Annotated in this window: 48 protein-coding genes, 7 pseudogenes and 1 other annotated feature (2 of these 56 cut by a window edge); of the genes and pseudogenes, 29 read left to right on the top strand and 26 right to left on the bottom strand. The window is 66.0% G+C overall.

The window, feature by feature from the left end:
* Both QP164_RS05965 and QP164_RS05960 read left to right on the top strand, forming a co-directional pair.
* Nucleotides 1-405, top strand: partial view of a squalene/phytoene synthase family protein gene (locus tag QP164_RS05965; protein WP_333922517.1) — the 3' portion only. Its footprint begins 390 nt before the window's first position; only the last 405 of its 795 coding nucleotides appear in the window; its start codon lies off the left edge, out of view; its stop codon occupies nt 403-405.
* Nucleotides 406-471: 66 nt separating this feature from the next.
* Nucleotides 472-942: an EF-hand domain-containing protein gene (locus QP164_RS05960; RefSeq protein WP_333922516.1), complete on the top strand. Its 471-nt coding sequence runs from the start codon at nt 472-474 to the stop codon at nt 940-942.
* On the opposite strand, the gene trmFO is transcribed toward QP164_RS05960, so the two are convergent.
* Entirely contained in the window at nt 878-2245 is a 1368-nt protein-coding gene (gene trmFO, locus QP164_RS05955; protein WP_333924194.1) for a methylenetetrahydrofolate--tRNA-(uracil(54)-C(5))-methyltransferase (FADH(2)-oxidizing) TrmFO, read from the bottom strand. The genes QP164_RS05960 and trmFO overlap by 65 nt on opposite strands.
* 73 nt (nt 2246-2318) lie before the next feature.
* On the opposite strand from trmFO, the gene QP164_RS05950 reads away from it, so the two are divergent.
* From QP164_RS05950 to QP164_RS05930, 5 genes and pseudogenes are all read left to right on the top strand, one after another.
* On the top strand, nt 2319-2762 hold the full coding sequence (locus tag QP164_RS05950; protein WP_333922515.1) for a DUF488 domain-containing protein: 444 nt from the start codon (nt 2319-2321) through the stop codon (nt 2760-2762).
* Between the two features lie 255 nt (nt 2763-3017).
* Nucleotides 3018-3073, top strand: a sequence feature (sul1 is cis-regulatory element that is thought to sense ions involved in sulfur or methionine metabolism; They are found in Alphaproteobacteria).
* 68 nt (nt 3074-3141) lie between these two features.
* Nucleotides 3142-4620 (top strand): SulP family inorganic anion transporter, encoded by a 1479-nt coding sequence (locus QP164_RS05945; RefSeq protein ID WP_333922514.1) that lies wholly within the window; start codon nt 3142-3144, stop codon nt 4618-4620.
* A gap of 70 nt (nt 4621-4690) precedes the next feature.
* The gene (gene cysD / locus QP164_RS05940) at nt 4691-5617 is read left to right on the top strand and encodes a sulfate adenylyltransferase subunit CysD (protein ID WP_333922513.1); all 927 of its coding nucleotides are present in this window, start codon (nt 4691-4693) and stop codon (nt 5615-5617) included.
* Nucleotides 5617-7528, top strand: a pseudogene (gene cysN / locus QP164_RS05935) (sulfate adenylyltransferase subunit CysN). Before cysD ends, cysN begins: the two are co-directional and overlap by 1 nt.
* Nucleotides 7529-7533: 5 nt before the next feature.
* A complete protein-coding gene (locus tag QP164_RS05930) occupies nt 7534-8259 on the top strand; it encodes a 3'(2'),5'-bisphosphate nucleotidase CysQ (RefSeq protein ID WP_435368361.1) in 726 nt (241 codons plus the stop codon).
* A gap of 140 nt (nt 8260-8399) precedes the next feature.
* On the opposite strand, the gene QP164_RS05925 is transcribed toward QP164_RS05930, so the two are convergent.
* The 9 genes from QP164_RS05925 to QP164_RS05885 all read right to left on the bottom strand — a co-directional run bounded on the left by QP164_RS05925 (nt 8400) and on the right by QP164_RS05885 (nt 15579).
* Complete coding sequence (locus QP164_RS05925; RefSeq protein ID WP_132896317.1) at nt 8400-8735, bottom strand: hypothetical protein; 336 nt, start codon at nt 8733-8735, stop codon at nt 8400-8402.
* 11 nt (nt 8736-8746) lie between these two features.
* Nucleotides 8747-10210: a L,D-transpeptidase family protein gene (locus QP164_RS05920; protein ID WP_333922509.1), complete on the bottom strand. Its 1464-nt coding sequence runs from the start codon at nt 10208-10210 to the stop codon at nt 8747-8749.
* A 140-nt stretch (nt 10211-10350) separates the two neighbouring features.
* Nucleotides 10351-11154 (bottom strand): TrmH family RNA methyltransferase, encoded by an 804-nt coding sequence (locus tag QP164_RS05915; protein WP_333922508.1) that lies wholly within the window; start codon nt 11152-11154, stop codon nt 10351-10353.
* A gap of 104 nt (nt 11155-11258) precedes the next feature.
* A complete protein-coding gene (locus tag QP164_RS05910; RefSeq protein WP_132733989.1) occupies nt 11259-11534 on the bottom strand; it encodes an HPr family phosphocarrier protein in 276 nt (91 codons plus the stop codon).
* Nucleotides 11531-11938: a PTS sugar transporter subunit IIA gene (locus QP164_RS05905; protein ID WP_056058662.1), complete on the bottom strand. Its 408-nt coding sequence runs from the start codon at nt 11936-11938 to the stop codon at nt 11531-11533. Before QP164_RS05905 ends, QP164_RS05910 begins: the two co-directional genes overlap by 4 nt.
* A gap of 15 nt (nt 11939-11953) precedes the next feature.
* A complete protein-coding gene (gene rapZ / locus QP164_RS05900) occupies nt 11954-12868 on the bottom strand; it encodes an RNase adapter RapZ (protein WP_333922507.1) in 915 nt (304 codons plus the stop codon).
* 10 nt (nt 12869-12878) lie between these two features.
* A complete protein-coding gene (locus QP164_RS05895; RefSeq protein ID WP_132733995.1) occupies nt 12879-13313 on the bottom strand; it encodes an HPr kinase/phosphorylase in 435 nt (144 codons plus the stop codon).
* A gap of 6 nt (nt 13314-13319) precedes the next feature.
* Nucleotides 13320-14903 (bottom strand): sensor histidine kinase, encoded by a 1584-nt coding sequence (locus QP164_RS05890; RefSeq protein WP_333922506.1) that lies wholly within the window; start codon nt 14901-14903, stop codon nt 13320-13322.
* Complete coding sequence (locus QP164_RS05885) at nt 14872-15579, bottom strand: response regulator transcription factor (RefSeq protein ID WP_056058673.1); 708 nt, start codon at nt 15577-15579, stop codon at nt 14872-14874. Before QP164_RS05885 ends, QP164_RS05890 begins: the two co-directional genes overlap by 32 nt.
* Nucleotides 15580-15759: 180 nt before the next feature.
* Between QP164_RS05885 and QP164_RS05880 the strand changes: the two genes are divergently transcribed.
* The gene (locus QP164_RS05880) at nt 15760-17370 is read left to right on the top strand and encodes a phosphoenolpyruvate carboxykinase (RefSeq protein WP_333922504.1); all 1611 of its coding nucleotides are present in this window, start codon (nt 15760-15762) and stop codon (nt 17368-17370) included.
* 164 nt (nt 17371-17534) lie between these two features.
* On the opposite strand, the gene QP164_RS05875 is transcribed toward QP164_RS05880, so the two are convergent.
* Both QP164_RS05875 and QP164_RS05870 read right to left on the bottom strand, forming a co-directional pair.
* Nucleotides 17535-17984: an NfeD family protein gene (locus tag QP164_RS05875; RefSeq protein ID WP_333922503.1), complete on the bottom strand. Its 450-nt coding sequence runs from the start codon at nt 17982-17984 to the stop codon at nt 17535-17537.
* Nucleotides 17984-18970 carry an SPFH domain-containing protein gene (locus tag QP164_RS05870; RefSeq protein ID WP_107955605.1) on the bottom strand — a complete coding sequence of 329 codons (987 nt, stop codon included), beginning with the start codon at nt 18968-18970 and terminating at the stop codon, nt 17984-17986. Before QP164_RS05870 ends, QP164_RS05875 begins: the two co-directional genes overlap by 1 nt.
* A gap of 120 nt (nt 18971-19090) precedes the next feature.
* Between QP164_RS05870 and guaB the strand changes: the two are divergent.
* The 3 genes and pseudogenes from guaB (at nt 19091) to QP164_RS05855 (ending at nt 22715) form a co-directional block, all read left to right on the top strand.
* Nucleotides 19091-20547: pseudogene (guaB, locus tag QP164_RS05865) on the top strand (IMP dehydrogenase).
* A gap of 478 nt (nt 20548-21025) precedes the next feature.
* Nucleotides 21026-22182 (top strand): annotated as a pseudogene (locus tag QP164_RS05860) (RsmB/NOP family class I SAM-dependent RNA methyltransferase).
* Between the two features lie 32 nt (nt 22183-22214).
* On the top strand, nt 22215-22715 hold the full coding sequence (locus tag QP164_RS05855) for a tetratricopeptide repeat protein (RefSeq protein WP_207894042.1): 501 nt from the start codon (nt 22215-22217) through the stop codon (nt 22713-22715).
* 153 nt (nt 22716-22868) lie between these two features.
* Here QP164_RS05855 and rsmA read toward each other — a convergent pair.
* The 4 genes and pseudogenes from rsmA to QP164_RS05835 all read right to left on the bottom strand — a co-directional run bounded on the left by rsmA (nt 22869) and on the right by QP164_RS05835 (nt 28526).
* Nucleotides 22869-23682: pseudogene (gene rsmA, locus QP164_RS05850) on the bottom strand (16S rRNA (adenine(1518)-N(6)/adenine(1519)-N(6))-dimethyltransferase RsmA).
* 28 nt (nt 23683-23710) lie between these two features.
* Nucleotides 23711-24718, bottom strand: coding sequence for a 4-hydroxythreonine-4-phosphate dehydrogenase PdxA (gene pdxA, locus QP164_RS05845; protein WP_333922501.1), 1008 nt, complete (start codon nt 24716-24718; stop codon nt 23711-23713).
* A gap of 7 nt (nt 24719-24725) precedes the next feature.
* Nucleotides 24726-26207 (bottom strand): peptidylprolyl isomerase, encoded by a 1482-nt coding sequence (locus QP164_RS05840; protein WP_435368346.1) that lies wholly within the window; start codon nt 26205-26207, stop codon nt 24726-24728.
* A gap of 79 nt (nt 26208-26286) precedes the next feature.
* Nucleotides 26287-28526, bottom strand: a pseudogene (locus QP164_RS05835) (LPS-assembly protein LptD).
* Between the two features lie 199 nt (nt 28527-28725).
* Between QP164_RS05835 and QP164_RS05830 the strand changes: the two are divergent.
* From QP164_RS05830 to QP164_RS05815, 4 genes are all read left to right on the top strand, one after another.
* Nucleotides 28726-30201, top strand: coding sequence for a leucyl aminopeptidase (locus QP164_RS05830; RefSeq protein WP_333922500.1), 1476 nt, complete (start codon nt 28726-28728; stop codon nt 30199-30201).
* Nucleotides 30202-30373: 172 nt separating this feature from the next.
* Nucleotides 30374-30820, top strand: a complete 447-nt coding sequence (locus tag QP164_RS05825; RefSeq protein WP_333922499.1) for a DNA polymerase III subunit chi — start codon at nt 30374-30376, stop codon at nt 30818-30820.
* 72 nt (nt 30821-30892) lie between these two features.
* The gene (gene ndk, locus QP164_RS05820; RefSeq protein WP_031393391.1) at nt 30893-31315 is read left to right on the top strand and encodes a nucleoside-diphosphate kinase; all 423 of its coding nucleotides are present in this window, start codon (nt 30893-30895) and stop codon (nt 31313-31315) included.
* A complete protein-coding gene (locus tag QP164_RS05815; protein ID WP_333922498.1) occupies nt 31315-31833 on the top strand; it encodes a GNAT family N-acetyltransferase in 519 nt (172 codons plus the stop codon). The genes ndk and QP164_RS05815 overlap by 1 nt, the downstream gene beginning before the upstream one ends.
* A gap of 133 nt (nt 31834-31966) precedes the next feature.
* Here the strand turns inward: QP164_RS05815 and QP164_RS05810 are convergent, their stop codons facing one another.
* The 4 genes from QP164_RS05810 to purM are packed head-to-tail and all read right to left on the bottom strand — an operon-like array spanning nt 31967 to nt 34611.
* Nucleotides 31967-32572 carry a hypothetical protein gene (locus tag QP164_RS05810; RefSeq protein WP_333922497.1) on the bottom strand — a complete coding sequence of 202 codons (606 nt, stop codon included), beginning with the start codon at nt 32570-32572 and terminating at the stop codon, nt 31967-31969.
* A complete protein-coding gene (locus QP164_RS05805; protein WP_333922496.1) occupies nt 32569-32934 on the bottom strand; it encodes an MmcQ/YjbR family DNA-binding protein in 366 nt (121 codons plus the stop codon). The genes QP164_RS05810 and QP164_RS05805 overlap by 4 nt, the downstream gene beginning before the upstream one ends.
* The gene (gene purN, locus QP164_RS05800; protein WP_333922495.1) at nt 32931-33503 is read right to left on the bottom strand and encodes a phosphoribosylglycinamide formyltransferase; all 573 of its coding nucleotides are present in this window, start codon (nt 33501-33503) and stop codon (nt 32931-32933) included. The genes QP164_RS05805 and purN overlap by 4 nt, the downstream gene beginning before the upstream one ends.
* Nucleotides 33496-34611 carry a phosphoribosylformylglycinamidine cyclo-ligase gene (gene purM, locus QP164_RS05795; RefSeq protein ID WP_333922494.1) on the bottom strand — a complete coding sequence of 372 codons (1116 nt, stop codon included), beginning with the start codon at nt 34609-34611 and terminating at the stop codon, nt 33496-33498. The genes purN and purM overlap by 8 nt, the downstream gene beginning before the upstream one ends.
* A gap of 64 nt (nt 34612-34675) precedes the next feature.
* On the opposite strand from purM, the pseudogene QP164_RS05790 reads away from it, so the two are divergent.
* From QP164_RS05790 to QP164_RS05775, 4 genes and pseudogenes are all read left to right on the top strand, one after another.
* A pseudogene (locus QP164_RS05790) lies at nt 34676-35921 on the top strand (heavy-metal-associated domain-containing protein).
* A gap of 11 nt (nt 35922-35932) precedes the next feature.
* A complete protein-coding gene (locus QP164_RS05785) occupies nt 35933-36577 on the top strand; it encodes an HdaA/DnaA family protein (RefSeq protein WP_056050416.1) in 645 nt (214 codons plus the stop codon).
* Between the two features lie 16 nt (nt 36578-36593).
* Complete coding sequence (locus QP164_RS05780; protein ID WP_333922492.1) at nt 36594-38759, top strand: RNA degradosome polyphosphate kinase; 2166 nt, start codon at nt 36594-36596, stop codon at nt 38757-38759.
* Nucleotides 38756-40267 (top strand): Ppx/GppA family phosphatase, encoded by a 1512-nt coding sequence (locus QP164_RS05775; RefSeq protein WP_333922491.1) that lies wholly within the window; start codon nt 38756-38758, stop codon nt 40265-40267. Before QP164_RS05780 ends, QP164_RS05775 begins: the two co-directional genes overlap by 4 nt.
* Before the next feature lie 133 nt (nt 40268-40400).
* On the opposite strand, the gene QP164_RS05770 is transcribed toward QP164_RS05775, so the two are convergent.
* Both QP164_RS05770 and rnd read right to left on the bottom strand, forming a co-directional pair.
* Nucleotides 40401-40697 carry an I78 family peptidase inhibitor gene (locus QP164_RS05770; protein WP_333922490.1) on the bottom strand — a complete coding sequence of 99 codons (297 nt, stop codon included), beginning with the start codon at nt 40695-40697 and terminating at the stop codon, nt 40401-40403.
* The gene (rnd, locus tag QP164_RS05765) at nt 40694-41869 is read right to left on the bottom strand and encodes a ribonuclease D (protein WP_333922489.1); all 1176 of its coding nucleotides are present in this window, start codon (nt 41867-41869) and stop codon (nt 40694-40696) included. Before rnd ends, QP164_RS05770 begins: the two co-directional genes overlap by 4 nt.
* Nucleotides 41870-42046: 177 nt before the next feature.
* Between rnd and aspS the strand changes: the two genes are divergently transcribed.
* The 3 genes from aspS (at nt 42047) to QP164_RS05750 (ending at nt 46265) form a co-directional block, all read left to right on the top strand.
* Entirely contained in the window at nt 42047-43870 is a 1824-nt protein-coding gene (gene aspS, locus QP164_RS05760; protein WP_333922488.1) for an aspartate--tRNA ligase, read from the top strand.
* Between the two features lie 215 nt (nt 43871-44085).
* On the top strand, nt 44086-45492 hold the full coding sequence (locus tag QP164_RS05755; protein ID WP_333922487.1) for an APC family permease: 1407 nt from the start codon (nt 44086-44088) through the stop codon (nt 45490-45492).
* Nucleotides 45489-46265, top strand: a complete 777-nt coding sequence (locus tag QP164_RS05750) for a polyphosphate kinase 2 family protein (protein WP_333922486.1) — start codon at nt 45489-45491, stop codon at nt 46263-46265. Before QP164_RS05755 ends, QP164_RS05750 begins: the two co-directional genes overlap by 4 nt.
* 4 nt (nt 46266-46269) lie before the next feature.
* Here the strand turns inward: QP164_RS05750 and QP164_RS05745 are convergent, their stop codons facing one another.
* Nucleotides 46270-46911 carry a carbonic anhydrase gene (locus QP164_RS05745; RefSeq protein ID WP_333924193.1) on the bottom strand — a complete coding sequence of 214 codons (642 nt, stop codon included), beginning with the start codon at nt 46909-46911 and terminating at the stop codon, nt 46270-46272.
* Nucleotides 46912-47085: 174 nt separating this feature from the next.
* Here QP164_RS05745 and lipA point away from each other — a divergent pair, with 174 nt between their 5' ends.
* Nucleotides 47086-48012 (top strand): lipoyl synthase, encoded by a 927-nt coding sequence (gene lipA, locus QP164_RS05740; RefSeq protein ID WP_120300234.1) that lies wholly within the window; start codon nt 47086-47088, stop codon nt 48010-48012.
* Nucleotides 48012-48485 carry a type II toxin-antitoxin system RatA family toxin gene (locus QP164_RS05735; RefSeq protein ID WP_333922485.1) on the top strand — a complete coding sequence of 158 codons (474 nt, stop codon included), beginning with the start codon at nt 48012-48014 and terminating at the stop codon, nt 48483-48485. The genes lipA and QP164_RS05735 overlap by 1 nt, the downstream gene beginning before the upstream one ends.
* Here the strand turns inward: QP164_RS05735 and QP164_RS05730 are convergent.
* From QP164_RS05730 to QP164_RS05720, 3 genes and pseudogenes are all read right to left on the bottom strand, one after another.
* Nucleotides 48431-48946, bottom strand: coding sequence for a CinA family protein (locus tag QP164_RS05730; protein ID WP_056048893.1), 516 nt, complete (start codon nt 48944-48946; stop codon nt 48431-48433). The genes QP164_RS05735 and QP164_RS05730 overlap by 55 nt on opposite strands.
* A gap of 45 nt (nt 48947-48991) precedes the next feature.
* A complete protein-coding gene (locus tag QP164_RS05725; RefSeq protein ID WP_333922484.1) occupies nt 48992-49420 on the bottom strand; it encodes a hypothetical protein in 429 nt (142 codons plus the stop codon).
* A 46-nt stretch (nt 49421-49466) separates the two neighbouring features.
* Nucleotides 49467-50616 (bottom strand): annotated as a pseudogene (locus QP164_RS05720) (bifunctional 2-C-methyl-D-erythritol 4-phosphate cytidylyltransferase/2-C-methyl-D-erythritol 2,4-cyclodiphosphate synthase).
* 91 nt (nt 50617-50707) lie between these two features.
* On the opposite strand from QP164_RS05720, the gene dusB reads away from it, so the two are divergent.
* The 5 genes in view from dusB to ntrX are tightly spaced (at most 52 nt apart) and all read left to right on the top strand, a layout consistent with a single transcriptional unit that may run on beyond the window.
* A complete protein-coding gene (dusB, locus tag QP164_RS05715) occupies nt 50708-51706 on the top strand; it encodes a tRNA dihydrouridine synthase DusB (protein WP_333922483.1) in 999 nt (332 codons plus the stop codon).
* Entirely contained in the window at nt 51693-52757 is a 1065-nt protein-coding gene (locus tag QP164_RS05710) for a two-component system sensor histidine kinase NtrB (protein ID WP_333922482.1), read from the top strand. The genes dusB and QP164_RS05710 overlap by 14 nt, the downstream gene beginning before the upstream one ends.
* The gene (gene ntrC, locus QP164_RS05705) at nt 52754-54205 is read left to right on the top strand and encodes a nitrogen regulation protein NR(I) (RefSeq protein ID WP_333922481.1); all 1452 of its coding nucleotides are present in this window, start codon (nt 52754-52756) and stop codon (nt 54203-54205) included. The genes QP164_RS05710 and ntrC overlap by 4 nt, the downstream gene beginning before the upstream one ends.
* 52 nt (nt 54206-54257) lie before the next feature.
* Nucleotides 54258-56510: a sensor histidine kinase gene (locus tag QP164_RS05700; RefSeq protein ID WP_333922480.1), complete on the top strand. Its 2253-nt coding sequence runs from the start codon at nt 54258-54260 to the stop codon at nt 56508-56510.
* Between the two features lie 21 nt (nt 56511-56531).
* On the top strand, nt 56532-57671 hold the 5' portion of the coding sequence (gene ntrX / locus QP164_RS05695; protein WP_132734059.1) for a nitrogen assimilation response regulator NtrX. Its footprint extends 237 nt past the window's final position; 1140 of the gene's 1377 nt are visible here — the first part of the coding sequence; its start codon is at nt 56532-56534; the stop codon falls past the right edge of the window.

Below are 57671 nucleotides of genomic sequence, written 5' to 3'. Positions count from 1 at the left end.
TCCGGCACCATGCTGGCCGAATTGACCGATGGTTGGGACGTACTGCTTGACCCTGCGTTGGATGAGGCCGCGATCGACCGGTTTGCGGTACGGAGGGGACGGCGGTTGTTTGAACTCGCTGGCGCAGTCCTGGGTATTGTCGACGATCGCATAGGGCTTGCCGGAGAAGGGTGGGCACTGGCTGACTTGGCGCTGCGAACGCTGACGCCGTCGGACCGTGACGCGGTGCGAGCGCGGGCGGTGGAGCGACTTGATCGCGCGCTACAGGGGCGTTGGCCGGTACCCGGACGGGCGCTCGGCGCGATGACGCTGTCCGCTAGGTTCCACGCCGCCGAGGCACCCGAGACGCTGGGGAGCGCAAGGCATGTCGGACGCTTGGCGTGGCACAGACTGACCGGATACTGACCCATCATATGGGGATCGTCGCGTTCGAGGCCTAGCGTGCGCGCTTGGCAGGCGGGGGCGACGACGATGTGGCGATATCTGGCTGGCGGTACGGCGGTGATCGCGTTGATCATCGCGGGGTTCCTGGTCTTCAGCGGGAATGCGCGGCCGCGGCCGCTGCTGCCCGCGCAACCGGTATCGCAATCGGGCGAAGCGCCTGTCGCGAGCGATCCGCTACCAGACGCCGCGCCCCAAGCCACCGACAAGACCCGCGAGCAGAAGCGCTTCGATCGCTACGACAAGGACCGCGATGCGAAAATTACGCGGGAGGAATACCTCGTCCAGCGGCGCAAGGCTTACGCGCGGCTCGACGTGGACGGCGACGGGAAGCTTTCGTTCGACGAGTGGGCGGTGAAGGCGACGACCAAATTCGCCGACGCGGATCGTGACAAATCGGGCGCGATGACCGCGCCCGAATTCGCCACGACCGCGGTCAAGCGGAAGGGGCCAGCTCGGGTGAATTGTCCACCGGTCCAGGCTGTTGCCGAGGAGAGTTGAGCCATTCTGCGAGCGCCGTGCGGCCCCGGTCGGTGTACATCTTCTTGCGATCGGTCTTCTTGGTACGGCCGGGGATCGGTGGGAATAGCCCGAAGTTCACGTTCATCGGCTGATACGTCTCCGCCTCCGCACCGCCGGTGATGTGGCCGAGCAACGCGCCGAGCGCGGTTGCATACGGTGGCGGCGTCAACGTCTTGCCCGTCAGTTCGGCCGCCGCGAACAACCCTGCGAGCATGCCGATCCCGCAGCTCTCGATATACCCCTCGCACCCTGTGATCTGCCCGGCGAAGCGGATGTTCGGGCGCGACTTCAATCGCAGCGTCTCGTCGAGCAGCTCGGGCGAGCGGATGAACGTGTTGCGGTGCAGCCCGCCCAGCCGCGCGAACTCCGCATTCTCCAGGCCGGGAATGGTCCGGAATAGCCGCACCTGGTCGGCGTGCTTCAGCTTGGTCTGGAAGCCGACGATGTTCCACAGCGACCCCTGCGCATTGTCCTGCCGAAGCTGGACGACGGCGTGCGGCCAGCGCCCGGTCTTCGGGTTGTCGAGGCCGACGGGCTTCATCGGGCCGTAGCGCAGCGTATCGACGCCGCGCTCGGCCATCACCTCGATCGGCATGCAGCCGTCGAAATACGGCGTATCCTTCTCCCAGTCCTTGAACGGCGTCTTCTCGCCATCGACCAGGCCCTGGTGGAAGGCGAGATACTGGTCCTTGTCCATCGGACAGTTGATGTAGTCCTTGCCCTCACCCTTGTCCCAGCGCGATGCGAACCATGCGGTGTCCATGTCGATCGAGTCGCGGTGGACGATCGGCGCGAGCGCATCGAAGAAGGCGAGCGCCTCGCGGCCTGTCTCGGCACCGATTCCGGCGGCAAGCGAGGCTGCGGTCAGCGGGCCGGTGGCGATGATCGTCGGGTCGTCGGGCAGGACATCGATCCGTTCCCGTACGAGGGTGATGTTCGGATGCTGGTCGATCGCCTTCGTCACGCTGTTCGAGAAATTGTCGCGGTCGACCGCAAGCGCGGAGCCGGCGGGCACGCGGTGGATGTCCGCCTGCCGCATGATCAGTGAACCGAGCGTGCGCAGTTCCTGATGGAGCAACCCGACCGCGTTGCTTTCGGCATCGTCCGAGCGGAAGCTGTTCGAACAGACGAGTTCGGCGAGCCCGTCGGTCTGGTGCGCGGGCGTGCCTTCGCCGCTGCCGCGCATTTCGGAAAGGCGGACCTTGAGGCCCGCTTCTGCGAGTTGCCAGGCGGCTTCGGATCCGGCGAGGCCGCCGCCGATGACGTGAATATCGTGGGTCATTCCGGTCAGATAGCGCGGGACGCGTGTCATGTCAGCGGTTGTCGTGCCGGCGGTGCAATCCCACTTCGCCTTCATGACCCACCCCACGAAGATCTTCACGATCGGCTACGAAGCCACGACGATGGCCGACTTCCTCAGCGCGCTGAAGGCGGCGGAGGTGGAGCGGGTGATCGACGTCCGCGCGCTCCCGTTGTCGCGGCGGCCTGGGTTCTCGAAGACCTCGCTGGCTGCGTCGTTGCGCGAGGTCGATATCGACTATATGCATCTAAAGGCGCTCGGAACGCCGAAGCGCGGACGTGACGCGGCAAAGAAGGGCGACGTAGCGACGCTTACCGCGGTGTACGATGAGCAACTCGACCTCCCCGAGGCACAGGCGCAGGCCGCGATCATGCTCGGGCTCGCCGCGGAGAAGCCGAGCGCGCTGCTCTGTTACGAACGCGACCCGTGCCATTGCCACCGAACCTTGCTGTTGCAGGCGGTGGGCGAGGGGGCAGAGGTCGTGGATCTTTATACGTAGGCCGGGCTAGCCGCCTCTTCGTAAAACCCCGTCACGCCGCGTCGTCCGTTACCCGCTCTATCCGTCACCCCAGCGAAAGCTGGGGTATCCCTGTTAGGCGTGCGACATCTGCCCCGAGAGATACACCAGCTTTCGCTGGGGTGACGGTAAGATAGGTGGGGCATGCGAGAGGTTGCGGTCGAGGGTTAATGTCGACAGCGTGACGCAGGGGAATGTTGCGTTGCAGCACACTCTCCGCTAACGAACCCCCACTCGCATGGACCCGGTGCAATTCCGGGTGGCTATTCCGGCCGCCGATCCGCCGGACAACGCACCGACGCTTTTATCACGAACCGCCCGCGCAACCGCCGCGGTTCTCGCGTCCTATGCGGATACACACATGACATCATATTCTCGTTACCGGGCCGAATGGTTCAGCGGCCCCACGGCTGCGCGCCGTGACGTGCTCGCCGGCATGGTCGGCACCTTCGCGCTGATCCCCGAGGTCATCGCCTTCTCCTTCGTCGCCGGCATCGATCCCGAAGTCGGCCTGTTCGCCTCGTTCGTGATCGGCATCGTCATCGCGTTCGCTGGCGGACGCCCCGCGATGATCTCCGGTGCGGCAGGCTCCGTCGCGCTGGTTGCCGCCGCGCTCGTCCACGCGCACGGCCTGCAATATCTGCTCGTCGCGACGATCCTCGCCGGCGCGCTCCAGATCGCGTTCGGGCTCGCCAAGCTCGACATCTTGATGCGATTCGTCTCGAAGTCGGTCCATGCTGGCTTCGTCAACGCGCTCGCGATCCTGATCTTCTCCGCGCAGGTGCCGCAGATGGTCGGCGTCAGCTGGCAGGCCTATGCGATGATCGCCGGCGGCCTCGCGATCATCTATCTCATGCCCAGGATCTCCAGCGCGATCCCGTCGCCGCTGATCTGCATAGTCGTCCTCACCGCGATCGCGATGTGGTTTCCAATGCCGCTCAAGACCGTCGGCGATCTCGGCCGCTTGCCGGATTCGCTCCCCTCGTTCGGGTTACCTGACGTGCCACTTACCTGGGACACGCTGCGGATCGTCGCCCCCTATGCGTTCGCGATGGCCGCCGTGGGCCTGCTCGAATCGATGATGACCGCCAGCGTGGTCGACGAACTCACCGAGACCACCAGCTCGAAGGCGCGCGAGTGCACCGGGCTCGGCCTCGCCAACATCGCGGCGGGCGCGTTCGGTGGGATCGCCGGGTGCGGGATGATCGGCCAGACCGTCGGCAACGTCCGCTACGGTGGCACCGGCCGGCTCTCGACGATGGTCGCAGGCGTGTTCCTGCTGATCGTGATGGTCCCGCTGCGGCCGTGGGTCGCGCAGGTGCCGGTCGCGGCGCTGGTCGCTATTATGATCATGGTGTCGATCAGCACCTTCTCCTGGGGCTCGCTCCGCGACCTCGCGCGGCACCCCAAGATGTCGAGCGTGGTGATGGTCGCGACCGTCGTCGTCACCGTCGCCACACACGACCTGTCGCTCGGCGTCGGCGTCGGCGTGCTGCTCAGCGGCGTGTTCTTCGCGTGGAAGGTCACGCGGTTGATGGACGTCGCGATCGATCACGACGTGGCAAGCGACACGCGTATCTACCGGGTAAGCGGGCAGATCTTCTTCGCCAGCGCCGACATTTTCGCCGATCGCTTCGACCTGCGCGAGACAGCGCGCGCCGTCCGCATAGACCTGACCAACGCGCATCTGTGGGACGTCACCGCGGTCGGCGCACTCGAAACCGTCGTCGATAAGCTCCGCCGCCACGGCCGCGAGGTCGAGGTCATCGGCCTCAACACGGCGAGCGCAACGCTGGTCGATCGCCATGCCCCGCTGATGATGGATCCGATCGAGGGGTAATGCTCGATCTTTGGGGCGGGCGAGAAATACGATGCTGTACGCGCCGCCGCGACGTCCTACGTCGAGGGGGATGACGAAACTTCCAGATACCGGCCCCGTGTCGCTCACGCATCTCCAGCGGCTCGAGGCGGAGAGCATCCATATCTTGCGCGAGGTGGTCGCCGAGTGCGAGCGCCCGGTGATGCTCTATAGCGTCGGCAAGGATTCCGCGGTGATGCTGCATCTCGCGCGGAAAGCCTTTTATCCGTCGCCACCGCCTTTCCCGCTGCTGCACGTCGATACGACGTGGAAGTTCAAGGCGATGTACGACCTGCGCGACCGGATGGCGGCGGAGAGCGGCATGGAGCTGCTCGTCTACAAGAACCCCGAGGCCGAGGCGCGCGGGATCAACCCGTTCGACCACGGCGCGCTCCACACTGATATGTGGAAGACCGAGGGGCTCAAGCAGGCGCTCGATCTTCACGGGTTCGACGCGGCGTTCGGCGGTGCACGGCGCGACGAGGAGAAGAGCCGCGCGAAGGAGCGCGTCTTCTCGTTCCGCGCGGCGCATCACCGCTGGGATCCGAAGCAACAGCGCCCCGAGCTGTGGAACCTCTACAACGCGCGGAAAGCGAAGGGCGAGAGCATCCGCGTCTTCCCGATCTCAAACTGGACCGAACTCGACGTCTGGCAATATATCCAGCTCGAGGACATCCCCATCGTTCCGCTCTATTTCGCCGCGCCGCGCCCCACGGTCGAGCGCGACGGCATGCTGCTGATGGTCGACGACGACCGTTTCCGCCTCGAACCCGGCGAAGTGCCGGTCGAGCGCTCGATCCGCTTCCGTACACTAGGCTGCTACCCGCTGACGGGTGCGGTCGAGAGTGAGGCCGACAACCTGTCCGCAGTGATCCAGGAGATGCTGCTGACCACCACCAGCGAACGCCAGGGCCGCGCGATCGACCGCGACGCGGGCTCGGCCAGCATGGAGAAGAAGAAGCAGGAGGGCTATTTCTGATGGCAACGCGCGTGCAAGAGTCCGCCTATCAGGTGCAGGACATCATCGCCGAGGATATCGACGCCTATCTGCTCCAGCACCAGCATAAGAGCCTGCTCCGGTTCATCACCTGCGGGTCGGTGGACGACGGAAAGTCGACGCTTATCGGGCGGTTGCTGTATGATTCTAAGATGATCTTCGAGGATCAGCTCGCTGCGCTGGAGAGCGATTCGAAGAAGGTCGGCACGCAAGGCCAGGAGATCGATTTCGCGTTGCTGGTCGACGGGCTCGCCGCCGAGCGCGAGCAGGGCATCACGATCGACGTCGCCTACCGCTATTTCTCGACCGAGAAGCGCAAGTTCATCGTCGCCGATACGCCGGGGCATGAGCAGTATACGCGCAACATGATCACCGGCGCGTCGACCGCCGATCTCGCGGTGATCCTGGTCGATGCGCGCAAGGGCATCCTGACGCAGACCAAGCGGCACAGCTATCTCGCGCATCTGATCGGTATCCGGCACCTCGTGCTCGCGGTGAACAAGATGGACCTCGTCGGGTACGACCAGGCGACTTACGACCGGATCGTCGCGGACTATGCGACGTTTGCGGAGTCGATCGGGATCGCCGGCTTCACGCCGATGCCGATCTCCGGGTTCAAGGGCGACAACATCACGACTTCGAGCGCGAACACGCCCTGGTATGACGGACCGACGCTGATCGACCACCTCGATACGGTGACGCTCGACGTCAGCGAGGATCAGGCGGGCGCGTTCCGGATGCCGGTGCAGTGGGTGAACCGCCCCAACCTCGACTTCCGCGGTTTTCGGGGCTGGTCGCGAGCGGATCGATCGCGCCGGGTGACCCGGTTCGCATCCTGCCGGGCGGGCGCACCTCAACGATCGCCCGCGTTGTAGCGTTCGGCGGCGATCTGCCGAGTGCGGTCGCCGGGCAATCGGTGACGCTGACGCTGGCGGACGAGATCGATTGCTCGCGCGGCGACGTGATCGTTGCCGCCGAGTCGCCGCCCGAAGCGGCCGATCAGTTCGAGGCGACCGTCGTCTGGATGGCGGACGAGGCGATGCTACCGGGGCGCTCCTATTGGCTGAAGCTCGCGACGCAGACCGTGACGGCGACTATCCAGCAGCCGAAATACGCGATCAACGTCAATACGATGGAGCGGCTTGCTGCCAAGACGCTCGAACTAAACGCGATCGGGGTTGCGAACCTCTCGACCGATCGGCCGCTGGTGTTCGAGCCCTATGCGGACAATCGCCAGCTTGGCGGGTTCATCCTGGTCGACAAGATCACCAACGCGACGGTCGCGGCGGGGATGCTGCACTTCTCGCTCCGCCGCGCGCAGAACGTGCACTGGCAGGCAACCGACATCGGCCGAGAGGCGCACGCCGCGCTGAAGAACCAGAAGGCGGCGGTGCTGTGGTTCACTGGGCTGTCGGGTGCGGGAAAATCGACGATCGCCAATCTGGTCGAGATGAAGCTCGCCCGGATGAACCGCCACACGTTCCTGCTCGATGGCGACAATGTCCGCCACGGGCTGAACCGCGATCTTGGCTTCACGGATGCGGACCGGGTCGAGAACATCCGTCGCGTCGGCGAGGTCGCCAAGCTGATGACCGATGCCGGGCTGATCGTGATCACCGCGTTCATCTCGCCGTTCCGCGCCGAGCGCGAGATGGTGCGGCAGATGATGGCGCCGGGCGAGTTCATCGAGGTGCATATCGATACGCCGCTCGCCGAGGCCGAGCGGCGCGACGTGAAGGGGCTCTATGCGAAGGCGCGGGCGGGGAAACTGGCCAACTTCACCGGGATCGACTCCCCTATGAAGCGCCGGCCAATCCGGAAATCCGGATCGACACGACCGGCATGACGCCCGACGAGGCGGCCGATGCGATCGTCGCGATGCTGATCCCATGAGTGCGATGACCGACGGCGAACTCGCCGCGCATCTGGCCGAGACGGCGGGGCGGTTGCTGCTCGAAGTGCGACGGTCGGGCGTGTTCTCGCCCGGCGCACTCGGCAAGGCCGGGGACGAGACCGCGAACGCGTTCCTCGTCCATGCGTTGCAGGATGCGCGGCCGGACGACGGTCTGTTGTCCGAGGAACGTCGATGTGACGGGACGCGGACGGCGATGTCGCGCGTGTGGATCGTCGATCCGGTTGACGGAACGCGCGAATATGGCGAGGCGCGCGACGATTGGGCGGTGCATGTCGCGCTCGCGATCGACGGGGTCGCGGAGGTCGGTGCGGTGGCATTACCGGGATTGGGTCTGGTCCTGCGTTCGGACCAGCCCGCACCGGTGCCACCGCCGGGTGATCCACTACGGATGGTCGTCAGCCGCACTCGCCCCGCGCCCGAAGCGGTGAAGGTTGCGGAGGCCCTTGGCGCGACGCTGATCCCGATGGGCTCGGCCGGCGCAAAAGCGATGGCGGTGGTTCGCGGCGAGGCGGATATCTACCTGCATTCAGGCGGGCAGTATGAATGGGATTCGGCCGCGCCGGTGGCGGTAGCGGCAGCGTTCGGTCTGCATTGCAGCCGGATCGACGGGTCGCCGTTAGTGTATAATTGTCGAGATGTCTACATGCCCGACCTGCTGATCTGCCCCGTCGTGCTGCGCGATCGGGTCATGGCGGCGATGACGGCGTAGACTTCGACCTGATCCTCCCCCGGAGGAGGTGGCACCGAAGGTGACGGAGGGGGGCACGGAACAGAGGTTTCCCTTACCTCCCCCTCCGCCAGGCTACGCCTGCCACCTCCCCCTGGCGGGGGAGGATCGTAAAACGTCCGCTACTGCTGCGGTTCGGCGTCGTTCTCCACCGGCGCTTCATCGCGCGTCACGCGCGCGGTCATGCCCGTGGCGTCGGCATCGTCAAGCATCTGCTCGTCCGGCGCGACCGGCTTTTCGCGCGGCGGTTCGACCACGGCAGGTGCGGCCGGCGCCGCTTCGACCGGCGCAGCCTCGACCGGGGCAGGGGCCGCCTCGGACTCGGTTACGCCGGTATCCTCGACCATATTCGTATCCGTCGGCGGCTGCTCGGGCTCGGAGCGCGAGCAGCCGGCCAGCGCCATCGCGGCAAGCAAGCCGCCGGCGATGGCGGTACGGGTGCGGGTGAAAATCGTCATGTCTGACCCTCTCAGCGAGCGGCGATCGTCTGGCGTGCGGTGCGCGCCTCGATCTTGGAGGCGAGGATGCCGTCCCAGTCATAGGGATCAGCGCGGAAGTTCATCTGGCCGTTGCCGCTGGCAAACGCGGTCCAGTAGAGCAGATAGACCGCCACAGGCTTGGTCAGGCGAGCGCGGACCGTGTCACCCTTGGCGACTGCGGCGTCGACCATCTCGGGCGTCCAGGACGGATCGCCCTTGAGCAGAAGGTCGGCGAGTTCGGCAGGCTTTTCAAGGCGAACGCAGCCATGGCTCGCAAGCCGGCTGAAGCTCGCGAACTTCGCACGGCTCGGTGTATCGTGGAGATAGACCGAATAGTCGTTGGCGAAATCGAACTTGAACCGGCCCAGCGCGCTCTGGTCGCCGGCCTGCTGCTGAAGCCGCGTGCCGTCGATCACCTTGATGCCGTTGCGTTTAAAATAGCCGGGGTTGGCCTTTTCCTTCGGCCAAAGCTCCTTGGTCGCGATCGACGTCGGCACGTTCCAGGGCGGATTGATGACGATGCTGTGTATCGTCGAGGAGAGCATCGGGGTCTCGTCGCCCGGGCGTCCCGTCACCGCGCGCATCGACTGCACGGGCGTATCGCCGTCGAACACTGTCAGCACGGCCGCGGCGATGTTCACCTGAATACGATCGCGCGGCAGGTCTTGCGGCAGCCAGCGCCAGCGCTCCATGTTCGCCATGATCTGACGCACGCGGTCGGTTGCCGACACATTGAGCGCAGCCAGCGTCTGCGTCGAGACGATCCCGCTGGGGTTGAGGCCGTAGCGTCGTTGCGCGCGACGGACCGCATCGACGAGCGCGGCATCGAATTTGTCGCCGCTCGTCGAGACGTCCTTGTCCTCGGCCGCCAGCCGCTTGCGCAGCGCCAGCACGCGCGGACCGGATGCGCCGATGGTGAAGTCCGGGCCGGACGCCAGCGGAGACCAGCCCCCCGTAGCGGCGATCGATCGGTAATTCTGGAGGCCCTTACGAAGCCCGTCATAGCCGGCATAGGGCGGCGGCAGCGACGCGAACCACGCGGCGATCCGATCGAGCCGGACCGCGTCGGCAAACGCCGGGGTCGGATCATAGGCCGGCGGACGCAGGCCCCAATCCTTCTGGAAATCGGCGCCGCTGAGACGACCGGCATGCACCGCGCGCGCATGGTCGAGCGCGGCACGGACGAGTTCGTCCTTGCTCGGCGCGCTGGTCGATACCGTGGCGGCGGACTTCAGACCCTGTGCGACGATGTCGCCATTGAGCAGCTTGTCGAGCAGCGCGGCCTGCGTGTCGCTCAGCGGCGGCACGGTGATCACCGGTGGCGCGAGCGTCGGCGTTGGCATGGCAGCAGGCGTGGTCGGGACGACCGGCGGCGGCGTAACCTGCGCAAACGACGGAGTTGCCATCAACAGCGGGGCCGCCGCGAGCACGGACCGGATCACGCCAGTCTTCATTCGTCCATCATCGAAACCGCGAGCCATAATCGTCCTGTCTTGTATCTGGTCGATGCTTTCGCACGACGTAGCTCTCCCTTAGCTGAACCGGACTCGCTAAGCATCGCCAATCGGGGAAAATTAACGGTTGAGGCTCCGGATTAGGGTTTTTCCTGCCGGGCAAGCACTTCATAGGCCATCACGGCCGTTGCGACGGCGGCGTTGAGGCTGTCCGCCTTGCCCAGCATTGGAATCTTGACCAGCACGTCGCAGGCTTCGGCCATTTCGGGCGGCATGCCCTGCGCTTCGTTGCCGGTGAGCAGGAAGGTCGGGCCGGTATAGGTCGCGGACCGGTAGTCGGTGTCGGTGTCGAGGCTCAGCCCGACCAGTTGTCCGGGGCCGGTGCGCAGCCAGGCGTGAAACGGCTCCCATTCGGTCTTCACCACCGGGATCGTGAACAGCGCGCCCATGCTCGCGCGGACCGCCTCGACCGAGAAGGGGTCGACCGACTCGCCGATCAGGATCAGTCCACCCGCGCCGACCGCGTCGCCGGTGCGCAGGATTGTGCCAAGATTGCCGGGATCGCGCAGGCGTTCCGCGACGAGCCAGATGCCGGAGCTGGTGCGATCGAGGTCTTCGAGCGTCGCGTCGAACTCGTCGAACACGCCGACGACCGCCTGCGGGTTATCCTTGCCCGACAGCTTCGAGAGAATGTCGGGCGTGGTCTGGATCGAATCGCCGCCGGCATCCTCGACGTCCATCGACAGCGCGTGCACCAACGGATGGTTCGCGCTTGCCGCGGCGTAGAACAAGGTGCGGGGCAGGCGTCCCGTCTCGCGCGCTTCGGTCAGGATGCGCAAACCCTCGGCGAGGAACTGCTTGGCCGCACGCCGATGTCGCTTGTCGCGCAGGTCGCGGACATACTTGATCAGCGGGTTCGAAAAGGCGGTTATCTCGCGGGGCATCTAGCGCCCCTTCCGCGTGCGGGAGGGGTTGGGGGAGGGGTTTGTAAACACGCCGTCGCTCATGCCCTCCCCGACCCCTCCCGCAAGCGGGAGGGGGAAGATCGTCAATCCTCGCCGAACTTCGCCTCGACCAGTTCGGCGAGCGCGGCAACCGTATGCTCGGCGCCATCGCCGCTCGCGCTGATCGTGATCGCATCGCCCATCGCCGCGCCAAGCATCATCAGCCCCATGATCGACGTGCCGGTGACGTGATCCGACCCGTCCTTCGTGACGCTAACCTCGACCGGATGCGAAGAGGCGAGTGTGACGAACTTGGCGCTGGCCCGCGCGTGGAGCCCGCGGCGGTTGGTGATCTGGACGGTGCGCGAGACCTGGCTCACGCAGCTGCCTCGCCGAGAACCTCGGACGCTACCGAGATATATTTGCGACCCGCCTCCCGTGCGGCCGCGACCGCAGCGACGACCGTCATCGATTTCCGCGCGGAGCCGAGCCGGATCAGCATCGGCAGGTTCATGCCCGCGATCACCTCGATCCGCCCGCGCTCCATCAGCGAGATGGCAAGATTGGAGGGGGTGCCGCCGAACAGGTCGGTCAGCACGATCACGCCGCGGCCGACATCGACCGCCTGGATCGCGGCGGCGATATCCGCGCGGCGTTCTTCCATATCGTCGTCGGGACCGATCGCGATCGGCGCGACGCGCTCTTGCGGGCCGACGACATGGATCATCGCGCGAACGAATTCCTCGGCCAATCGACCGTGGGTTACTAGAACAAGGCCGATCATATCAGCGTTTCATACTCATAAGACGACCGGTGATCCTTCGAGCGCATCTTGTGGAGCGGCCCCCAGGTCGCGGTGCATGATACTGGGCGAAAATCCCGCGTCGCGCAACCGTCGCGCCACGCGGTCGGCGACATGTACCGACCGGTGTCTCCCTCCGGTACACCCGAATGCCACCGTGACGTAGGACTTGCCCTCCGCCCGGTAGCGCGGGAGCAACAACATCAGCAGCTCCTCGATTCGACTCACCGCAGCCTCGTAGGCGGGATCTTCGATGATGTAGGCAGAGACGTCTGCGTCGAGCCCGGTACCGGGACGCAGTGCTGCGTCCCAGTGCGGATTACGGAGAAAGCGCATGTCGAACACCAGATCGGCGTTGCGCGGTAGCCCGCGGGCGAACCCGAACGATCGGATCGACAGCGTCGGCTCACCGAGGTCGTCGCCACCGAAGCTCGTGCGGATTTGTTGGGCGAGCTCGTTCGCCGCCATGTCGGTGGTGTCGATCAGCCGGTTCGCCCAGTCGCGCAACGGGGCGAGCAGCTCGCGCTCGCGACCGATGCCGTCATTGGCGGGACGATCGAGCGCGAGCGGGTGCCGCCGCCGCGTCTCGGAATAGCGGCGTTCGAGCTCGCTACCGGAGCAATCGAGGAACAGGATCCCGACCTCCAAGCCGTGCCGATCACGCAGATCGCGGATCCGGCGGATGATCCGCTCCGGATCGAAATCTCGGGTCCTTGCGCCAATACCGATCGCGAGCGGTCGCGAATCGTCGGTCGATCCTTCGGGAAGCGGTGCATCGAGGAGGCGGTCGAGCAGCAACAGCGGGAGGTTGTCGACGACCTCCCAGCCGAGATCCTCGAGCGTCTTGAGGACGGTCGACTTGCCCGCCCCAGACATGCCGGTGACGAGTAGGATGTCCTTCGGTCGAGTCATGGCGAACACATCATTCTAGAGGCTCCGGATTGCGCAATGCGAGTTCGACCTTGATCGGTGCGGAGGCTTCGAACGGATCGACCGCGAACTGACGGATTTCGATCCCGGCGATTTTTCGGGCGCGGCGTTCGGGCATGCGGTCTATCGCGCCATCGACGCGGACAAGCAGGCCGACGGGAACATCCTCGACATAGGGCATGGCGAGGATACCGATCCCCCGGACTTCGATCCGCCCGGCGATGGTCGCCGGAGCGCGTGCGCGGAGCATTTTGCCGGCACGGATCACGAGTGTCTGGTCGTCACTGACGAGGACCGCACCGCGGTCGATTAGGCGCAAGGCGAGGTCGGACTTGCCCGATCCGGACACACCCTCGATCATCACCGCCACGCCGCCGATGGCGACCGTGGTGGCGTGGAGCCTGTCGGAGGAGGGGACGACCACCAAGCGTCCTTACTCCGGCATGTCGGCGAGCGGTAGCCTTACCACGAAGCGCGCGCCGTCGAGCCGGTCTTCGCGGGATTCGACGAAGATCGTGCCCTGATGGCCGTCGACGATCGTCCGCGCGATCGCCAGCCCCAATCCAGAATGCTGGCCGAACGTCTCGCTGTCGGGGCGGACCGAGTGGAAGCGCTTGAACACGTCTTCGCGCGCCTCTTCCGGAACGCCAGGACCTTCGTCCTCGACGCGGATGACGAGCTCCTCGCCTTCGCGGATTGCGGAGATCGCGATCAGGCCTGCGTCGGGCGAGAAGGAGAGCGCGTTGTCGATCAAATTCTCGAAGACTCGTTCGAGCCGCGCGCCTTCGCCGAATATGACCGTGCGATCGTCGGGGTTGCGATCGAACCGTAGGCGGATACCACGCTCGACCCCGCGTGCGTCGCGTTGCGCGACCAGACCGTCGATCATGGCGGTGACATCGACCGGCTCGAACTTCGCCCGACTGAGCTGTGCGTCGAGCCGTGACGCTTCGGAGATATCGGAGAGCAGGCGGTCGAGCCGGCGGACGTCGTCGCGGACGATCGCGAGCAATTGCGCCTGCAACGCTGGATCCTTCACCCGCGACAATCCCTCGACTGCGGACCTGAGAGAGGCGAGGGGGTTCTTCATCTCGTGCGTGACGTCGGCGGCGAACGCCTCGGTTGCGTCGATGCGGGCCCTGAGCGCGAGGCTCATGTCGGACAGGGCGCGTGCGAGCATGCCGAGTTCGTCGCGGCGCGAGGGGAGGCGGGGGACGACGACTTCGCGAGCACGACCTAGCCGAACCCGGACCGCGGCCCGCGCAAGGCGGCGGAGCGGGCGGACGATCGTGCGCGCGAGGAACAGCGACAGCAGGATCGAGACGATCGACACGCCGAGCAGGACCATGCTCAGCCGGAACCGCTCGATCCGCACCGTCTTCGTGATGTCGCGCGCGTTGACCGTGGTCATCACGACCCCGCCCATCGGCAGCGGCGCGGCGGCGGTCAGCACCGGCGTACGATCGGGCGCTCGCCAGACCGTCGTCGATACCATGCTGCGTCCGCGGACCGCCGTCACGTCGGGCCATTGCTGCGTACTGCTGCGCTCGCGGTAGAGCGGTGGGCGCGGCGCCATGACGATGACGTCGATCGCCGCGTCCAGGAAGCGGGCGATCGTCTGGTCCCAATCTTCCTTGTCCGGGTCCATCAGCACGAAATTGCGAAGGCCCAGCGCACGGCTGTCGACGGTCGTCCGTCCCGTGCCGTCGAACAACCGGATACGCGAGCCCGTGTCCCGCGCGAGCCTGACCACCAGCGGATCGCGCAGCGTCGGATCGACCGCGGCGATCGCCTCGCCGATCAGCCGCGCTTCACGCGCGGTCTGTGCGACACGGTTGTCGACCACCCGGCTGCGGTAGGAATCGAGATAAAAGAACCCACCCGCGAGCAGCAGCAGCGCGAAGATGTTGACCGCCAGGATCCGCCGCGTGAGCGAGATCTGGCCCGACCACCGCAGCGTGAGATCGCGGCCGTCGACGCCCAGCTCATTCCTCAGAAAATCGATACCCGGCACCATATAATGTCTCGATCGCGTCGAAGGCTGGGTCGACCTGCCGGAACTTGCGGCGGAGTCGTTTTATGTGGCTGTCGATGGTCCGGTCGTCGACATAGATATCGTCCTGGTACGCCGCATCCATTAGCTGGTTGCGCGTCTTGACGATGCCAGGGCGCTGGGCGAGCGTTTCGAGGATCATGAACTCGGTGACGGTCAGCGTAACAGGCTCGCCGCCCCACAAAGTCCGGTGCCGCGCAGGGTCCATGCTCAGACGACCGCGATCGAGCGGCCCGGCAGCCTCAGCCTCAGTCTCCGTCCCCGGCGATTGCGTCAGCTCGGTCCGCCGCAGGATCGCGCGGATGCGGGCGATCAGAAGCCGCTGCGAGAACGGTTTCGCGATATAGTCGTCCGCGCCCATCGCGAGCCCGAGCGCCTCGTCGAGCTCGTCGTCCTTGCTGGTGAGGAAAATCACCGGGATCTGGCTCTTCTCGCGCAGCCGACGCAGCAGTTCGAGCCCGTCCATGCGCGGCATCTTGATGTCGAACACCGCGAGATCGGGCGGGTTGTCAGTCAGCGCCTTCAACGCCGTCTCGCCGTCCGAATAGACGCGCGTGACGAAGCCCTCGGTCTGCAGCGCGATCGACACGGATGTCAGGATGTTGCGGTCGTCGTCGACCAGCGCGATCGTTGCCGTCATCTGGGAAGCTTTGCCTCGGTCGTTGGCGTGTCGGCGTAGGGCAAACCGCCGCGCCACTCAACTAAAGCCGTATCGGGACAGCGTCGTGGTTCAGTGGATTTGACCGGTGGAAAGCTGACCCGTACAGCCGGCCGCAACGACATACATACGTATGCGATAAAAACTTAGGAGAGAGATGCCGTGTCGAGCGAGCGTATTCCGGCCGTCGGCCTATCCGCGCAGGGGATCGAAACCCGCGCCAATCTGCACTGGAACCTGGTTACCGCGCAGCTCGTCGAGGCGGCGCTGGAACGGCGCGAGGGGACGTTGTCCGCCGACGGTCCGCTAGTGGTCGAGACCGGCGCGCATACCGGGCGATCGGCGCAGGACAAGTTCATCGTCCGCGATGCCGAAACCGACGCGACCGTCTGGTGGGGCAAAAGCAACAAGGCGATGGAGCCCGCGCATTTCGCCGCACTGAAGGAAGATTTCTTCGCGGTGCTGGCGCAGAAGGACGAGCTGTTCGTGCAGGATCTGTACGGCGGATCGCAGGCCGATCACCGCGTGCAAGTTCGCGTCGTCACCGAACTGGCGTGGCACAACCTCTTCATCCGGACGATGCTGGTCCGGCCCGAACAGGCGGCACTGAAGGACTTCGTCGCGGAGTACACGATCGTCGATCTGCCGAGCTTCCGCGCAGACCCAGCGCGTCACGGCTGCCGGAGCGAGACCGTGATCGCGGTGAACTTTACCGACAAGCTGATCCTGATCGGCGGCACCAAATATGCTGGCGAGATGAAGAAGTCGGTGTTCGGCCTACTCAACTATCTGCTCCCACCGACCGGCGTGATGCCGATGCACTGCTCGGCGAACATGGGCGCGAACGGCGACACCGCGGTGTTCTTCGGGCTGTCGGGCACCGGCAAGACGACGCTGTCGGCTGATGCCAGCCGCACGCTGATCGGCGACGACGAGCATGGCTGGTCCGACACTGCGGTCTTCAATTTCGAGGGCGGGTGCTATGCCAAGATGATCCGCCTCTCCGCGGATGCCGAGCCGGAAATCTTCGCGACGACCAAGCGGTTCGGGACGGTGCTGGAGAACGTCGTGATGGACCCGGCGACGCGGTTGCTCGATCTCGACGATCATACGCTGGCCGAGAACAGCCGCGGCGCGTATCCGATTGACTTCATCCCGAATGCGTCGGCCGAGAACATGGGGCCGGTGCCGCGCAACATCGTGATGCTGACCGCGGACGCGTACGGTGTGCTGCCGCCGATCGCGAAGCTGACGCCCGACCAGGCGATGTACCATTTCCTCTCCGGATACACCGCGCGTGTCGCCGGGACCGAGATCGGCGTGACCGAGCCCGATGCGACCTTCTCGACCTGCTTCGGCGCACCTTTCATGCCGCGGCATCCGTCGGTGTACGGCAATCTGCTCAAGAGCCGAATCGCGAAGGGCGGCGTCTATTGCTGGCTTGTCAACACCGGCTGGACCGGTGGCAAATACGGCGTCGGCAACCGCATGCCGATCAAGGCGACGCGGGCGCTGCTAAACGCCGCACTCGATGGGAGCCTGAACGATGCGGAGTTCCGGACGGACCCGAACTTCGGGTTCCAGGTCCCGGTAAGTGTACCGGGCGTCGACAGCGCCATCTTGGATCCGCGCACGACTTGGGCAGACAAGGATGCGTACGACGCAACGGCCGCCAAGCTGGTCGACCTGTTCGTCGAAAACTTCGCGCAATTCGCCGAGCATGTCGACGAGGGTGTCCGGCAAGCGGCGCCGAAGGTTCGCGAGGCCGCCTAAAACTCCTCTTCCCTCGGGGGAGAGGAAGGGGCCCGCACGACGAAGTCGGGTGGGAAGGTGAGGGCACGTGATACGGCGTGCCCTTTCCCCACCCGTCATCCTGACGAAAGTCAGGACCCAGAGTATCAGGCGGTGCGGTTCGTGGCTCTGGGTCCTGACTTTCGTCAGGATGACGGGTCGAGAGGCTCCACCATCACTTCGCCGTCCCTCACCGCCGTTACCCGGACTCGAGCCCCAACCCCCGCATCCGCACCCCGAGCCGGCCAACTTCCGTCGCCCACGAGCACCCGTCCACGCCCGGCAACAATCGCAGTCTCCACCACCACAACCTGACCCACCAGCCGAGCAGACCGATCGTTCAACATCGGATCCCCACCCTCGACCGGATAATCCCGGTACCAGCGCTTCCCGATCAGCACCGTAACCGCACTCCACACCGCGAACGCACCAAGTTGCGCCGCCACCGGCAAGTCCGGCAACACGTACACCGCCACCCCGGTCACTGCCGCCGCGATGGCGAGAAACACCAAGAACACCCCCGGCACCGCCAGCTCGGCGATCCCGAGCACGAGCGCCGCGATCAACCAAGCACCAGCCGCCCCGATCACGTCCATCAGTTCTTCGGAACCTCGGTCGACTTCGAGAGCTCGAACGGCCCCCGAGCAGCAGGCTTTGCCGGCGGTGAAGCAGTCGCGTCACGCAAAGCATCCTTCGCCAGTTCGCCAATCCCGCCAAGCGTCCCCATCAACTGCGTAGCCTCGACCGGAAACAGGATCGTCTTCGCATTGGGCGAGGTTGCGAACTTCCCTATCGCCTCGACATATTTCTGCGCGATGAAGTAATTGATCGCTTGCGCGCCACCTTCCTCGATCGCCTGAGACACCGCGCGCGTTGCCGAAGCTTCAGCAACGGCAGCCCGCTCGCGCGCCTCGGCATCGCGGAACGCAGATTCCTTGCGCCCCTCGGACTCGAGGATCCGCGCCTGCTTCTGGCCCTCGGCACGGAGAATCTCCGAGGCCCGCGAACCCTCCGCATCCAGAATGTTAGCCCGCTTCTCGCGCTCGGCCTTCATCTGCCGCCCCATCGCATTGACGATATCCGCCGGCGGCCGAATGTCCTTGATCTCGACGCGCGTGATCTTCACGCCCCACGGCGTCGTCGCATGATCGACCACGTTGAGCAGCCGCGCATTGATCTCGTCGCGCTTCGACAGCGTTTCGTCGAGGTCCATCGATCCCATCACGGTGCGCAGGTTGGTCGTCGTGAGCTGCAACAGCGCCTGGTACAGGTCCGACACCTCATACGCCGCCTTCGCCGAGTCCAGCACCTGGAAGAACACGACCCCGTCGGTCGAGATCATCGCATTGTCCTTGGTGATGATCTCCTGGCCGGGGATGTCGATCACCTGCTCCATCATGTTCACTTTCCGCCCGACGCGGTAGAAGAACGCCGGGTAGAAATTGAACCCAGGCCGGGCGACCGTCGTGAATCGGCCGAAATGCTCGATCGTATATTGATAGCCCTGGTGGACGATCTTGATGCTGGTGAAGAGGTACAGCAGCACCAGCGCCAGCAGGAGCGCGGCAACGATCAGGCCCATCGAACAATCCCCCATCCGTGTATCGCACCGCTATAGCACGTCGCTGAAGGACAGGCCTAGCCGTACGCCGCGCCTTTGGTTACATGGCGCGCCACCTCATACCCAGGAACGGCAGCTCTCATGGATATCCGCCTCGGCCTCACTTTCGACGACGTCCTCCTGTATCCGGGGAATCGGACGTGCTGCCAAGCCAGGCCGATACCCGCACGCAGCTGACGCGCGGCATCGCGCTCAACATCCCGATCCTGTCCTCCGCGATGGACACCGTCACCGAAGCCGACATGGCCATTGTAATGGCGCAGCTCGGCGGCATCGGCGTGCTCCACCGCAACCTGACCGTCGAGGAGCAGGTCATCGCGGTCCGTCAGGTCAAGCGGTTCGAGTCGGGCATGGTGGTCAACCCGATCACGATCAAGCCGACCGCGACTCTCGGCGAGGCGCAGGCCCTCATGTCGGGCCACCGCATCAGCGGCATCCCGGTGGTCGAAGCGGATGGCAAGCTCGTCGGTATCCTCACCAACCGCGACGTGCGGTTCGCGGGCGATCCGAAACAGCCCGTCAGCGAGCTGATGACGCACGAGAATCTCGCCACCGTCTCGACCGAAGTCGGCAAGGAAGAGGCTCGTCGCCTGCTCCACGCCCGCCGGATCGAGAAGCTGCTGGTGGTCGACGCGCAGTATCGCTGCGTCGGTCTGATTACGGTCAAGGACATCGAGAAGGCGGTGATGTTCCCCGATGCGACCAAGGACGAGGCGGGCCGCCTGCGCGTGGCCGCCGCGACGACGGTCGGCGACAAGGGCTTCGATCGGACCGAACAGCTGGTCGACGCCGGCTGCGACCTGATCGTGATCGACACCGCGCACGGCCACAACCGCGACGTCGGCCGTGCGGTCGAGCGCGTGAAGAAGCTGTCCAACTCGGTGCAGGTGGTGGCAGGCAACGTCGCCACCGGCGAAGCGACGCGTGCGCTGATCGGTGCTGGCGCGGACGGGATCAAGGTCGGCATCGGCCCGGGCTCGATCTGCACTACGCGTGTCGTCGCCGGAGTAGGCGTGCCGCAGCTGACCGCGGTGATGGATTGCGCCGAGGCAGGCCACAAGGCCGGTGTCCCCGTGATCGCCGACGGCGGCATCCGCACCTCGGGCGACATGGCGAAGGCGCTAGCAGCCGGCGCGTCGACGGTCATGATCGGCTCGCTGCTCGCAGGCACCGACGAGGCCCCAGGCGAGACGTTCCTGTACCAGGGCCGTGCATACAAGTCGTACCGCGGCATGGGCTCGGTCGGCGCGATGGGGCGCGGGTCGGCGGATCGTTACTTCCAGGGTGACATCAAGGACCAGCTGAAGCTCGTCCCCGAGGGTATCGAGGGCCAGGTCGCCTACAAGGGCCCGGCAAGAGATGTCGTTCATCAGCTCGTCGGCGGGATCAAGGCAGCGATGGGCTATACCGGCTCCGCGACGATCCCGGATCTCCAGGCGCGGGCGGAGTTCGTGCAGATCACCGGTGCCGGGTTGATGGAGAGCCATGTTCACGACGTCACGATCACGCGCGAAGCGCCGAACTACCCGACGCGGTAACGGCGCTTCCCCCTCGCTGGAAAGGGAAGCGGGCTTGGGTCGGTTGCCGCTTGCTCACTGGCCAGCGACTGGGAAGTATCCCTACTCACAATCGTCATCTCCGCCTGCGCGGGGATGACGATTGTATGCGGGTCCTAAGCCAGAACGACGTGACAATGGTCGCACCCTTCCGTCATCCCGGCGAACGCCGGGACCCACGGACACGGTGGACCCAGCGTAGCGCGCAACCATCATCCAAATCGCAACCATGGGTCCCGGCGTTCGCCGGGATGACGGGAAAGGGATGAGACGGGGAAAGGAATGTCGGGTGAACGGGTGGGATGCGCTGCTGCGTGGCGGCCAACCCGAAATTATTCCCCTCCCGCCCGCGGGAGGGGCTAGGGAGGGGATGATGACGAACACTCCGTACCTAGCCTCCCCCAGAACCCACGCGAAGTCGGGAGCTCAGAAGTGACTCCCCGCACGCACGCAAGCCGCGATCGAGCTCCTCGACCAGATCATCGCCGCCGCCCGCGAGTCCGGCGCCGCCGCCGACACGCTGATCGCCCGCTATTTCGCCACCCGCCGCTACGCCGGCTCGAAGGACCGCCGCGCGGTCCGCGAACTCGTCTACGCCGCAATCCGCAAGGCCGGCGACCGCCCCGAAAATGGCCGTACCGCGATGCTCCTCGTCGCCGACGCCGATCCGGAAGTCGCCGCAACCTTCGACGGCTCCACCCATGCGCCCGCCCCGATCGCCAAGGATGAACCCCGCGCCCGCGCCGGCGTCGCACCGCAGTGGCTGAGCAAGGCACTCCGCGCTTCAGGCCTCGACGGTGCCGCCCTTACAGATCTAGCCGGTCGCGCCACGCTCGATCTCCGCGTCAACACGCTGATCGCCGACCGCGCGACCGTCCTCGCAGCACTTCCCGACGCCGAAGCCACCCCCCACGCCCCGGACGGCATCCGCCTCCCCACCGGCACTAACGTCGAAGCGCTCCCGCTCTTCAACGAAGGCGCGCTCGAGGTGCAGGACGAAGGCAGCCAGCTGGTCGGCCTCGCGATGCAGGCAAAGCCCGGCGAACGGATCGTCGATCTCTGCGCAGGCGCCGGCGGCAAGACGCTCGCGTTGGCCGCAACGATGAAGAATGAAGGCGTGATCCTCGCCTGCGACACCGACCGCAACCGCCTTTCGCGCCTTGCCCCCGCGCGACCCGCGCCGGTGCGACGATCGTCGAGAGCCGGCTGCTAAATCCGACGCGCGAGATCGAAGCGCTCAGCGAATGGGCGGGGCGCGCCGACGGCGTGCTTGTCGACGCCCCCTGCTCGGGCACCGGCACCTGGCGGCGAAACCCCGAGGCGCGCTGGCGGCTCACCCCCGATCGCGTCTCGCGGCTGCAATCGACGCAGCAGCAGGTGCTCTCGGTCGCCGCCACGCTGGTCAAGCCCGGCGGCGCGCTCGTCTACATCGTCTGCTCGCTGCTCGACGCCGAGGGCACTGACCAGGTCAGCTGGTTCCTCAACGCGCACCCCGGCTGGACCACTGAGCCGTTGACGCTCCCCGCCGGCGCTAAGCACGGCCACGGCGTCCGCCTCGAACCAGGCCGCGACGGCACCGACGGCTTTTTTGTCGCGCGCCTCCGGGCTGCGTGCTAGCCAGCCGGTAAATGACCCGCCTGGAGACGTTCATGCGTTTTTCGTCCGTTGCCCTTGCCGCCACGCTGACTCTCGTGTGCGTATCGACCTCGCTCAGCGGGCAGCGTCCCGACGCGCAGATCGATGCCCGCTCGATGCAGCTTCTAGCGCAGGGGCGTTCGTTGATGACGGCGGGCAATCTCGACGGCGCGACCGATGTGCTGGAAACGTCGGTCGCGGTCGACCCGCGCAACCGCGCGGCGTTCCTGCTGCTTGCCCAGGTCGCCGAGAGCCGCGATCTGCCGGGCAAGGCGATCCGGCTGTACCGCGAGGCGCTGCTGCTCGAACCGAACGATGTCGCGGCGCTGAAGGGCCAGGGCGAGGCGCTGGTCGCCAAGGGTGCGGTGGTGCGCGCGAAGGACAATCTCGTGAAGATCCGGACGCTCTGCAAGGGCGCGTGCCCCGAGGCGACGCAACTTGCCGCGGTGATCGCCAAGGGCCCACCGATTGCAACGGCTCAAGTCGACAAGACGCCGGTCGCCGCCAAGGACTGAGGATTCCCGCGAAAGCTGCACCTCCCCGGCGGAGGCCGGGGCCCAGCTGGGGAACGGTTATAACTTCGGACGGCGGGTCGTTACTACGCCCTTTCCAACTGGGTCCCGGCCTCCGCCGGGGAGGTACTCCTCGAAATGTCCTGCGCGTGTAGGCTAGTCGCCCCGGGGCGCTCCGACCGCTTTCGCCAGCGCCACGAAATCCTCCACCGACAACGTCTCCGCCCGGCGCGTAGCCTCCACCCCGATCCGCTCCAGCGCATCGAGCGCGCCCGGCACACCCTTCAAACTCTGCCGCAACATCTTCCGCCGCTGCCCGAACGCGGCGCCCGTCAGCCGTTCCAGAACAGCGAAATTCACTCCCTCCGGCGCGTCGACCGGAGTCAGATGCACCACCGCCGACATGACCTTGGGCGGCGGCGTAAAGGCCGACCGGTGCACCGGCATCGCGATCTCGCGCGGTCGAGCGCCACTGCGCCAGCACGGCCAGCCGGCCATAATGATCGTCATTGGTCTTCGCGACGATCCGCTCGGCGACTTCCTTCTGGAACATCAGGGTGCACGACTGCCACCACGGCAGCCACGACGTCGACAGCCACCCGACGAGCAACGCCGTGCCGATGTTATACGGCAGGTTCGACACGATATGCGGCTTGCCCTCGAACAGCGACGGCGCGTCGATCTCCATCGCGTCGCCCTCGATCACGCGCAGCATCCCCGGATACGCCTCGCCGAGTTCGGCCAGCGCCGGGATACAGCGCCGGTCACGCTCGATCGCCGTCACCCGCGCGCCCGCAGCGAGCAACGCCCGTGTCAGCCCACCCGGGCCAGGCCCAACTTCGAGCACCTCGGCATCCTGAAGATCACCCGGCACCGCCGCGATGCGCTTGAGCAGCTGCCCGTCGAACAGGAAATTCTGCCCGAGCGCCTTGCTCGCGTTCAGTCCATAGCGCGCGATCACCTCGCGCAGCGGGGGAGGTCCGTCATAGCTGGTCCGCTCACGACTGGGCGGCGGTCTGCGCGCGTCGGTCCGCTGCTTCACCCGCCATCGCGATCGCCGCGATCATCGCGCCGGGTTCGGCGAGGTTCTTGCCAGCAATCGCGAACGCGGTGCCATGATCGGGCGATGTCCGCACGATCGGCAAGCCAAGCGTCATGTTGACGCCTTCGTCGAAATGAATCGTCTTCAACGGGACGAGCGCCTGGTCGTGATAGCAGCACATCACGACGTCATAGGTCTCTCGCGCGCGCGGGTGGAACATCGTGTCCGCCGCAAACGGCCCGGTCGCATCAATGCCTTCCTCGCGGAGGATCGCGATCGCCGGCGCGATGATATCGATCTCTTCCCGGCCAAGCGCACCCTGTTCGCCGGCATGCGGATTGAACCCTGCAAAGGCGAGCCGCGGGTTCTCGATGCCGAAGTTCCGCAATAGTCCACGTGCGGTCGCGCGCGCCTTGGCGACGATCAGATCGACCGTCAGCAGCGCGGACACGTCTTTCAACGGCACGTGCGTCGTGATCGGCACCACCTTCAGCGAAGGTCCGGCCAACATCATCACAGCGTTGTCGCCCGCGACGCCGTAGCGTTCGGCTACGAACTCGGTCTGCCCCGGATGACTGAAGCCGATCGCATACAGCTGGGATTTGGACACGGGCCCCGTGACCAGCGCCCGCGCGGCGCCCGTGCGGACGAGGCCGACGGCGAGCTCCAGCGAATGCAGCGCGCACCGCGCACCATCGGCGTCCGGCTCTCCGGGCACGATCGCGCCGGCATCGCCAACGGTGAGCACCGGCAATGCTGTCGCGAACGCCTCGGCCGCGGCGGTCATGTCCGCAACGCGAGCGATCGGCCCCGCCCAGACACGCTCGATCGCCCGCGCATCGCCGACTGCCACGAACAGGGGCAAGCGATAGGCCTCACGCGCATCCCACGCCTTGGCGATGATCTCGGGCCCGATCCCGGCAGGATCGCCCATCGACACCGCCAGCGGCTGGACGCGCGTCATGCCGCGATCACCGATATTCGACCACGGCATCGCGCCGCAAATCGCGCAGCTTCTGCTGCGCGCGCAGGTTGACGCGCTGCTGTTCGAGCTGGCCCTGGATCTGCTCGGAGTTGGGCACCGATCCGCCAGCCGCTTCGTCGCGCCCGCACAGCACCAGCGCACGAACGCCCTGCTCGGCGGACCCGAACGGCGGGCTCGATTCGCCGACCTGAAGCTTCAACATCACTTCCTGGAGCTGCGGCGGCAGGTCGCGAATCCGGACCGTATCGTTGTCGACCACGTCCGCGCCGATCCCGGCCGCAACCTTCTCGACCGTACCGCAGCCACGCAACTCCTGCGTCGCCTTCGCGAACGCCTGCGCGCGAGCCGAAGCCTGCGCCTGGTTGGTGTTCGGCGGGAAGCGCAAGGTGAGCTGCTTCAGGCTGAGCTTGGCGTCACGCGGATCGGCGGTCAGCACCTGGCGCTTGTCGGTGAGGTACAGGATCGAATAGCCGCCCGAGACCTCGATCGGTCCGGCAACCTGACCGACCTGCATCGTCGTCGCGGCTTCGGCCAGCTGCGCCGGCAACGTCGCCGCACGGATCCAGCCGAGATCGCCACCGACCGCGCGGGTCGAAGCTTCGGAGAACTGACGCGCGTAATATTCGAACGGCTGCGCGCCCTTCTGGATTTCCTGAAGGATCTGCTTGGCGTTCGCATAGACCTGCTGGCTGTTCGCCGGCGTTGCCGCGAGGTAGATTTCCTTGAGGTTGAACTCGTCGGTGCCCTTGGCGGCCTGGAGACGGTCGATGATCGACTTCACCTCCTCGTCGCCGACGTTGACGAACGGCTCGACCCGGCGACGCAGATAGCGCTGCCACGCAAGCTCACCCTCGATCTGGCGCTTCAGCGAGCGCTCGGACGAACCGGACTCGCGCAGATAGGCGCGCATCGCGACCGGCGTGCGATTGAACCGCTTCGACACCGCGTCATAGCTCTGCGTGAGCTCGGCCGGGGTGATCGTGATGTCGGCGGTCTTCGCTTCCTGGATCTGGAGCGTTTCGTCGATCAGCTGGCGCAGCACCTGGAGCTTCAGCCGCTCGCGATCCTCCGGCGACAGTTTTGCCTCGTTCGCCATCGCCACCAGCGCCACGCGCTGGTCGACGTCGGTGCCCGTGATCACGGTGTCGTTGACGATCGCGGTCGGCTTGCGGACGTTCGGATCGAGCTTGCCGAAGATCTGGAGGTTGGTCGGGATGTCGAGACCGGTATTGTCCGGCACGCTCTGATCCTGCACCGTTTGACCTGGGGTTTGACCCGGGGTCTGAGCCTGCGCCTGAGCACCGCGCGGTGCGCCCTTGGGCGGCGCAGCCTGAGGCGCCGTGCCCTGTGGCGGCACAGCCTGCGCGATCGCGCTTGCCGCCAACGCGGCCAGAACCACCCCACCGATCACACGGCCGCCACGCGCCGCCAGTCGAACATCATGCTTCAAGTGTCGGTATCCCATCATCGCACGCCGTACATCGCGCCATCATTGCCATGACGACGAATATCCGACGCGGGTTGCCCCAGAGTAGCTGAACGCGGGCTTAGCGGCCGAGGTTGGTGAAGGCCAGCGTCAACAAGAAGCTGTTGCCCTTCCGCGCGTCGCCGGTGTCGTTGTAGGTCCGCCGCCAGGTGCCGCCCAGGCGGAGGCAATCGTCTTCATACTGGATGCCGATCCGGTGGCGGATCGGCGTGAAGCCGTCGCTGCGGGAAAGCGGATCCTCCGCGGTGTTGGTCAGATCGACCACGCCCGAGCCGAATGCGGACCAGAAGCGCGCGAACTGGACGCGGCCGGCGAGACGGACTTCCTCGCGGTCGCGCAGATCTTCGATCGACGCGTCGATGTTGCGGTTGAGTTTGAGGTAGCCGACCAGCACATAGGTCGCGCGCGAACCGATCGTCGCGTCGACTTCGTTGCGACGGATCGCAAAGCCGTCCTTGTCGAGCCGGTAGCGGTGGACGATCGAGACGAAGTCGCGGAACCGCAATTCGCTGCGCCCGACGATGTCGGAGAACCGATCGCTGAGGCCGGTACCGTCGGGCAGGATGGTCGGCCGCTTGTCGACACGGTAGCTCTGCCCGACATTGGTCGTGAAGCTGATCCCCGGCAGGTCGAGTGCCCATTCGCCGCCATAGGTGACGCGTGACGAGATCCTCGAACCTATCATACCCGGCGAACCGGTTGAGCGAGAAGAGGTTGGTGTCGTCGAGATCGACTGCGCGCGAGATCCTCGTTGGGCAGCGAGAGGTTGGCGACCTTCGGGGCGGCGACGAACTGGACGCGCGGGGTGAAGCGCTGCGTCCCGCCAAGGAACGTGCCGATGAACGGCCATTTCACGTCCACTGCGGCCGCGCCGATCACGCGCTGGTGAAAGCCTTCTAGCCCCTGGTAATTGACGATGGTCTCAGAGATGTCGTTGGTATTGTAGAGGTCGCCGCGCGCAAACGCCGTGAAGGTGACCTCCTGGCCCCAGTTGGTGAAGCGACGCAGGTCCCATTGCAGGCTGGCGAACGCGCGCTGCGTGTCCTGGCCGTCGGTGCGGGTCAGCGCGAGCGTGTTAAGCTGAAGTTGGAACTTACCGCCGACGAGGCCATCGTCGAAGCGCTTGCGATAATCGATTTCCGGCAGCGCGATAGGCTGCTGACCCTGGCTGTCGTTGACGCGCAACGTCTGGGCGTACCAACCGGTTAGCGAGAAATAGCTGGTGTCGTCGATCCGCTCCAGGCTCGCTGTGGTGCGCAACCGGTCGTCGCGCGAGATATCGTAGCGGCGCAGGAACGTCCGGTCGGTCGTCAGGCGAAGCGAGCCGCTCGCGGTCCAGTTCGGCGAAAGCTGATAGCGCGCCATGCCATCGATATAGCCGCGGAACGCCATGCTGGTGTCGGTGGACGCCCCAGTGGTCAAGTCGTCGCTGCGGCGGCTTTCGGTCGCATAGGCGCGAACGCTGAACGCGCCCTTCGAATTGAGCGCGGAATAATCGACCTGCGCCATCGGTAGCACGCTGCTGTAGATGTGCGGCGTAATGACCAAACCCTGGTTCGGGGCGAGCTTCCAATAATAGGGGACGCTGACTTCGAGGCCGTTGACGCGGCTATAGCCACCGTTGGGCGAGAGCAGCCCGCTGTCGCTGCCGCCGCCGACCGGGTTGGAGAATTTGGGCAAAGGCAGGCTCGGCAGTCCGAACAGATGCAGCCGTGCGCCCGAATAATAGATGCGCTTGCGCTCGGGGCGATAGGTGACGCGGACCGCGGTGATCTTCCACGTCGGCTCCTTGGGGCAGCCCGCCGAGTTCGTGACGCCGCACGGGGTGTAGGCGGCGCTCTTCAGATTGACCGTTCCGTCGGTCTCGCGCGTGCCCTGCTTGGCCGCGAGGCGCCCGCCTTGTTCGAGAACGACGAGCATGTTGTCGACCACGCCGTCCTTGAGCGAGTCGGTCAGATTGATCTCATCGCCATAGGCAATGTCGCCTTCGGGATTGGTGACCGCGATATTGCCCGTCGCGACCACCTTGCCGGTCTTGCGGTTCCAGACGACCTTGTCGGCGCGCAGGCGACTCCCTTGCCGGAACATGCGGACTTCGCCGTTGGCGGTGACGATTTCCGTATTCGTGTCGTATTCCAGGCCGTTAGCGCTGAACTGGACCTGATCCTCGGCGGGAGCAGCGGCAGGTGCGTTCGCGACCGGTGCGTCCTGTACCGGCGGCGCGACCGGGCGGTTCTGGAAATCCTGAGCCTGCACGGGGAAGTCGCCAGTCCGCACGCCAGCGCGAGCGAAACGGCACAACCCGTCAAAAGGTCGATACGCAACACGATCCGAACCAACCCCTTTGGCACTCGGCAGCCATTTGCCGCCCTATCGCCCGCCTATCGCACCACCGGGGCTTCGCTGCAATCGCCGTGCGATGGCAGGCCGCCACCTTGCTTTGCCGGGCATGCGGCATCAACTTAGTGTATCCGTTCAAAACGCTTCCCGAGGTTTCTTCATGCAAATCGTCTTCGCGCCTACCGTCCCCGCCAATGCCCCGATTCTCGCCGTTCCGGTCGCGAAGGACGGCATGGCGCAGGTGACTTGGCGCGCGATCGGTGGCGATGCGGAGGCGCTCGCGACCAGCGCAATCGCTGCGGCCCGCTTCGCGGGTGAAGCCGGCGCGGTGGTCGAGCTGTTCGTGTCGGTCGAGGGTAAGGTCCGTCAGGTCCTGCTGGTCGGCGTCGGCGCGGGCGAGACCGCCGATTGGGAAAAGGCCGGCGGTGCGATCACCGGACGCCTGCTGACCTCGGGCGCAACGTCGGTCGTCGCCGATCTCTCTGCTGGTGCCAAGCCGACTCCGACGACCGCCGCACACTTCGCGGCTGCCGCCGCTCAGCGGGCATGGCGTTACGACACGTACCGCACCAAGCTCGCCGAGAAGTCGAAGCCGACGCTGACCGAGATTACCATCGCCGGCGCGCCCGAGGGCACCGATGCCGCCTGGACCGAGGCGGCCGCGGTTACCGGCGGGCTCGACCTGACGCGTTGGCTGGTCACGTCGCCGCCGAACGTCGTCTACCCCGAGAGCTTCGTCGAGAAGGTGACGAAGGACGTCGAAGGCCTCGGGCTCGAGATCACCGTGCTCGACGAAGCGCAGATGACCGAACTCGGCATGGGCTCGCTGCTCGGCGTCAGCCAGGGCTCGCGCCGTGAAGCGCGTATCCTCGCGCTGAAGTGGAACGGGGCAGGGGCCGATGCGCCGACGCTCGCGTTCGTCGGCAAGGGCGTGACGTTCGATTCGGGCGGCATTTCGATCAAGCCGGGTGCGGGCATGGAAGACATGAAGTGGGACATGGGCGGCGCAGGCGCCGTCGCCGGCGCGATGAAGGCGCTTGCCAGTCGCAAGGCGAAGGCGAACGTCGTCGGCGTCATGGGCCTGGTCGAGAACATGCCCGACGGCGCGGCACTCCGGCCGAGCGACGTCATCACCTCAATGTCGGGCCAGACGATCGAAGTGCTCAACACCGACGCCGAGGGGCGCCTCGTGCTCTGCGACTGCATTACCTGGGTACAGCAGGCGCACAAGCCGACCACGATCGTCGATCTCGCGACGCTGACGGGGGCGATGATCGTCGCGCTCGGCACCGAGAATGGCGGCATCTTTGCAAACGACGACGCGCTCGCCGAACAGCTGATCGCGGCGGGCAAGACCACCGGCGACACGCTCTGGCGCTTCCCGCTGTCGCCTGCGTACGACAAGCTGATCGACTCGCCGATCGCCGACATGAAGAACGTCGGCCCCCGCGGCGCGGGCTCGATTACTGCCGCCCAGTTCATCAAGCGCTTCGTCGACGAAGGCGTGAAGTGGGCGCATCTCGACATCGCCGGCATGGTCTGGTCCGACAAGCCAGGCACCAACCACGACAAGGGCGCAACCGGCTACGGCGTCCGCCTGCTCGACCAGTTCGTAGCGGACAATTTCGAGGGGTAAGGCCAAGAATTCCCCTCCCGCTTGCGGGAGGGGTTAGGGAGGGGAAACTTCGCTCACCCCGGCGTCATCCTGACGAAAGTCAGGACCCAGGATACCAAACGATGCGCTCCGTTGCTCTGGATCCTGACTTTCGTCAGATGACGGTGCGGGTTGGGCAGGGGGAATGGATAGAATGCAGGTCGATTTCTACCACCTAACCAGCCCTCTCGACCGCGTCCTCCCACGCATCGCCGAGCGCGTCGTGCAAACCGGCGGCCGCCTCCTGATAGTCGCAGAACCTGAAGAACAGCGCGTCGTCCTCGACCGCCTCCTCTGGTCCTACGCCCCCGAGAGTTTCCTCCCCCACGCCCAGGCCGGAAGCAACGACGATACAGCCCAACCCATTCTAATCGCTCAAAACATCCAGGAAGCCGCCCCCGCCAACGCCGCTCGCAACGTCGCGGTGGTAGACGGACGTTGGCGTGACCTTATCCTAACCTTTGACCGAGCCTTCCACATCTTCGACGACGAAGCGATCCGCGAAGCCCGCCTCGCTTGGAAAGCGCTTGCCGACCGTGACGGCGTCGAGCGTCGCTACTGGAAGCAGAACGACTCCGGCCGCTGGGAAAAGGCCGCATAGGTTGCTTTACGGCCGTCCCCCGCCTAAGCGCCGCGCATCCGATTACCGTCAACACAGGAGCCCGTGACCATCATGGCCGCGAACCGTACCTTTTCGATCATCAAGCCCGACGCAACCCGCCGCAACCTGACCGGTGCGGTCACCAAGATGCTCGAGGAAGCCGGCCTGCGCGTCGTCGCTTCGAAGCGCATCCAGATGACACGCGAGCAGGCCGAAGGCTTCTACGCGGTCCACAAGGAGCGTCCGTTCTTCGGCGAGCTCGTCTCGTTCATGATCTCGGGACCGGTCGTCGTCCAGGTTCTCGAAGGCGAGAATGCTATGCAGCGCAACCGCGACATCATGGGCGCCACCAACCCCGCCAACGCAGAGCCCGGCACTATCCGCAAGGAACTCGCCGAGTCGATCGAAGCCAACTCTGTTCACGGTTCGGATTCGGACGAGAACGCCGAGATCGAGATCGCGTACTTCTTCAAGCCCGAAGAAATCGTCGGCTGATGACCTGGCGGCTGCGACGGGCTGAGCCGGGCGATGCGCCCGCGCTATCGCTCGTCGCATCCGCCACGTTCCTCGACACCTATGCGACCGTGCTAACGGGGGCGGACATCGTCGCCCACTGCATGGTTAAGAACAGCGTCGCAGCGTTCGAGACGTGGCTGGCCGATCCGGCTACAATCGTGACGCTGGCCGAGTACGAGCCCGGCCACGCACCGATCGGCTACTCGGTTTTGACCGCGCCGGACTTTCCGATCGAACCCGGCCCCGCGGACATCGAACTCCGCCGCATCTATCTCATGAAGCAGGCCCAAGGCTCAGGCCTCGGCGCCGCCCTGATGACCCGCGCCATAGAAGACGCAGCGGCAGCGGAACAAACCCGAGTCCTGCTAGGCGTATGGGACCAGAACACCCGCGCCCGAGCCTTCTACGAACGCCAAGGCTTCAAGGTAATCGGCGCCCGCCAATTCACGGTCGGCACCACTCTCCACAACGACCCGGTCTACGCCAAGGCGGTCTGAGTAAGACCCGCACCAAATCGAAGGCCCCACCCCGGCGAAGGCCGGGGCCCAGTTGGCAAGGCTGGAGTAACAGCGGGCAGTCGCCAGTTAGCGACGTTCCCCAACTGGGCCCCGGCCTCCGCCGGGGTGGTGTCTAAGCCGTCGGCTTCTCTTTAACCCAGATCGCGTCAAGCTTCGCCTGATCTCCACCCCGCTGGCGAACCTGCAACCCCTCCAGCTGGAACGCCCGACTACGCCACCTGCGACCATGCGTTTTCCAGATCACATCATAGATCCCGCTAGCCGACCGCGTCGTATCCCCATCGAAATACTGCACGCTGACCAGCACTGGAAGCCGCCCCGCACGATCGTCCGACCCACCGTCGGTAAGCTTCAGCAACGGCGCCGAAAACCACGCCCCATCGATTATCGGCTCAGCCGGCGGCCGCTGCGGCGATACGCCCAGCGCCCGCGGGAAGGTGATCGTCACGTCCTGAAGGTCATGCCGCGCATCCTTCAGCAACAGCGTATCACCGCCATCCTGCACGATCGCCGACAGATCGATCTTCGTCCGTTCCCGCGCCGCACTCGACTGGGCCGCGATCTTGTCGGCCTCGTTCGCGCGGTGATCCGACCAGTTGGTCCACAGCGTCAGCGCGGCGATCAGCACGCCCGCGACCGCCACGGCCTCAGCCAGCGTCACCCAACGCCGCCGCGTCGCCGCAGCCTCGCGCCGTTCGGTCGGAGTCTCGGTGCTCATCGCCCACCAGCCTCCAGCAGCCGGGCAGGGGCCGCCAGTTCCCAACTGCGCGCGATCCGGTCCTCGACCAAAGCCCAGTCCGGATCGCCCGCAACATTCATTCCGACCCAACCGGTCGCGCCGAGATACGCCGGTCGCGAATACATTGCCGGGTCCGCCTCGATCAGCGTCGCCTGTTCATCGGTGCCGCTCGTCTTCACGCACACCATGGTCAGTCCATCGCCGTGATGATCCGACCGGAACTGCGCGAACTGCTTACCCGCGACGAAGAACGTCGGCTGGCCATGCGACACCTTCTCCTCGGTCTCCGGTAAGGCAAGCGCCGCCACACGAACGCGGTCGAGGGGGGACAAATCGGTCATCGCGTCACGAACTCCGCCAAGGTCTTCGGGTATAAAACATGCTCCGCCGCCAGCACGCGATCCGCAAGCGCGTCCGCATCGTCGCCGGCAAGGATCGGCACCTCGGCCTGCCCCAGCACCACGCCGCCATCGAGTTCCTCGGTCACGACATGCACCGAACAGCCGCCGAACGCATCGCCCGCCGCAATCGCTCGGGCGTGCGTGTCGAGGCCCTTGTACTTTGGCAGCAGCGACGGGTGGATATTGACGATCCGATCCTGCCAAGCGGCGACGAACCCGTCGGACAGCAACCGCATGTACCCGGCGAGGGCAACGACCTCGACGCCGGCCTCACGCAACGCCGAACTGATCGCCGCCTCATAGGCAGGCTTCCCCAAACCTTTCGGCGAGAGCGCGAAAGTCGCCAACCCCTCCAACCGAGCCCATTCGAGCCCCGCCGCGTCCGGCTTGTCGGAAGCAACCAGAGCGATCTCGTACGGACACTCAGCTGCGCGCGACGATTCCACCAGAGCCATCATGTTCGATCCGCGCCCCGAAATCAGCACGCCGACCCGCGTCTTGTCAGCCATGCGTTGCGGTCCAGTCGTCGCGCGCGCTCCACGTACCCGCCGACCCACGAACCGTGCAGCCGTGCGAGCCGGTCTCGATCCGCCCGATCGTGAACACCGTCTCGTCCGCCGCCTCCAGTGCCGCGGTCACCGCCTCGGCCTCGTCGGCGGCCACGATCACGACCATGCCGATCCCGCAGTTGAACGTCCGCGCCATCTCCTCTGGCTCGATCGCGCCCTGCGCTTGCAGGAACGCCATCAACCGCGACTGCTCCCACGCATCCGCATCGACCACCGCATGCACGCCGTCCGGCAGCACGCGCGGGATGTTCTCCAGCAAGCCACCACCGGTGATATGCGCCAGCCCCTTGATCCGCCGCTCGCGGAGCAACGGCAGCAGGCTGGCGACGTAGATGCGAGTCGGCGCCATCAGATGATCGATCAGCAACTTGTCCTGATCGAACAACGCAGGGCGATCGAGCTTCCACCCGCGATCGGTGGCGAGACGACGAACCAGCGAGAACCCGTTCGAATGCACGCCCGACGACGCCAACCCGAGCATCACGTCGCCCGCCGCGATCTCGCGCCCGGTCAGCACGTTGGTCCGCTCGACCGCGCCGACGCAGAAGCCCGCCAAGTCGTAGTCGCCATCTGCATACATGCCCGGCATCTCGGCGGTCTCGCCCCCGATCAGTGCGCAGCCGGCGGTCTTGCAGCCTTCCGCAATCGAGGCGACGACGCGCTCGGCGACTGCCGCATCGAGCTTCCCGCTCGCATAATAATCGAGGAAGAACAGCGGCTCGGCACCCTGCACGATCAGGTCGTTAACGCACATCGCGACGAGGTCGACGCCGACGCCCTCATGCCGATCCCACTCGATCGCCAGCTTCAGCTTGGTGCCCACGCCGTCGTTCGCCGCGACCAGCAACGGATCGATGAACCCGGCAGCCTTGAGGTCGAACATCCCGCCGAACCCGCCAAGATCGGCATCCGCGCCCGGACGCCGCGTCGAGCGCGCGAGCGGGGCGATCGCCCGCACCAGCGCGTTGCCCGCGGCGATCGAAACGCCCGCCTGAGCGTAGGTGTAAGGGCCCGAAGTGGGAGCGGCGGAGTCTGGCGTATCGGTCATGATCGGTGCTGCTAGCCACATCGCGCTTGGATTTCCACGTCTGCTTCGCCAAAAGGCCCGCTTGATGCGTATCCGTGCCCTTCCCACCGCGCTTGCTGGTGCCGCCCTATTGTTGAGCGGCGGAGCCGTGCTTGCGCAGATCGAAGGCGGCAGCCGAGGCGCAGCTCCGGTCGACAGCGGCAGCGCATACGAGGTGAGCGGCGTCATGGTCGACGTAGCCGGCAAGACCGCCGACGCCGCGCGCTACAGCGGCTGGCGGCTCGCCCAGCGAAAAGCCTGGGTGCAATTATCGAACCGGCTCGGCGGCGGGGGCGGTCTCGTCTCCGATGGCACGCTTGATCTCGCTCGTCTCCGGGATCGTTGTCGAGAACGAACAGATCGGCCCGCAGCGCTACATCGCCAAGCTCGGCGTGCTGTTCGACCGCACCCGCGCTGGATCGATCCTCGGCATCTCGACCTATGCCGATCGCTCGCAACCGATGCTGACCATCCCGATCCAATATTCGGGCGGCGTCGGCCAGGCGTTCGAGCAGAGCACGCAGTGGCAGCAGGCCTGGGCGCGCTATCGCACTGGCAACAGCAGCATCGACTATGTCCGCCCGTCCGGCTCCGGCCCCGACGCGCTTCTGCTCAACGTCGGCCAGACGCAGCGCCCCGGGCGCGGCTGGTGGCGGACGATCCTCGACCAATATGGCGCGAGCGACGTGCTGACCCCGGTCGTGAAGCTGTACCGCCAGTGGCCCGGCGGCCCGGTGATCGGCGTGTTCGAAGCGCGCCACGGTCCCGACAACGACCTGATCGGCAGTTTCACGCTGCGAGTCGGCACGCCCGATGGCATCGCGCAGCTACTCGATACCGGCGTGAAGCGGATCGACGACCTGTACCAGCAGGCCCGCCGCAACGGTTCGCTCCGCGTCGACTACAGCCTCTCGCCACCGCCGCCGCCCGAAGCCGCGGTGATCGACGACCTGCCCACCGACGAGACCGCGGACGCCAACACCGCCGTCGTGACGGGTGGCGCGGGTATCTCAATCATCGTCCAGTTCGACACGCCCGCCGCAGCAAACGTCTCTTCGACCGAAGCCGCACTCCGCGCGATCCCCGGCGTCCGCTCGGCGGCCACCACCAGTCTCGCGCTCGGCGGTGTCTCGCTGATGCGTGTCGCGTACGACGGCGACCCTGCGGCGCTGAAGACCGCGCTCGAAGCTCGCGGCTACCAAGTGTTCGGCTCCGGCCAGACGATCCGCATTCGCCGGGTCGCCCAACTTCTTCCGCCGGACTTGCCCGCGGACAATGCGACGACAGGGTGAGCGCGACCAAGATGACTCAAATTGCGCTGCCACTCGGATGGCCGGCGGACCCTCGCGACGACGCCTTCCTGGTTACCCCCTCCAACTCGCGCGCGGTCCACACGCTGGAGCACACCGCGACCTGGCCCGTCATGACCGCGATACTAACCGGCCCGCGCAAATCGGGCCGCAGCCTTCTCGCGCGGATCTTCGCGGCGAAGAGCGGCGGGACGATCATCGACGATGCCGAGCGCGTGCCCGAGGCGCAGCTGTTCCACGCTTGGAACCGCGCGCAGGAGGAGCACAGGCCGCTGCTCATCGTCGCCGACGCCGCGCCGCCCGAGTGGAAGGTAAAGCTTCCAGACCTGCGCTCGCGCCTCGCCGCCAGCCCGATCGCGGCGATCGGCGCGCCTGACGACGAACTCATGCGGCTGTTGCTGGCGCATCTGTTCGAGCGGCGCAGCCTCGATGCACGGCCCGATCTGATCGACTGGCTCGCGACCAGAATCGAGCGCAGTCATATTACCGTAACGCGAACCGTCGATGCGCTCGATCAGGAGGCGATGGAACGTCGCAAGCGCTTGTCCATTCCTCTTGCACGAACCACACTCACCGAGGCCGGGCTGATCCTCCGGCCGCAACTCGCGCTCGACCTCCCGCTCTTCACGCCACCATAAGCTCCCAAGAGGCCCGATGAACCGTCCAGCCCATATCGTCCGCCAATCGGAAGACGACGACGATCCCATCGGCGCAGAGCCGAACGACCGGTATTTCAACCGCGAGCTCTCCTGGCTGGCGTTCAACCGGCGTGTGCTGGAGGAAGCATGCAACCCCGCACACCCGTTGCTCGAGCGGCTCCGCTTCCTGTCGATCTCGGGCTCGAACCTCGACGAGTTCTTCATGGTCCGCGTGGCCGGCCTGAAGGGACAGCAGACGCAGGACGTTGATCGCCGCTCGGCGGACGGCCTTACCGCCGGACAACAGCTGACCGCGATCGTCCGTGAGGCCGATGCGCTGATGGCGAGCCAGCAGGCGGTTTGGGGCGATCTCCGCGTTTTGCTCGACGAAGCAGGGCTGTTCGTCCTCCGCCGCGAAGCGATCGAAGGCGAGGCCGACGAGTGGCTCGAAACGCATTTCCGTGACCAGATCTTCCCAATCCTGACTCCGCAGGCGCTCGACCCCGCACATCCGTTCCCGTTCATCCCGAACCGCGGCCTGTCGGTGATCTTCGACCTCGTCCGCATCTCGGACAATGAGCCGGTCCGCGAACTGGTGATGCTCCCGCACACGATGACGCGCTTCGTCCGCCTTCCCGGCGAGCCCGCGCGCTACATCGCGGTCGAGACGCTGCTCAAGCGGTTCGCCCCGGTCCTCTTCCCCGGCTACGACGTCCTCGCCGCCGCGAGCTTCCGCGTGCTGCGCGACAGTGACATGGAGATCGAGGAGGAGGCCGAGGACCTCGTCCGCTACTTCGCCAACGCGATCAAGCGTCGCCGCCGCGGCCGCGTCATCCGCCTGGAACTCGAAACCGGCATTCCCGACGTGCTCGCCGCCGTCCTCAAGGACGAACTCGGCGGTGCGGACGCGATCATCACCGAAAGCGGCAACCTGCTCGGCATCGTCGACCTCGACGGGCTGGTCGACGAGGATCGCCCCGACCTGAAGTTCCCGCCCTTCACGCCGCGCTTCCCCGAGCGAATCCGCGAATTCGGCGGCGACTGCTTCGCGGCGATCAAGGCCAAGGACATCGTCGTCCACCACCCCTACGAGACATTCGAAGTCGTGCTCGCCTTCCTCAAACAGGCTGCCAACGATCCGGACGTGGTCGCGATCAAGCAGACGCTCTACCGCGCCGGCAAGCAGCCCGCGGTCATTAACGCGCTCATCACCGCGGCCGAGGCGGGCAAGTCGGTCACCGCAGTGGTCGAGCTCAAGGCGCGGTTCGACGAAGAACAGAACATGGTCTGGGCCTCCGCGCTGGAACGTGCGGGCGTGCAGGTCGTCTACGGCTTCATCGACTGGAAGACGCACGCCAAGGTCTCGCTCGTGGTCCGCCGCGAAGGCCAGGCGTTCCGCACCTACTGCCATTTCGGCACGGGCAATTATCACCCGGTCACCGCGAAGATCTACACCGACCTGAGCTTCTTCACCGCCGATGCCGCGGTCGGGCGCGATGCCGCGCAGATGTTCAACTACATCACCGGCTACGTCGAACCGACCGACATGGCGCGCGTCAGCCTTAGCCCGCGCGACCTACGCCAGAATCTGATGAACCTGATCGACGTAGAGATCGCCAACGCGCGCGCCGGCAAGCCCGCTGGGGTCTGGGCGAAGATGAACTCGCTGGTCGACCCCGCTGTGATCGAGAGGCTGTACGAGGCGAGCGGGGCAGGGGTCGAGATCGACCTCATCATTCGCGGAATCTGCTGCCTGCGACCCGGCGTACCTGGCCTGTCCGAGACGATCCGCGTGAAATCGGTGATCGGGCGGTTTCTCGAGCACAGCCGGATCTGGGCATTCGGCAACGGCAAGGCGCTCCCCAACGACGGCGCCAAGCTGTTCATCTCGTCGGCCGACTGGATGCCGCGCAACTTCGATCGCCGCGTCGAATACATGCTGCCGATCCTCAACCCGACCGTCCACGACCAGATCCTCGATCAGGTGATGGTCGCGAACCTGATCGACAACGAGCAGAGTTGGGAGCTAGGCCCCGACGGCGAATACACGCGCGTCGATCCCGGCGACCGCCCGTTCAACCTGCATCGGTATTTCATGACGAATCCTTCGCTCTCCGGCCGCGGCGCCTCGCTCGCGACCAGCAATGCCGTGCCGACGCTATCGCTCCGTCGAAAACGATGAGCGTCACCAATATCCTGTTCGGCAATTCCCCACCCAAGGCCGAGACTGACGATCACCCGCGCACCGGGATCATCGACATCGGCTCGAACTCGATCCGTCTGGTCGTGTATCAGGGCCCGCCGCGCCTTCCGGCGATCCGGTTCAACGAGAAGGTGCTCGCGGGCCTCGGACGTGGGCTCGCAGCGACAGGGTCGATCGAGAAGTCGGCACTGAAAACGGCGCGCGTCGCTCTGGCGCGGTTCGCGGCCGTGGCACGCGAGATGGAATGCTCGACGCTCCGCACGGTCGCGACGGCGGCGGTACGCGATGCGAAGAACGGCGGCGAACTCATTGCAACGGCTGAGCAACTCGGCCTCAAGGTCGAGACTCTTTCCGGCGAGCAGGAAGCCAGCGCGGCCGGCTACGGCGTGCTCTCGGCGATCCCCGATGCAGATGGCATCGTCGGCGATCTCGGCGGCGGCAGTCTCGAACTCGTCCGCGTTCGCCGCGGCAAGATCGAGGACCGCGTTTCGTTTCCCTTGGGCGTACTTCGCATCGGCCCGCTTCGCGCCAAACGCGGCAAGGTGCTCGAACGCTATGTGGCGCGACTGGTCCGCGAGGCTGGCTGGACGGCGAAGGGGCAGGGGCTTCCGCTCTACCTCGTCGGCGGATCGTGGCGTGCGCTGGCGCGTCTCGACATGGAGCTGTCGAATTATCCGCTACCGATCATCCATCAATACCCGATGACCGCCGCGACCATCACGCGGTTGAGCCGAACGATCCCGCAGCTTTCGAAGCCCCGCCTGAAGGCGATCCCCGGCTTGTCTTCAGGCCGTACCGCGACGCTGGCGGACGCCGCCGCGTTGCTCGGCGTGCTGATGCGCCAACTTGGCAGCAAGACGACGGTCGTATCGGCATACGGTCTGCGCGAAGGGCTGCTCTACGAACATCTGAAGCCCGCAGACCGCACGCTCGACCCCCTGATCGTTGCAGCCCGCGAAGAAGGCCGCCTGCTTGGCCGGTTTCCCGAGCACGGCGACCTGCTCGATCGCTGGCTCGCGCCGTTATTCACCACCGAGCCGCCTGCAATGGCGCGACTCCGTCATACCGCATGCCTGCTCGCCGACGTTGGCTGGCGGGCCAATCCGGAGTTCCGCGCCGAACGCGGCGTAGAGGTCGCGCTGCACGGCAATTGGGTGGCGATCGACGCTCCAGGCCGGGGCATGTTGGCGCAAGCGCTTTACACGAGCCTCGGCGGCGACTTGGCGGCCGCTGATCCGGTGGGCCGCCTGGCGAGCCCAGCGGCGGTAAAGAGCGCGACCGCGTGGGGGCTGGCGATGCGTCTTGGTCAGCGCATGAGCGGCGGCCTGGCCGGACCGCTGAAACGCTCCAGCCTCGCGGACGACGGGGTCTCCCTGACGCTGACGCTCCGATCGGACGATCGCGGGCTCTACGGAGAAGCGGTAGAACGTCGCCATACCGCGCTGGCGACCGCGTTAGGCCGCAAACCTGTGTTGACTCTCATCTAAGTTCCTCCCCTGGCAGGGGAGGTGGCAGTCCGCAGGACTGACGGAGGGGTATCGCGCTATCGAGAGGGAGGCACCCCTCCGTCTGGCAAGTGCCAGCCACCTCCCCTGCAGGAGGAGGATATACAGAGCAGACTCAAGCGCAGGTGAAGCGTTCGATCCGGCCCTTCGCATCGACGTACACATTCAGCCGGTCAGGCCGGAAATCCATCGTCACCGCGGTATTCGGCGCGATCCAGCGCAGCGTCCGCGATCCCGACCGGGTCTGCATCACATCCGCCCGGGCATCGCTTGCGCGCTTGCCGACCAGATCGCCCAGCGAATCGGCATTGCACGCAGCAGCCACTGGTGCAGCGGCCGGCGTCTCGCCCCTCATCTCGACCGGTGTACACGCTGCCGTGGCGACCAAGGCTGTGACCAGAACGATCCTCACGCAGCGTCCTCCGTCCGAGTCATCTTGAGCTTGCCGCCGATGACCGCAAAGGCCAGTCGCCCCTCGACCAAATCTAGCGCATCGCGTCCGAACTGATCGAACCGCCAGCCTTCGAGCATCGGCAGCCCGGTTCGCACGCCAGCGGCCAGCGCCTCTAGCTCATCGGTGCGTGCGAGCAACTTCGACGCCACATCAATGTCTCGCGAGCGGATCTTGAGCAACAGCTTGAGGAGATCCGCAACCAGCGAGCCCTCCTTTCCAAGCCCCGGCTTGCGATCGTCCCGCGGCGGCATCTCGTCGTCGCTCAGCGGTTGCGCACCCTCGATTGCCGCCATCAACCGCCCGCCGATGTCGTTCCCAGCCCAGGTCGCGGAAAGCCCGCGCACCCGCGCCAGATCCGCCTGCTTCCGCGGCGGATGCCCCGCCATGTCGCCGAGCGTCTCGTCCTTGACGATCCGCCCGCGCGGCAAATCCTTCGCTTGCGCTTCGAGTTCACGCCAGCGCGCGAGCGCCTTCAGGCGCCCCAAAACATCAGGCTTGCGCCCCGAGATCCGCACGCGCTTCCACGCCAGATCCGGATCGTTCGCATAATTGGCGGTATCGCCCAGCCGCTCCATCTCTTGGTCGAGCCACACGCCGCGCCCGGTCTTGCGCAATCGCTCCAGCATCTTCGGGAAGATCTTCGAAAGGTGCGTCACGTCGCCGATCGCATATTCGATCTGCCGCGCGTCGAGCGGCCGGCGCGCCCAATCGGTGAACCGCGCCCCCTTGTCGACCGCGATCCCGAGCCAGCTGTCGACCAGGTTCGAATAGCCGATCTGCTCGCCCTGGCCGAGCGCCATCGCCGCGACCTGCGTGTCGAACAGCGGGAAGGGCGTCTTGCCGGTGAGGTTGTAGACGATCTCGATGTCCTGGCCGCCGGCATGGACGACCTTCAGCACGTCGTGATTCTCGACGAGCAGGTCGAGCAGCGGTTTCAGGTCGATCCCCGGTGCCATCGGGTCGATCGCCGCGGCTTCCTTGTCGTCGGCGATCTGGATCAGGCAGAGCTCCGGGTAATAAGTGCTCTCGCGCATGAATTCGGTGTCGACGCACACATAGTCGGCGTCGGCCATGCGCGCGCACAGATTGGCGAGCGTGGCACTGTCGGAGATAAGCGGGTGGATATGCATCGCTCGTCCATAGCGAGGCTCCCTCTCGTTGACAAAGGGGCGGGTTGACAAAGGCGGGTAGGGAAGGTGAAGCGCGAGCCATCCAATTCCCGTCATCCCAGCGAAAGCTGGGATCTCCCGTCGCAGGGCGCATCCTTGCCGCACGAGATGCTGGGACGACGTATGAGAGACAGAGACATGCACGCCTATCGCACCCACAACTGCGCCGCCCTCCGCCCCGAACAGGTCGGCGAAGAGGTCCGCGTCTCCGGCTGGGTCCACAAGAAGCGCGATCACGGCGACCTCGTCTTCATCGATCTCCGCGATCACTACGGCATCACGCAGATCGTCACTGACGTGTCTGGCCCGGTCTTCAAGGTCATCGAGGGCCTGAAGAGCGAGAGCGTGGTGACGATCACCGGCAAGGTGACCGCACGTGCGCCGGAAGCCGTGAACCCGAACCTGCCGACCGGCGGGATCGAGATCCGCGCGACCGCCGCGACCGTCCAGTCGATGGCCGGCGAGCTGCCGATGCCGGTCGCGGGCGAGGCCGAGTATCCCGAGGATATCCGCCTGCGCTATCGGTACCTCGATCTGCGTCGTGAGCGGCTGCACGCGAACATCATGCTCCGCAGCCAGGTGATCACGTCGCTGCGCAACCGGATGAATTCGCAAGGGTTCACCGAATTCCAGACGCCGATCCTGACCGCATCGAGCCCCGAGGGCGCACGCGATTACCTGGTGCCGAGCCGCGTCCATCCCGGCAAGTTCTACGCGCTCCCGCAGGCTCCGCAGATGTTCAAGCAGCTGCTGATGGTCGCCGGCTTCGACCGCTACTTCCAGATCGCGCCCTGCTTCCGCGACGAGGACGCGCGCGCCGATCGCTCGCCGGGCGAATTCTACCAGCTCGATTTCGAGATGAGCTTCGTCACACAGGACGACGTGTTCGCGGCAATCGAGCCCGTCCTTCACGGCGTGTTCGAGGAGTTCGCCGACTGGCAGGGCAAGGGACGTCAGGTCTCCGCGCTCCCGTTCAAGCGCATCCCCTACCGCGAATCGATGCTGAAGTACGGCAGCGACAAACCCGACCTGCGCAACCCGATCCTGATCCACGACGTCGGCCATCACTTCGTCGATTCGGGCTTTGGTCTGTTCGCGGGCATCGTCGCGGGCGGTGACGTGGTCCGCGCGATCCCCGCGCCGAACACCGCCGACAGGAGCCGCAAATTCTTCACCGACATGAACGACTGGGCGCGCGCCGAGGGCCATGCCGGGCTCGGTTACATCACCCAGAAGAACGGTGAACTCGGCGGCCCGATCGCCAAGAACCACGGCGAGGAGGCGACCCGGAAGCTAATCGCCGAGATGGGTCTCGGCCCGAACGACGGCATCTTCTTCGCCGCCGGCAAGGAACTGCCCGCCTCGAAGCTGGCGGGCGCCGCCCGTGCGCGGATCGGCGCAGACCTCGGCCTGATCGACGAGAACCGGTTCGAGTTCTGCTGGATCGTCGATTTCCCGATGTTCGAATATGACGAGGACGCCAAGAAGGTCGATTTCAGCCACAACCCGTTCTCGATGCCGCAGGGCGAGATGGACGCGCTGGAAAACAAGGATCCGCTCGATATCCTGGCCTATCAGTACGATATCGTCTGCAACGGCGTCGAGCTGTCGTCGGGCGCGATCCGGAACCATCGTCCGGAGATCATGTACAAGGCGTTCGAGATCGCCGGGTACACGCAGGCTGATGTCGACACGAACTTCGCCGGCATGATCAACGCGTTCAAGGTCGGCGCACCGCCGCATGGTGGCTCGGCACCGGGGATCGACCGGATGGTGATGTTGCTCGCGGGCGAACCGAACATCCGCGAGGTCGTGCTGTTCCCGATGAACCAGAAGGCCGAGGATTTGATGATGGGCGCGCCGAGCCCGGTCAGTGCCAAGCAGCTGAAGGAACTCAACATCCGCCTGACGGTGGATGGTCCGAAGGACGCAACTAAGGTGGTCGCGCCGAGCGCTGGGTAACGTCTCTCTGTCCCTCGCCCCTACGGGGAGAGGGAAGGAGGAGCCGCTTGGCGACGGGAGGGTGAGGGGCGGTTGGTGCGCGCCAACTTCCCCTCATCCTCTCACCCGCAAGCGCGGGCGGGCCCCTCCCTCTCCCCGAAGGGCGAGGGAAAGACGTCTCACGCTTCCTCAACCCCCTCAACCATGCAAATACCCCTGCACGATAAGGGGTTGGCATGCGCGACGATCAGATGACACCGGCGGCTGCGCCAACCCTCGTCCGCAACCTCGGCGTCACGGGCGTCCTGTTCCTCACCCTCTCCGTCGCGACCCCGGCATCGTCGGTGTTCGTCATCGTCCCCGGCATGCTCCAGGTCGCCGGCACCGGCGCAGTCTGGGCAACGCTGATCGCCGGACTCGTCTGCGTCGCGACCGCGTTCGTCTACGCCGAACTCTCCTCTGCCTGGCCGGTCGCAGGCGGCGAGTATGTCGCGGTCGCGCATACGCTCGGGCCGATGGCGGGGTTCGTCATGCTCGGCGTCAACGTCTTCAACAACCTGCTCTTCCCCCCGGTCGCAGGCCTGGGCGTCAGCGCGGTGCTCGGCACGCTGACGCCCGGCCTGCCGCAGATCCCCATCGCTATCGCCGTGGTCGCAGGGTCGACGCTGGTCGCGATCCTCCAGATCCGCGTCAACGCGTGGCTCACCGGGCTCTTCCTGCTGGTCGAAATGCTGGCGATCCTCGCGGTCGTCTGGCTCGGATTCGCCGACGCCGTGCGCCCGTTCGGCGACCTGCTCCTCCACCCGGTGATGCCGCAAGCTGGCGCGCTCATCCCCGCGTCCGCCGCCTCGATCGGCCTCGCCACCTCGATCGCGATCTTCGCACTCAATGGCTATGGCGCCGCGGTGTATTTCGGCGAAGAGATGCTCGAGGCCCCCCGACTGATCGCGCGCGCGATCATGGCCTCGCTCGCGCTGACGCTGCTGTTCGAGGGCATCCCGATCGTCGCGGTCCTCGTCGGTGCACCAGACCTCCACGCCACGCTTACCGCCGACGACCCGTTCGGCCTCCTCGTCACCCTCCGCAGCGGCACCACGACGGCGAACTGGATCTCGATCGGCGTCGTCGTCGCGATCGTCAACGCGGTGATCGCCTGCATCCTCGCCTGCGCGCGCTTCTTCTACGGCACCGCGCGCGACGGGAGCTGGGGGCGTCCGCTCGATCGGTGGATGACGCAGGTCCACCCGAAGTTCGGCTCGCCCTGGGTCGGCACGCTGCTGGTCGGCGGGTTCGGGATCGTCGCGTGCTTTCTGCCGCTCCAGTTGCTGCTGGTGCTCAGCGGCACCGGCCTCGTCGCGATCTACACGGGCATCTGCGTCGCGGCGATCGTCGGCAGGCGTACCGGCAAGACCGCCCACGCCCCCTACCAGATGCCGTTCTACCCAATCGCTCCGGTGGTGACGCTGCTCGCGCTCGGCTATGTCTGCTGGACGAGTTGGCTCGATATCGAGGAGGGACGCCCCGGTTTGATCATGACGGGCGCGCAGATCCTGCTGTCGATCGCCTATTATTGGTTCATCCTGCGCCGACGGGGCGCCTGGAACGTTCAGATCCCGACCCTTGCGACGGAGCGCGATGCATGACGATACACTTGGCCGATTACGAAGCTGGCGACGAATACGACGGCAAGTACAAGCACGACCTCGCCGCGCTGCAAAAGCGGCTCGAACATATCCAGGTCGCGCACATCGTCGGCGGTACGCGGGCGATCGTCATGTTCGAAGGATGGGACGCAGCAGGGAAGGGCGGCATCATCCAGCGCCTGTCCGCCGAATGGGATCCGCGCAACTACAAGGTCTGGCCGATCTCGGCGCCGACTGCGGACGAGAAGGCGCATCATTTCCTCTGGCGCTTCTGGAACCGGCTGCCCGCGAACGGCAACATCGCGGTGTTCGACCGCAGCTGGTACGGCCGCGTCCTGGTCGAGCGCGTCGAGGGGTTCGCCAGCGAAACCGAATGGCGTCACGGTTACGACGAGATCAACGCGTTCGAGGCGCAACAGGTCGAGAGCGGCACCACCCTCATCAAGCTGTTCATCCACACCACGCAGAAGGAACAGGACCGCCGATTGAAGGCGCGGCTCGACGATCCATGGAAGCACTGGAAGACCGGGCTCGATGATTTCCACAACCGGTCGCGCCGTGAAGACTATCTGGAGGCGATGGCCGAGATGTTCGCGCGCACCGACACCGCGACCGCGCCGTGGACCGTGATCGACGGCAACGACAAAAAGGCGGCCCGGATCGCAGCGCTGACGCTGATCGCGGACCGCCTCGAAGCCGGCGTGTCGATGGTGCCGCCACCGCTCGACCCGAAGGTCAAGAAGGTGGCGGAGAAGGCGTTTGGCCTTCGCTGACGCGTTAGGCTTTAGCGGACTTGGCCTCCGCTGCCTCGGCCTGAATGAACTCGTCATCCTCGTTGAGCAGCAGCATCTGACCCTTGTCGATGCCGAAATAGGCACCGCGCAGGGCCAGCGTGCCGGCGGCTTCTGCCTCGGTCACGAACGGGAAGGTGCGGAGGTTGGCGATCGAGGTCCGGACGGATTCGAGTTCCATCTCGCGGCCGGCCTCGGCACCTTCACCGTACTTCGCGATGACCTTCTCGCGGGCACCGTCGAGCAGACTGACCCAGTCGGACACGAAGCCGCCTGCACCGTGATCGGCATCGGCAAACGCCTGCGTCAGCGCGGCCTTGCAGCCACCGCACTTCTCGTGGCCCATCACGACGATCTCTTCGACCTTCAGCTGCGTAACCGCGAACTCGATCGCCGCGGAGACGCCGTGATAACCACCACCGGTTTCGAACGGCGGGACGAGGTTGGCGACGTTGCGGACGACGAACACTTCGCCCGGCAGCGTATCGAAAATCTGCGCGGGTTCGACGCGGCTGTCGGAGCAGGCGATGATCATCACCTTGGGGCTCTGGCCGTCCTGCAGTTCCTTCCAGCGCTCGCGCTGCTCCTCCCAGGGGCCGTCCTTGAAGCGGTGATAGCCTTCGATCATTTCCGGAAAGTGAGTTGGCACGGTTAGCCTTCCATATCAGTTTGCGATGCAACATGACAAACTTGTCATGTTGAAACTGGTTCCATGATTTTATCCGGTTCGTCCGATGGTTCCAACCCGCCGACATGGCCCGCCACCATTGTCTCAACGGCCGGGCGGGGCTATCTGGCGTGCATGAACGACATGACCCCGATGGCTGCGCCGGTCCGTGCGCGCAAGCCCGACTGGATCCGCGTCAAGGCGCCGACCTCCGCTGGCTTCGCAAAGACGCGCGAGTTGATGCGCTCGAAAAGCCTCACCACCGTATGCGAAGAGGCCGCTTGCCCGAACATCGGCGAATGCTGGTCGAAGAAGCATGCGACGGTCATGATCCTCGGCGACACCTGCACGCGGGCGTGCGCGTTCTGCAACGTCAAGACCGGCATGCCGCGCGCAGTCGACCGGATGGAGCCGCAGAACGTCGCGGATGCCGCCGCGCAAATGGGGCTCAACCACATCGTCATCACCTCGGTCGATCGTGACGATCTGCCCGATGGCGGTGCGTCGCAGTTCGTCAAGGTGATCCAGGCGATCCGTGCGTCGAACCCGACCACGACGATCGAGATCCTGACTCCCGACTTCCGCAACAAGGCGCAGGCCGCGATCGAGTCGATCGTCGAGGCGCGCCCCGACGTCTACAATCACAACCTCGAGACGGTGCCGCGGCTCTATCCGACGATCCGCCCCGGCGCGCGCTACTATGCGTCGCTGCGCTTGCTGGAGAGCGTGAAGAAGCATGATCCGTCGATCTTCACCAAGTCCGGCGTGATGCTCGGGCTCGGCGAGGAGCGGCTGGAGATTCATCAGGTGATGGATGACATGCGCTGCGCCGACATCGATTTCCTGACGATGGGCCAGTATCTCCAGCCGACGCCGCGTCACGCGAAGGTCGCCGAGTTCGTGCCTCCCAAGGCGTTCGACGCCTATGCCTCGATCGCCCGCGCAAAGGGGTTCCTGCTGGTCGCATCCTCACCGCTTACCCGGTCGAGCTATCACGCGGGCGATGATTTCGAACGGTTGCGCGCTAACCGTGACGCCAAGCTGGGCGTCGCGCGCATCTGATGCCGAAGCATTCGGAAACGCGCCATTTGCCCTACACCCCTGAGCAGATGTTCGACCTGGTGGCCGATGTCGGTCGTTATGCCGAGTTCCTGCCGTGGGTCAGCGCGATGCGCGTGCGCTCGAACAGCGAGACCGAGACGCTCGCCGACATGATCGTCGGCTTCAAGGGCCTGCGCGAGACGTTCACCTCGCGCGTGCAGAAGGTGCGGCCGAGCGAACTCACCGTCGATTATGTCGATGGCCCGCTGAAATACCTCCGCAACGAGTGGCATTTCCGTCCCGAGCCGCAGGGCTGCGCGGTCGACTTCACCGTCGACTTCGCGTTCAAGAACCGGATGTTCGAGATGATCGCGGGGCAGGTCTTCGGTGCTGCACTGCGAAAGATGATCGGCGCGTTCGAGACCCGCGCCGCGGAGCTTTATGGCGCCGAAGCGTCCGGCAACAAGAGTTCGAGCGCGCACAACGCCGCCTGAAGCCGGATCCCACCGCGACCAAGATCGCCGAAATCCTTGCGATCGGCATGGACATCGGACGGGTCGCGACCCTTCTCGGCGCGACCGAACACGACGGTGCCGACCGGCTTCTTGAGCGAACCACCACCGGGGCCCGCAACGCCGGTGATGGCCACGGCGATATCAGCGCCCGACTGCTTGAGCGCGGCCTGAGCCATGCTCCAGGCAACCGCGATCGACACCGCGCCGAACGTCTCCAGCACATCCGAACTGATCTTCAGCACGCCGAGCTTGGCGGCGTTCGAATAGGTGACGAAGCCGACCTCGAAGACGTCCGACGAACCGGGAATCTCGGTCAATGCGGCAGCGACCAGCCCGCCGGTGCAGCTCTCAGCGACCGCGACTCGGCGGCCGATCGCGCGGTTCTGCTCGACCACTTTACGCGCGGCGTCGACCAGTTCGGCGGGAAGGATCGTATCCATCAGCGAGTCTCCACCGGGCAGAGCAGCATCGCCACCGCGGCAATATCACCGCTGCGCGACTTCTGGGATTTGAGGTACCGCAACGTCTCGACGACGATGCCCGCGGTGTTGCGCGGTGGCAAGGGCTGGAGCAGCGTCACCATCCGGTCGATCGTTCCGCAATCGCGCGTCGCGATCCGCCCGACGATCTGCGGTACCAGCAGCGTCGTCAGCAGCGGGCGTGCAAACTCCGAGATCGAGCAATGCGTCCACGGCGGGATCGCTGAGCTTGACGATCGCCGCGCGCGCCGCCGGCCAAGCCCGGTCGGACTCGATCTGATAGCGATCGATCAGCGCACTCGACTGCGACCGGATCAGACTGGCGGCGGGAAGCTGTGCCGCGCAGACACGTCCGGTCTCGCGCAGGATGTCGGGCATCGCGACAAGCGTCAGCGACTCGGCCTCGGGCCCGGTGATGCAGCGCGGTTGCGCCACTGCCGGGCTGGCGAGGAGGGCGATCCCCCAAGCGCTGCCGCGATCTTCAACGCGGCGATCCGGGCAGGCGAATGGTCGCTACCGCCTGCGCAGCAATGCCTTCGCCGCGCCCGGTGAAGCCAAGCCGTTCGGTCGTCGTAGCCTTGACGCTGACCCGGTCGAGCGTGAGCCCGAGCAGGTCGGCGATCCGTGCGGTCATCGATGCGCGATGCGGGCCGATCTTCGGCGCCTCGCACATGATCGTCAGGTCGACGAAATCGATCCGGCCGTTTTTGTCGGCGATCAGCTTGGCGGCATGCTGGAGGAACTGCGCGGAGTCGGCGCCCTTCCACTGCGGATCGCTCGGCGGGAAATGCGTGCCGATATCGCCCGCCGCGATCGTGCCGAGCAACGCGTCGGTCAGCGCGTGGAGCGCGACGTCGGCATCGCTATGCCCCGACAGCCCCTTGTCGTGCGGGATCAGGACGCCGCCGAGCCAGAGTTCTTCGCCGGTTTCGAGCCGGTGGACGTCGAAGCCCATCGCGGTGCGGGTCTCGTAGGCGACACGCGCTTCGGCGGCCGCGAAATCTTCGGGGTGGGTGACTTTCTCGAGCATCGCCGAGCCCTGCACCAACGCGACGCCGACGCCAAGCCGTCGCACCATCTGCGCATCGTCGGTGGCTTCTTCGTCTCCAGGCCAGACCGCGTGCGCGGCACGGAGTGCCTCCACCGCAAACGCTTGCGGAGTCTGCACCCGGTTGAGGTCCGCGCGAGGCACGACGTCACCCAGCAGGCCATTGCCGCGCGCGAGCGTATCGGTCACCGGGAGCACCGGGATCGCCGCGTCCCTGGTCTTCAAGGCGGCAACGAGCGAATCGATGACCGCGGCAGGCAGGAAGGGGCGGGCGGCGTCGTGGATCAGCACATGCGTGGCACCACCGGCTGCCACGACTCCGTTCGCGACCGACTCGCGCCGGGTCGCACCACCAACCACAATAGTCACATCGCGCCCCAGTGCGTCGATCGCCATCGCCTGCTGCCTTTCGGCCACGACGACGATCGTCTCGGCAATCGAAGGATGCGCAGCGAACGCGGCGTGCGAATAGGCGATCATCGGTCGCCCACCGATCCGCGCATATTGCTTGGGAACCGCCCCCGGCGCGCACGCCGGTTCCGGCGGCGACGATGATCGCGATGATACGCTGTCCCTGTGTCATCCCCGCGACCTAGCGGTTCGCCTCGACGCTCGCCAGTCTTGCGAAAAACCACCGGAGGAGGTAGGGCGATGCCTCTTTTTCAGGCACATCCATGCGTAACCTTGCTCCTATCCAGATCGGTCCCGTCCGGATCGAAAGCCCCGTTGTGCTCGCGCCGATGACCGGCGTCACCGACATGCCGTTCCGCACGCTCGTGCGACGCTATGGCTCGGGCCTCAACGTCACCGAGATGGTGGCGAGCCAGGCGGCTATCCGCGAAACCCGCCAGTCGTTGCAGAAGGCGGCGTGGGATCGGCTCGAGGAGCCGGTGTCGATGCAACTGATCGGCTGCACCCCCTACGAGATGGGCGAGGCCGCCAAGCTCAGCCAGGATCGCGGCGCGGCGATCATCGACATCAACATGGGCTGCCCGGTGCGGAAGGTCGTCAACGGCGACGCGGGCTCGGCGCTGATGCGCGACACCAAGCTCGCCAGCGCGATCATCGAGGCGACGGTCAAGGCGGTCGACGTCCCCGTGACGTTGAAGATGCGAATGGGCTGGTGCCACGACAGCCTCAACGCGCCCGATCTCGCGCGCATCGCGGAAGACCTCGGCATCAAGCTGATCACCGTCCACGGCCGCACGCGCAACCAGATGTACAAGGGCAGCGCCGACTGGGTCTTCGTCCGCAAGGTCAAGGACGCGGTCACCGTCCCGGTGATCGTCAACGGCGACATCTGCACCATCGAGGACGCGGAGGCGGCGATGGACCAGTCCGGCGCGGACGGACTGATGATCGGTCGCGGCTCCTACGGACGCCCATGGGTGCTCGGCCAGGTAATGGAATGGTTCGCCACCGGCCGTCGCATCGAAGACCCGTCGATCACCGAGCAATATGACGCGATCGCAGGCCATTACGAGGCGATGCTCGAACATTACGGGATCGAAACCGGCGTCAACATGGCCCGGAAGCATATCGGCTGGTACACCAAGGGGCTGCCCGGTTCGGCGGAGTTCCGCAACAAGGTCAACCAGGTGCCCGATCCCAAACAGGTCAAGGCGATGCTCGCCGAATTCTACGCGCCTTGGCGTGACCTTGCGGCGGCCTGACACCAGTTCACGCGGACGGCCGGGCTTTGCGGAGCTGTTCGCGGCGCTCCCGGTCGCGGTCGTCGTCGTCGATCCCGACCACCGTGTCGCGCACGCCAATGCGCTCGCCGAGCAACTGCTGAACCTGTCCGAGCGGTTGATGATCGGCCAGCCGCTCGACGCGATCATCCCGCCGCCCGACGATCCGCGCAACCGCGATGGGCACGGCCTGGCGGTTTACGACACCGAGATCGCAACCGCGCGCGGCGTGAAGATCCGCGTCGATTTTGCCGAGACGCAGATCGCGGACTATCCCGGCTGGCGCGCGATCACGCTACATTCCGCCGCGACCTCACGGCGCCTCGGCCATTCCGCCGACCGCGCGGCCGGCGCGCGCGCAGCCGTCGGCGCCGCAGCAATGCTGGCGCACGAGATCAAGAACCCGCTGTCGGGCATCCGCGGTGCCGCCCAACTGCTCGGCGCCGGTGAATTGACCACGCTGATCGTCACCGAGGTCGACCGCATCGCCGCGCTGATCGATCGGATGCAGGATTTCAGCGACACGCGGCCGCTGCCACTCGCCAGTGAGAACATCTATCCGCTGCTCGGCCATGCCCGCCGGCTCGCGCTGGCCGGGTTCGCACGCGGCATCACTATCGAGGAACGCTTCGATCCGTCGCTCCCGCCAGCCCAGATCAACCGAGACGCGCTGCTCCAGATCATCATAAACCTTCTCAAGAACGCCCGCGAAGCCGTTCGAAACGAACGCGAACCCCGCATTGTCATGACGACCGCCTACCGTCACGGGATCACCGTCAGCTCGGCGCCGGGCAAACCGCGCCTGCCGCTGCCGATCGAGATCTGCGTGTTCGACAATGGTCCCGGCGCGCCTGCCGATATCGCCGATCACCTGTTCGATCCGTTCGTTTCAGGTCGTCGCGAAGGGCAGGGGCTCGGTCTCGCGCTGGTCGACAAGCTCACGCGCGACATGGGCGGCATCGTCCAATATGCCCGCGAAGGAAATCCAGAGATGACCGTCCTCCGCCTGTTGCTGCCAAGGGCCGCATCGTGAGCACCGTCCTGGTCGTCGACGACGATGCCGCGATCCGCACTGTCGTCGCACAGGCGCTCCGCCGCGCAGGGCATGACGTCACCGTCGCCGACAGTCTGGCGCAACTCGAACGCGCGCTCGCGGCCTCGCTTCCCGACGTCCTCGTCACCGACGTCATCCTGCCGGATGGGGACGGCATCGACCACGTCCGCAGCGTCGCCGCGCGCTTTCCGCTGCTGCCGATCATCGTCCTCTCGGCCCAGAACACGCTGACCACCGCGGTCCGCGCGGCCGAAGTCGGTGCCTACGAATACCTCCCCAAGCCGTTCGACCTCGACGTCCTTACGCGTGCGGTCGCCGGTGCGCTTGCCCGTGGCGGCATGGTCAGCGAGGATGCGCTCCACGACGCGGATCGTGCACTCCCGCTGATCGGGCGCTCGGCGGCGATGCAGGACGTCTATCGGATCATCGCCCGGGTCGTCTCGAACGACCTGACCGTGCTGATCTCGGGCGAATCGGGCACCGGCAAGGAACTCGTCGCGCGCGCGATCCATGATCTGGGGCCACGCAGCGCGGCCCCGTTCGTCGCGATCAACATGGCCGCGATCCCGCGCGAACTGATCGAGGCCGAGCTGTTCGGTCATGAGCGCGGTGCGTTCACCGGCGCCGCGACGCGCAATGCCGGCCGGTTTGAACAGGCGTCGGGCGGCACGTTGTTCCTCGACGAGATCGGCGACATGCCGATGGAGGCGCAGACCCGCCTGTTGCGCGTGCTCCAGTCGGGCGAGTTCACCAGCGTCGGCGGCGCGCGGACGATCCGCGTCGACGTCCGTATCGTCGCCGCAACCAATCGCGATCTGGCATCGCAGGTCGCTAATGGCCAGTTCCGCGAAGACCTGTTCTACCGCCTCAACGTCGTGCCGATCGCGCTGCCGGCACTCCGCGAGCGACGGCAGGACATCGCCTTGCTCGCGCGCCACTTCCTCGATCACGCCGCCCTGCAAGGCCTGCCACGCCGTCAACTCGGCGGCGACGCGCTGACCGAACTGGGGGCGCACGACTGGCCCGGCAATGTCCGTGAACTTGAGAACCTGATGCGCCGTCTCGCCGTGCTGGCGCGTGACGAGGTGATCGACGCCGAGGCGATCCGGGCAATGATCGGCACCCAGGCGGCGTCGGGCGAAGCGGTCGAGATCGAGATCGGCCAGGCGGTGCGCGCAATGATCGACCGGATCGCGCGCGAAGACCCCGCATCGCTCGACGATGGCACGCTCTACGACCGCGTGATCGGCGAAGTCGAACGCCCGCTGATCGAGGCGATGCTCGCGCGTCACGGCCAGAATCAGCTTCGCGCGGCGCGCGCGCTCGGCATCAACCGCAACACGCTGCGCAAAAGGCTCGATACGCTCGGCATCCATATCGATAGCGGTGTCGATGCGCGGCGCGGTGACGAGGCGGAACGGCGCTGATCTTGTCATTATGTGGTTTCCTGGCAACGGTTGACGTTGTATCGGGGCAACGATGATCGCTTCCGCGACGCTACCGATGGATGATGACGGGCCCGCGCACCGGTTCGCGGTGACGCCTGCGGTCGAAGCGCTTGTGCTGGGCGTCGCGATCGCGATCGCCGTGGCCAGCTATTTCGTCATCACCGGCTCCGACGCGCCGCAGCGTCTGTTGGCCCCGCCGCTCGTCGCGCTGCTGCTCGTCGCCAATCTCGTGCCAGGAATCGCCCTGCTCATGCTGCTGGGGCGGCGCGTGGCGATGCGGCGTGCAGCACGCTCGCCGGTCGGCGGCGGCGGTCGTCTCCACGTTCGCCTCGTCGCACTCTTCTCGATCGTTGCGGCGGTGCCGATGCTGCTGGTGACGATCTTTGCGTCGCTGCTGTTCCAGTACGGCGTCCAGTTCTGGTATTCCGACCAGGCGCGCGGGATGCTTGAGAATGCGACCGGGCTCGCCCAGTCGTCCTACGCCCGCCAGCTCAACCGATGGCAGGAAGCCACCGTGACGATGGCGAGCGACATGTCCGCCTATCTCCGCGAACGCTCGCTGCAGAGCCCGGATTTTTCCGGTTGGTTCCTCCAACAAGTCTATTTTCGCAGCCTCTCGGAAGCGGCGTTGTTCAAACTGTCCCCCCAGCAGGGGATCCAGACGCTGGCGATCGTCAACCCGTACGAGATCGACTTTACGCGTCGCGTCACCCCCTCGGCGATCGCCGAGCTACGGTCGGGCAAGAGCGCGGTCGTGGCGGTGACGGGCGATCGTATCCAGACGATCACGATGCTGCCGGGATCTGACGAGCTGTTCCTCTATGCGGGCCGCGTCGAGGATACGAAATTACTGTCCGAACAGACCACGCGCGCGAACGATGTGCTGAAGAGTTATCGATCGCTTCTGGCCAGGGCGCGCAGCCTGCAACTGCAGTTCAATGCGGCACTGCTGCTGATCTCGTTGTTGATCGTCGGGATTGCGGTGTGGATCGCGCTGGCGGTCGCGGATCGCCTCGTCCGGCCGGTCGGCGAGCTCGTCGACGCCGCGCGCCGGGTGGCAGGCGGCGACCTGACCGCACGCGTGCCCGATCCGCGCAGCCGCGACGAGGTCGGCACGCTGGCCAACGCGTTCAATCAGATGACCGGGCAGCTGGAGGCGCAGAACACCGAACTCGTCACCGCCAACGGCCAGCTCGAAAGCCGCCGCGCGCTGATCGAGGCGGTGATGGCGGGCGTCTCCGCGGGCGTCGTCGCGACCGGACGCGAGCGGACGATCACGATCGCCAATGATTCGGCGACGACGTTGCTTGGCACCGATGCCGGCGGGCTGGTCGGTCGGCGACTGGTCGATGTCGCACCCGAGCTCGACGCGATGCTCGACGGTGGCGACCGCGAGGCGATCGTCGAGGTCGGGCAGGGTGGCGACGTCCGCACGCTGGCAGTGCGGATCGCACGACCTGCGACGGGCCCGATCCTGACCTTCGACGACATCACGCAGCAACTGCTCGATCAGCGCCGTGCGGCCTGGTCCGACGTCGCGCGGCGGATCGCGCACGAGATCAAGAACCCGCTGACCCCGATCCAGCTTGCCGCCGAACGCCTGCAACGCCGCTACGGCACAAAGACCGAGATGCAGGACGGTACCTTCTCGCGGCTGACCGACACGATCATCCGTCAGGTCGGCGATCTCCGCCGGATGGTCGACGAGTTCTCGTCGTTCGCACGAATGCCCAAGCCCGTCTTCCGCGAGGAATCGCTGGTCGACGCCGCGCGGCAGGCGCTTTTCCTGCACGAGGTGGCGCACCCCGCAATCGGCTTCCATCTGGTCAACGACGATCCCGGCCTGGCGCTGGTCTGCGACCGTCGCCAGATCGGCCAGGCGCTCACGAACCTCGTTAAGAACGCGGTCGAAGCCATTGAGGCAAAGGGTGAACCCGGTGGATCGGTCACCATGGCGCTGAGCCAGGATCCGGGCCGCAGCGTGACCATCGCGCTGGCCGACACGGGCATCGGCCTCCCCGTCGATCGGGACCGGATCATGGAGCCCTATGTCACGACGCGCGCGCGTGGCACCGGTCTCGGGCTTGCCATCGTCAAGAAGATCATTGAGGAACATTGTGGCACGATCGGGTTCTCCGATCGACCGGGTGGCGGCACGCTCGTCACCATGATCTTCGATATAAGGGCGCTCACCGCGCTCGACCAAGGGGGCCTGGATCAAGGGGGCTCGACGCAAGAGGGCCGCTACCCGAGGGGGCAGGGGATGGCCAACTCGCCACCATGACTCGCAACCGGACATGATTTGATGGCGCTCGATATTCTCGTCGTGGACGACGAACGTGACATTCGCGAACTGGTCGCCGGCGTCCTGGAGGACGAAGGCTATGCGACGCGCGATGCTGGCGACAGCGACAGCGCGCTAGAGGCGATTGCCGCGCGGCGACCATCGCTGGTGCTGCTCGACGTCTGGCTGCAAGGCTCGCGGCTCGACGGGCTAGAATTGCTCGACGAGATCAAGCGGCGCGATCCGTCGATCCCGGTGCTGGTGATCTCGGGCCACGGCAATCTCGACACCGCAGTCGCCGCCATCCGGCGTGGTGCCTCCGACTTCATTGAAAAGCCGTTCGAAGCCGAGCGCCTGCTGCTCATGGTCGCGCGCGCGACCGAGACCGAGCGGCTGCGTCGTGAGGTCGCGACGTTGCGAGCAACCGTCGGCCGCGAGACCGATCTGACCGGCAGCTCGGGATCGATCAACGGCGTCCGCGCCACGCTGAAGCGCGTCGCCGCGACCGGCAGTCGCGTGCTCATCATGGGCGGGGCAGGGGTCGGCAAGGAAGTCGCCGCGCGCCTGCTGCATGGCTGGAGCCTGCGCACCGACGCGCCGTTCATCGTCGTCAGCGCTGCACGGATGACTCCGGAGCGCGTCGATGAGGAGCTGTTCGGCGTCGAGGAAGCGGGTGATCTCGTCCGTCCAGGCCTGTTCGAGCAGGCACATGGCGGCACGCTGTTTCTCGACGAGATCGCCGACATGCCAATCACCACGCAGGCGAGGATCCTGCGCGCGCTGACCGACCAGAGTTTCACGCGCGTTGGTGGCACCCGAGTGGTCAAGGTCGACGTCCGTGTCGTCTCGGCGACCGCCCGCGACCTCGTCTTCGAGATCGCCGAGGGGCGGTTTCGCGAGGACCTGTATTACCGTCTCAACGTCGTTCCCGTGACGATCCCGCCGCTGTCGGATCGCCGCGAGGACATCCCTGCGCTGGTCCAGCATTTCATCGCGCATTACGCGTCCGAACGCCGCGTGCCGACGCCCGAGATCGCAGCCGACGCGATGGTCGCGCTGCAATCCTACGACTGGCCCGGCAACGTCCGCCAGCTGCGCAACGTCGTCGAGCGGACGATCATCCTCGCACCGGGCGACCGGATCGGCCGGATCGACATCGAC

Source organism: Sphingomonas sp. LR59, from assembly GCF_036855945.1.
In the GTDB taxonomy this organism is placed as follows: domain Bacteria; phylum Pseudomonadota; class Alphaproteobacteria; order Sphingomonadales; family Sphingomonadaceae; genus Sphingomonas.
The sequence above is the reverse complement of the archived record's forward strand: the minus strand, read 5'-3'. Positions and strand labels throughout refer to the sequence as shown.

Bases quoted from the DNA above. Each gene is read 5' to 3' on its own strand.
- QP164_RS05775 (WP_333922491.1), top strand. From the start codon at position 38,756: ATGAGCGTCACCAATATCCTGTTCGGCAATTCCCCACCCAAGGCCGAG.
- QP164_RS05810 (WP_333922497.1), bottom strand. From the start codon at position 32,572: ATGAGCACCGAGACTCCGACCGAACGGCGCGAGGCTGCGGCGACGCGG.
- QP164_RS05730 (WP_056048893.1), bottom strand. From the start codon at position 48,946: ATGGATACGATCCTTCCCGCCGAACTGGTCGACGCCGCGCGTAAAGTG.
- QP164_RS05915 (WP_333922508.1), bottom strand. From the start codon at position 11,154: ATGCCCCGCGAGATAACCGCCTTTTCGAACCCGCTGATCAAGTATGTC.
- QP164_RS05755 (WP_333922487.1), top strand. From the start codon at position 44,086: ATGCGCGACGATCAGATGACACCGGCGGCTGCGCCAACCCTCGTCCGC.
- QP164_RS05815 (WP_333922498.1), top strand. From the start codon at position 31,315: ATGACCTGGCGGCTGCGACGGGCTGAGCCGGGCGATGCGCCCGCGCTA.
- QP164_RS05830 (WP_333922500.1), top strand. From the start codon at position 28,726: ATGCAAATCGTCTTCGCGCCTACCGTCCCCGCCAATGCCCCGATTCTC.
- QP164_RS05785 (WP_056050416.1), top strand. From the start codon at position 35,933: ATGACTCAAATTGCGCTGCCACTCGGATGGCCGGCGGACCCTCGCGAC.
- QP164_RS05855 (WP_207894042.1), top strand. From the start codon at position 22,215: ATGCGTTTTTCGTCCGTTGCCCTTGCCGCCACGCTGACTCTCGTGTGC.
- rapZ (WP_333922507.1), bottom strand. From the start codon at position 12,868: ATGACTCGACCGAAGGACATCCTACTCGTCACCGGCATGTCTGGGGCG.
- dusB (WP_333922483.1), top strand. From the start codon at position 50,708: ATGCGTAACCTTGCTCCTATCCAGATCGGTCCCGTCCGGATCGAAAGC.
- QP164_RS05875 (WP_333922503.1), bottom strand. From the start codon at position 17,984: ATGGACGTGATCGGGGCGGCTGGTGCTTGGTTGATCGCGGCGCTCGTG.
- QP164_RS05890 (WP_333922506.1), bottom strand. From the start codon at position 14,903: ATGGTGCCGGGTATCGATTTTCTGAGGAATGAGCTGGGCGTCGACGGC.
- QP164_RS05825 (WP_333922499.1), top strand. From the start codon at position 30,374: ATGCAGGTCGATTTCTACCACCTAACCAGCCCTCTCGACCGCGTCCTC.
- QP164_RS05870 (WP_107955605.1), bottom strand. From the start codon at position 18,970: ATGGGCCTGATCGTTGCCGCGCTCCTGCTGGCGCTGGTGCTGCTGTAC.
- trmFO (WP_333924194.1), bottom strand. From the start codon at position 2,245: ATGACCCACGATATTCACGTCATCGGCGGCGGCCTCGCCGGATCCGAA.
- cysD (WP_333922513.1), top strand. From the start codon at position 4,691: ATGACGAAACTTCCAGATACCGGCCCCGTGTCGCTCACGCATCTCCAG.
- QP164_RS05950 (WP_333922515.1), top strand. From the start codon at position 2,319: ATGACCCACCCCACGAAGATCTTCACGATCGGCTACGAAGCCACGACG.
- QP164_RS05735 (WP_333922485.1), top strand. From the start codon at position 48,012: ATGCCGAAGCATTCGGAAACGCGCCATTTGCCCTACACCCCTGAGCAG.
- ndk (WP_031393391.1), top strand. From the start codon at position 30,893: ATGGCCGCGAACCGTACCTTTTCGATCATCAAGCCCGACGCAACCCGC.
- QP164_RS05960 (WP_333922516.1), top strand. From the start codon at position 472: ATGTGGCGATATCTGGCTGGCGGTACGGCGGTGATCGCGTTGATCATC.
- lipA (WP_120300234.1), top strand. From the start codon at position 47,086: ATGAACGACATGACCCCGATGGCTGCGCCGGTCCGTGCGCGCAAGCCC.
- QP164_RS05745 (WP_333924193.1), bottom strand. From the start codon at position 46,911: ATGATCGAAGGCTATCACCGCTTCAAGGACGGCCCCTGGGAGGAGCAG.
- QP164_RS05905 (WP_056058662.1), bottom strand. From the start codon at position 11,938: ATGATCGGCCTTGTTCTAGTAACCCACGGTCGATTGGCCGAGGAATTC.
- aspS (WP_333922488.1), top strand. From the start codon at position 42,047: ATGCACGCCTATCGCACCCACAACTGCGCCGCCCTCCGCCCCGAACAG.
- purN (WP_333922495.1), bottom strand. From the start codon at position 33,503: ATGGCTGACAAGACGCGGGTCGGCGTGCTGATTTCGGGGCGCGGATCG.
- QP164_RS05945 (WP_333922514.1), top strand. From the start codon at position 3,142: ATGACATCATATTCTCGTTACCGGGCCGAATGGTTCAGCGGCCCCACG.
- QP164_RS05840 (WP_435368346.1), bottom strand. From the start codon at position 26,207: ATGATGGGATACCGACACTTGAAGCATGATGTTCGACTGGCGGCGCGT.
- purM (WP_333922494.1), bottom strand. From the start codon at position 34,611: ATGACCGATACGCCAGACTCCGCCGCTCCCACTTCGGGCCCTTACACC.
- QP164_RS05930 (WP_435368361.1), top strand. From the start codon at position 7,534: ATGACCGACGGCGAACTCGCCGCGCATCTGGCCGAGACGGCGGGGCGG.
- QP164_RS05805 (WP_333922496.1), bottom strand. From the start codon at position 32,934: ATGACCGATTTGTCCCCCCTCGACCGCGTTCGTGTGGCGGCGCTTGCC.
- QP164_RS05750 (WP_333922486.1), top strand. From the start codon at position 45,489: ATGACGATACACTTGGCCGATTACGAAGCTGGCGACGAATACGACGGC.
- QP164_RS05885 (WP_056058673.1), bottom strand. From the start codon at position 15,579: ATGACGGCAACGATCGCGCTGGTCGACGACGACCGCAACATCCTGACA.
- QP164_RS05780 (WP_333922492.1), top strand. From the start codon at position 36,594: ATGAACCGTCCAGCCCATATCGTCCGCCAATCGGAAGACGACGACGAT.
- rnd (WP_333922489.1), bottom strand. From the start codon at position 41,869: ATGCATATCCACCCGCTTATCTCCGACAGTGCCACGCTCGCCAATCTG.
- QP164_RS05920 (WP_333922509.1), bottom strand. From the start codon at position 10,210: ATGAAGACTGGCGTGATCCGGTCCGTGCTCGCGGCGGCCCCGCTGTTG.
- QP164_RS05700 (WP_333922480.1), top strand. From the start codon at position 54,258: ATGATCGCTTCCGCGACGCTACCGATGGATGATGACGGGCCCGCGCAC.
- pdxA (WP_333922501.1), bottom strand. From the start codon at position 24,718: ATGACGCGCGTCCAGCCGCTGGCGGTGTCGATGGGCGATCCTGCCGGG.
- QP164_RS05925 (WP_132896317.1), bottom strand. From the start codon at position 8,735: ATGACGATTTTCACCCGCACCCGTACCGCCATCGCCGGCGGCTTGCTT.